Consider the following 56,672-nt stretch of genomic DNA (forward strand, 5'->3'; position numbering starts at 1 on the left):
CTCCCTCCATCGCGGGCCGGGGGATTCCGGCCCCTCTGGGGTTGCCTACCCGGATTCGCGCCTCAGGACTCAGCGCAACGCGTTGCGCTGAGTCCTGAGGCTGTTGCAGTGAACATGAGAATCAAGGTAGCCAAATTAGCTACTTGCGCGTGGTCGCAACAGGGTGCTATAGTATTAGAGTTTTGTCTATCTTAGGGGTATTATCCCCTTTTTGAATTGCACCTTCTGGAGGCCCTGTTCATGGAAGAGATGGAAGTCAATCACGTCGACGACATCCACGAGAAGCTGACCGATATGGTGGGCGATCGCGTCAAGGTGAAGGCCAACATGGGCCGCACCCGCGTCGTCGAGCGCATGGGCACCATCAAGAGCGTCCACCCCGCCGTCTTTATCGTCGAGGTTGACGAACGTCGCGGCCGCAAGTCGCGTCAGTCCTACCAGTATATCGATGTCCTCACCGGGCAGGTCGAGCTGTTCGACCCCGAGAGCGGTGAGCACATTTTTACCCCGCTCGGCAATCAGCTCGAGGAGCACTAACGGTGACCGATCGGTCCCTGACTCTTTCCGCGCCGGCAAAGATTAACCTCTACCTGGGGGTTCATACCGAGCGCGATGACCGCGGCTACCACAGGGTCGATTCCCTGATGGCAGCCGTCGGTCTTTCCGATTCCGTGACGGTCGCGCCGGCGCAGGCGCTGACCGTCCAGACGGTTCCGGCATCAGATTTTCCCATGCAAAAGAATACGGCGTATCGGGCTGCGGTTGCTATGGCCGAGCATTATGGTTGCGAGGCAAACATCTGCGTGACGATTGAGAAGCGCATTCCATTGTGCGCCGGCTTGGGCGGCCCCTCGACGGACGCGGCCGCGGTCATTGTCGCCTTGGCGGAGCTCTGGGGAATTGATCGCACCGACCCCGCGCTCGACGACATTGCGCGGGGTATTGGTGCTGACGTCCCGTTCTTTTTGCACGCGAGCCTTGCGTTCTACGTAGGTGGGGGAGACGTGCTGGCAACTGAGTATCCCGCGCTGCCCGCAACGCCCGTCGTGTTGGTCAAGCCGCGCGAGGCAAGCGTTTCAACAATTGAAGCCTATCGACGTTTTGACGAGGCTCCGGTGCCTGCAGACAAGCCCGGCGCGATAGCTTCTGCCTTGCATGCTGGTGATGCCGAGACGGCATATGCGCTCATCCATAACAACCTAGGTGTCATTTCCGCACAGATGGAGCCGCAGATTCAAACGGTTCTCGATTGGCTGCGTAAACAGGACGGCACCGTTGCTGTAGATGTGTGCGGATCGGGTGCCTGCTCATTTGCCATTTGCGACACCGCCGCCACGGCCGAAAGGCTTGCCGACGCTGCCCTGCAAAACGGCTGGTGGTCCTGCGCGACGGAGCTCATTCCCAACACGGTTCGCATCGAAGTGCCAAAGAAGTAAAAATTTCTCTAGCACACGACGGAAATCTTTGTTACTATAGTCGAGCTAACGGGTTGTGGCTCAGTTTGGTAGAGCACTGCGTTCGGGACGCAGGGGTCGCTGGTTCAAATCCAGTCAACCCGACCAGAGCATGAGGAGGGACCGCTTCTTGCGGTCCCTTTTTTTAGCTATTGTTGTGATACCGCGATACCCGCGGTATACTCATTCGAGCTTGTCTCGCTGTATTGTGGAGGTCTACATGTTTGGACTGAGGGCTCCTGAGCTCATCATTATTCTCGTCGTTGTCCTGATTATCTTCGGGCCCAAGAACCTGCCGAAGCTCGGCAAGTCCCTCGGCTCTACCGTCAAGAATATCCGCGAGGGTATGGAGGGCGACGATAAGGCCGAGACCAAGCAGGCCGAGGAGGTCGTGGTCGAGCAGTCCGAGGAGGACAAGGAGATCGCTGAGCTCGAGGCCAAGCTCGCTGCTGCCAAGAAGAAGCAGGCAGAGGACAGCGACGCGGACGCAGAGTAGTCCCATCCCTTTGGGGTGAGCACCTGACCGGCTTGCCCGCAGGCTAGCCGGTCTTTTTCGTTTTGTTGACAGTTGATTGTTTGATCAGAGTTGGGGAGATATCCGTATGGACGCAAGCCAGATCGTACTGACCGCTGAGGGCCGCCAGAAGCTCGTCGAGGAGCTCGCTTGGCGTGAGGGCGATTACGCCAAGGAGATCGTCGAGGACATCAAGGAAGCCCGCGCGTTCGGCGACCTTTCGGAGAACTCCGAGTACGATGCCGCCAAGGACAAGCAGGCCCAGAACGCCGCTCGTATTGCCGAGATCCAGGCCATCCTTGCCAACGCTCAGGTTGCTGCCACCACAGGTGATCTGACCGTCTCCATCGGTTCCACCGTTTCTCTGATTGATCCCAACGGTGAGGTCATGGAAGTCACGCTCGTCGGTACCACCGAGACCAACTCGCTCGAGCACAAGATTTCCAACGAGTCTCCGGTCGGCCACGCCATCATCGGTCACGGCGAGGGCGACTCCGTCGAGGTCGTTACGCCTTCCGGCAAGACTCGCGTCTACACCATCGCCAAGATTGCACGCTAGACCACGGTCCCGCGTAAAGGTATGTTTTCGCTCCCTGGGACCGAATCCTGGGGAGCGTTTTAGTTTGAGGAGCTAACTTATGGCAGAGAACCAGAACGCCGCAGATCAGGCATCGACGCTCAACGACGAGCGCGCCACCCGCCTGGCCAAGCGCGCCGCCCTGTTCGAGGCGGGCCAGAACCCCTATCCCGAGCACTCTGAGCTTGAGGACTACGTTGCCGATATCGAGGCTAAGTACGCCGAGCTTGCCGATGGCGAGGACACCGAGGACGTCGTGAAGATCGCCGGCCGCGTGGTCGCCAAGCGCGGTCAGGGCAAGATCATGTTCATCGTCGTGCGCGATGCGACTGCCGAGATTCAGCTGTTCTGCCGCATCAACGACATGGACGAGGCTGCATGGAATACGCTCAAGTCCCTCGACCTGGGCGACATCCTGGGCGTGACCGGCGTGGTTGTGCGCACCCAGCGCGGCCAGCTCTCCGTTGCCCCTAAGAGCGCGACCCTGCTTGCCAAGGCCGTTCGTCCGCTGCCCGAGAAGTTCCACGGTCTTTCCGACAAGGAGACCCGTTATCGTCAGCGCTACGTCGACCTGATCGCCAACGACGATGTCCGCGAGACCTTCCGCAAGCGTTCGCAGATTCTCTCCACCTTCCGCCGCTTCATGGAGTCCGACGGCTACATGGAAGTCGAGACCCCCATCCTGCAGACTATCCAGGGCGGCGCCACGGCTAAGCCGTTCATCACGCACTTCAACGCGCTCGACCAGGAGTGCTATCTGCGCATTGCTACCGAGCTGCATCTCAAGCGCTGCATCGTCGGCGGCTTTGAGCGCGTGTTCGAGATTGGCCGCATCTTCCGCAACGAGGGCATGGACCTCACCCACAACCCCGAGTTCACCACGATGGAGGCCTACCGTGCCTTCTCCGATCTCGAGGGCATGAAGGCGCTTGCCCAGGGCGTCATCAAGGCTGCCAACAAGGCCATCGGCAACCCCGAGGTCATCGAGTACCAGGGCCAGACCATCGATCTTTCCGGTGAGTGGGCAAGCCGCCCCATGACTGATATTGTCTCTGACGTGCTCGGCAAGAAAGTCACCATCGACACGCCGGTCGAGGAGCTTGCTGCCGCCGCGCGCGAGAAGGGCCTGGAGATCAAGCCCGAGTGGACTGCTGGCAAGATCATCGCCGAGATTTACGATGAGCTGGGCGAGGACACCATCGTCAACCCGACCTTCGTGTGCGATTACCCCATCGAGGTCAGCCCGCTTGCCAAGCGTTTTGAGGACGACCCGCGTCTGACGCACCGCTTTGAGCTGGTTATCGCCGGTCACGAGTACGCTAACGCGTTCTCCGAGCTCAACGACCCGGTCGACCAGGCCGAGCGCTTTGCCGCTCAGATGGCCGAGAAGGCTGGCGGTGACGACGAGGCCATGGAGTACGACGAGGACTACGTGCGCGCCCTCGAGTACGGCATGCCTCCCGCGGGCGGCATCGGCATCGGTATCGACCGCGTGGTCATGCTGCTCACCAACCAGGCCTCCATCCGCGACGTCCTGCTGTTCCCGCACATGAAGCCCGAGAAGGGTTTCCAGTCCGGTGCTGCTGCCGCCAAGGCCGCCGAGGCCGGCAACGCCTCGAGCCCGTTCGTCAAATCGCTCAAGCCTACGCTCGATTACTCTAAGATCGCCGTCGAGCCGCTGTTCGAGGAGTTTGTCGACTTTGATACCTTCTCCAAGAGCGATTTCCGCGCCGTGAAGGTCAAGGCGTGCGAAGCCGTCAAGAAGTCCAAGAAGCTGCTGAACTTTACGCTCGACGACGGTACCGGTACCGACCGCACCATCCTTTCCGGCATCCATGAATACTATGAGCCCGAGGACTTGGTCGGCAAGACCCTGCTCGCCATCACCAACCTTCCTCCGCGCAAGATGATGGGCATTCCCAGCTGCGGCATGCTGATCAGCGCTATTCACGAGGAGGAGGGCGAGGAGCGCCTCAATCTGATTCAGCTCGACGCTTCCATCCCCGCCGGCGCAAAGATGTGCTAACTAGTTACGCGGTTCTACGAACCGCGTAACGGCTCGACGCTGCGCGCCGCCCAGGGCGACAATTTGTCATTCAAAAGGTAAGGCATGACCAGAAGGTCTATGTCTTGCCTTTTTCATGCCAACTTGTTCGCCCTGGACGTCGCTCGCTGTCCGTCCTCTACCTGCGGCGTTGCCTTGGTTGGCACTTAGGGACGTTCTTAAACGACTAGCCATTCAAGAACGTCCCCAACGACTACCTAACGGCTATTGCGTACATGACTCACATGACAGTTGTCTCTTTTATGTTTCCTTTAGCCGTCGCTGCCTAGGATGGGAGTTAGTCGGCAGGAAGGGAGCGTCTGTATGGACGATGCGAGCGAGCGCGCGATCGAAGAGGACATGCTCGATCAGTTCAATTACTTTGATGATGAGGACGAGGAGCTGATCGACCGTCGCGAGCCAGCGCCGCTTGATTCCTTTGATCTGGTCGATGAAGAGGCTGATGAGGTTGAGGATGAATCGACGGAACCCCCACAGCCTTCGCGCCTTGACTCACTGCCTTCGAGAGCCCCCATGCACCACGGTGTCCGTGCCGGCGCGCTCCATATGAAAACTGACTGGCGCCAGATCGTGACCGCGGGCGATGAGCTTGCCGTCGATGCGCCACTTACCGACAAATCATCCATCATCTGCCGCACCGGTATGCTTATGCTCGCGAGCGGAACGGGTGCCTGGCGTGTACGCGATACCATGAACCGCGTCGCCGCCGTACTCGGTGTCACCATCCACGTTGACTTAAGTCTCCTGTCGTTTGAGTGCACCTGCATCGAAGGCGGCCACTGCTTTAACGAGGTCGTCAGCCTGCCAACAACGGGCGTCAACACTCATCGCATTTGGATGATGGAGAGCTTCCTAAAGGAAATCGAGACTTATGGGCGCCGGTTTACCGTGCATGAGTATCACGAGATGCTCAAGACCGTTGAGAGTTCAAAACCTGATTACGCGCCTTGGCAACAGGGCCTTGCGGCGGCCTGCGCCTGTGGCGCCTTTGTCTTTTTACTTGGTGGCGGTCCCATTGAGATGGCATGTGCGTTCGTGGGCGCGGGCGTCGGCAACTTTGCCCGTTCTCATATCCTCAAGCAGGGCCTCGGCCAGTTTAGCGCGTTGACGATTGGCGTCGCGCTGGCCTGTATCTCGTATTTACTGGCGTTGCTCGGCCTTGGCCAGGTCATTCCGGGGGCAATGTCGCACCAAGAAGGCTATATCGGCGCCATGCTCTTTGTCATCCCCGGCTTTCCCCTCATTACGGCAGGCCTCGACATCGCAAAGCTCGATATGCGAAGCGGCATCGAGCGTCTTTCGTATGCTGTGTCAATTATTGTGATGGCGACCCTCGTAGGCTGGATGGTTGCCGAGTGTGTGGGACTGGCGCCGGATGACTTCGCCCCGCTCGGCCTCTCACCGTTGGCTCTTACGCTCTTGCGCATACTGATGAGCTTTATCGGTGTATTTGGCTTCTCGGTTATGTTCAACAGTCCGATAAAGATGGCCGCGGCGGCTGGGCTCATCGGTGCCGTGTCTAATACCTTGCGCCTTACGCTCGTCGATGCGCCGACGCTGTTTCCCTTTCTGGGCCTGAGTGCAGGCATGCCTCCCGAGGCGGCGGCGTTTATCGGCGCGCTGGTGTCGGGACTGCTTGCGAGCCTGGCCGAAATCAAGCTCACGTACCCGCGCATCGCCCTCACGGTGCCATCGATTGTCATCATGGTGCCGGGACTGTATCTGTATCGCTCGATGTACTACATGTGCACGTTTGACACGGTTAATATGCTTGGCTGGTTTGTGCGTGCGGTGCTCATCGTGGCGTTCCTTCCCGTCGGCCTGAGCGTAGCGAGAACTCTCACCGATCCCCGCTGGCGCCACACCAGCTAATTGGTGCAAGGGGGACAGGTTACTTTGCACCAATACGCCGAGCATCTCCACAAACTCAACGCTTACGAAGCGCGTGTTGTTCGTGTTAGGGTAGTTCCACCACATAAGTAGTCGCAGACGCACGTACCGCGGGCGGGCGAGATGAAGTCCCAGTAACTCCATCTCGCCTGCCCGTTTTTTTGCACGCGCCGCGGCGTAACACAGAAAGGATTTCGCCCTTTATGCCTATCAACAAACGAGAGAGCCTGCTGTTCACCTTTATCATGTGTTTTTGTATGGTGCTCTGGATGAGCATCTACAACGTTGCCCTGCAGCATGGGGCCATCAACGGCGAGGTTGTTGCCGCTGCATGGCTTGGCTTCCCCGTTGCCTACGTCTTTGCCATGTGCTGCGACTGGTTTATCGCCAGCCCGCCAGCCAAAGGCTTCGCCTTCAAGTTCCTGGTTACTCCGGGCAAGAGCTCGCCGCTCGCTATGACGCTCGCCGTCAGCTCCTGCATGGTCGTCCCCATGGTCATCATCATGTCGCTCTACGGCGCCTGCGAGGGCCTGTTCCATATGCCCGGCGGCCCGCTTGCCAATTTGCAGGCGCTGCCGATGATGTGGCTCGTCAACATTCCGCGCAACTTTATCATGGCCCTGCCCTGGAACCTGCTGGTGGCCGGTCCGGTTGCCCGGTTTGTCTTCCGTCGCGCCTTCCCCATGGGCACGGTCTTTGCCGAGCCGCACATGGAGCTCGTGCACATGCCGGGTGCTCCCGCTGCCGAGGAGGTTGCCAACATTTCCGAGGGCATGGACGTCGAGCCTGCCTGCTAGGCAACGCTCAGAACCAGACCCCCAAACAGACCGGAGCGATTCCTTTTTTGTAGACGTTGTCGTATGGCTCCGTGCGGAAAAGGTCCCAACGGTTAACATATACTCCATATGGGTAAAGAGACCAAAGCGCTGCCGCGGGGCGGCGCTTTGCGTTTGAAAAAACTAGCTCGTCTAAGAGGAACTAGCATGTTAGACCGTTTTACCGATCGCGCGCGCAAGGTCATGTCCATGGCCAAGCAAGAGGCGCTCGATCTACACTCAAATAAAGTGGGTACCGAGCATCTGCTGCTCGCGCTCGCTAAGGAGGACGAGGGCATTGCCGCCGAGGCACTGCGCTCGCTCGATATCTCCTACGACGACATCATGGACACCCTCAAGGAGGTCCAGACCACCGTTCCCGAGCCCAGCGAGGAGACCGAGGCCGCCAAGCTCGCCTTTACGCCGCTCGTCATTAGCGTGATGGAGCGTTCCTTCCGTGTGGCGCGCGAGAACAACCAGACCTATGTGTCGACCGAGCACCTGCTCATCGGTATCGTCGAAGAGGGCAACGGAATGGCCATGGACATCCTCATGCGCCTGGGTGTTTCGTCCGCTTCTATCAAAAAGGCCATCGAAAAGCTCACCGCCAAGGACCAGGACAAGAAGCGTCCGCTCGCCGGAGCTGGCGCCGGCCGCCCCGGTGCGGGCCTGCCGTTCTTTAGCGGCTCGGACGCCTCACAGCAAAAGGGGGACGGCACCGACACGCTCAAGCAGTTCGCCACCAACCTCACACAGAAGGCGCGCGACGGCAAGCTCGATCCCGTGATCGGTCGCGAAAAGGAAGTCCAGCGCATGATGGAGATCCTTTCGCGCCGCACCAAGAACAACCCGCTTATCTTGGGTGATCCCGGCGTGGGCAAGACAGCCATCGTCGAGGGCCTGGCTCAGCAGATTGCCGCCGGCAACGTGCCCGAGAACCTCATGAACCAGAATATCTGGACACTCGACCTGCCGGGTCTTGTTGCGGGCGCCAAGTATCGCGGCGAGTTCGAGGAGCGTCTCAAGAACGTGATCCAGGAGGCGACCGAAGCCGACGACGTTATCTTGTTTATCGACGAGATGCACACCATCATCGGTGCCGGCTCTGCTGAGGGTTCTATCGATGCGAGCTCCATGCTCAAGCCCGTTCTCGCACGCGGTGCCTTCCAGATCATCGGCGCCACCACGGCCGAGGAGTTCCGCAAGTACCTCACCAAGGATCCGGCCTTTGAGCGTCGCTTCCAGACAATCGATGTCGAGGAGCCGAGCGTCGAGGACACGGTCAAGATCCTGACCGCGCTCAAGCCGCGCTACGAGGAGCACCACCATGTGCGTTACACACAGGGTGCTATCGAGGCCGCCGCGAACCTCTCCAACCGCTACATTCAGGACCGCTTCCTGCCCGATAAGGCCATCGACCTTATCGACGAGGCCGGTGCCCGCGCCCGCATCGCCGCTAACCGCGCGCCCGAGCCGGTGCGCGAGGCCGAGCATCGCGTCGAAGAGCTCAAGGCTGCCGCACAGGAGGCCACCGAGAGCGACGACATGAACAAGGCTGCCGAGATCACTGAGCAGCAAAAGGCTGCCGAGATTGAGGTTGCCGAGGCCAAGGCTGCCTGGACGGCCGAGCTCGACGCGAGCCCGCTCACCATCGACGTCGCCCAGATCGCCGACATCGTCTCCGTGACCTCGGGTGTGCCGGTGTCTTCGCTCACCGAGAGCGAGAGCCGTCGCCTGCTGCAGACCGAAAGCGTGCTCAAGACCCGCATTATCGGCCAGGACGAGGCAGTCGAGGCCGTTGCCAAGGCCGTGCGCCGCAGTCGCTCGCCGCTCAAGGACCCGCGTCGCCCCGGCGGCAGCTTTATCTTCCTGGGTCCCACCGGCACGGGCAAGACCGAGCTCGCCAAGACGCTTGCCGAGTATCTCTTTGGCAGCAAGGACGCGCTCATCAGCTTCGACATGTCGGAGTTTGGCAGCGAGTTCGAGGTCTCCAAGCTTATCGGTAGCCCCCCGGGCTACGTTGGCCATGACGAGGGCGGTCAGCTCACCAAGGCCGTGCGCCGTCATCCGTACTCGGTTGTGCTGTTTGACGAGATCGAGAAGGCGCACCCCGATATCTTCAACATTCTGCTGCAGGTGCTGGAGGAGGGCCGCCTGACCGATAGCCAAGGCAAGACGGTCGACTTCCGCAATACCGTGATCATCATGACGTCCAACGTGGGCGCCCGCGAGATTGCGCAGGATGCGAGCGTTGGCTTTGGCACCACCGGCGAGCACGGCCTTACCTCGAGCGAGATTAAGGGCCGTGCGATGGGCGAACTCAAGCGCCTGTTCCGCCCCGAGCTGCTCAACCGTATCGACGACATCGTGGTGTTCCAGAAGCTTTCGGGCGAGAATCTGACCAAGATCGCGCACCTGCTGGTGGACGACTTGCGTCAACGCCTGATTGCCAACGGCATGAACATCAAGCTCACCGATGCGGCCTACGACAAGATTGTGGCCGAGGGCACCGACCTCACCAATGGCGCGCGTCCGCTGCGCCGCGCCATCCAAAAGCTCATTGAGGACCCGCTGTCCGAGGAGCTGCTGGCCGGCGAGTGGGGCGAGGGCGATACCGTCCTGTGCGATGTGGCCGACGGCAAGTTTGTCTTTAGCCACGGCACGGGCGAGATTCCGGCACCGCGTCCGGTCGGCGCGCTCGGCGGCGATACCGCTCCGGCGGCGCCGCACACCGGCAACGCCACGCCCGTAAGCGGCGGCGTGACCTCGGGCCCCGGCGGCATGATGCAAGCCGGCTCTGGCGCGCTGTAAAGTGTGAAATAGTCTGAATGAAGGGGATGTTCCAGCTGGGACGTCCCCTTTCTGGTAAAGGCGGCATTCATCCTAAATGCTATACTAAGTAAAGGAAAGCGTATAGCAAAAGGAGCCAACATGTCTATGTCGATACTAGACTCACGGCCGGTTCAGATGAACGTGCGCATGGATCGCCAACTCAAGGATGCCGGGGACGCCGTTTTGGCACAGATTGGCATGACGCCGTCGCAAGCCGTTCGGACACTTTGGGAGTATCTGGTCGTTAACGGACATATGCCCTCGAAGGGAGACGCGGCGGCTCCAGTTTCTGACGGAGTGGAGCCCCGGCGCATGGAGTCAAGGGCCGCGCAAGGCAGCCATATCGTTCGCGATTCGTGCCTCAAATACGGCATCCCCATCCCTGAGTTCTCGGGAGACTATGACGACCTCTATGAGGAGGCCATGGCGGAGCGCTATCCCGAGTGGGTGGAACTATGAGCACAGAAGGCGTCCTCAAGCTGTTAATCGATACCAACGTATGGATGGATTATTTTTCTGGCAGGTCCGACCGTACGGCAAATGTCGCCCATCTGATCGAGATTGCCGACGCCTCGGAGCGGATTGCCCTGTTTGCCTCGTCGCTTTCGGTCAAAGACGTTTCATATCTTGTCTCGGCGGCAATCAAGCAGGAGTGCCGAAGAAAGACTGGCTCACTGAGCGATAACGCCATTGCGGCGGCAGACGAAACGGCCTGGGCATGCGTTCGACAGATGCGCGAGCTAGCCCTCATCGCCCCGGTCGGTGCAGATGAGGTCTTCGACTCCTTTGTGTTCAAGTATCATCACAACGACTTTGAGGACGACCTGATACTGGGCGTCGCTAATCGCATTGATGCCGATTACGTCGTGACGGAGGACAAAAACCTCATTAAACATACCAATGGCGTATGCATAAACGTTGATCAAGCTTTGAGGTTGGTTGAAGGGTCCAACGCCCCTTCGGTGCGGCCCGTCTAACCTGCTTTATCTTAATAAAGTAGCGTTTCCCCGCCGTTAGCCGATGATGCGAGGGCGCTCGGCGTTTTCGACTGGTTTATGCACGCAAAGTCTGGGAATATACAAGGCGCATGTCTTACTGTCTAACCAGTTGCGCCAAGGAGGCACCATGGATTACAAGATTACCGGCTACGAGCCCGCCCAGCTGTTCCATTTCTTTGAGGAGGTCAGCGCGATCCCCCGTGGGTCTGGCAACGAGAAGGGCATCAGCGATTTCCTGGTTGCGTTTGCCAAGGAGCGCGGCCTCGATGTGTACCAGGACGAGGTCTACAACGTCATCATTCGCAAGCCCGCTTCTGCCGGCGCCGAGAATGCTCCGGCCGTGATGCTGCAGGGCCACATCGATATGGTGTGCGACAAGTTGGGCTCCGTTGAGCACGACTTTACGACCGACGGTATCGACCTGGTCGTCAAGGACGGCGTCCTCACCGCTAACGGCACCACCCTGGGTGCCGACAACGGCATTGCTGTCGCTCTGATGCTCACTGTTCTCGATGACGATTCGATCGTTCACCCCGCCCTCGAGTGCGTATTCACCACCGACGAGGAGACTGGCCTGGTCGGTGCCGAGACGCTCGACAAGTCCCAGATTAGCGCCCGCACCATGATTAACCTTGACTCCGAGGAAGAGGGCGTTGCCACCGTCAGCTGCGCCGGCGGCGTCGTTGTTACCTACGCCTGCCCCATCGTGCGCGAGCACAAGACCGGCAGCACCCTCACGCTCGACATCTCCGGCCTACTGGGTGGTCATTCCGGCAACGATATCAACCTAGAGCGCGGCAACGGCAACCTCATCATGGCCCGCATCATCGACCGCCTGATGGTTGCCGGCGAGCCCGCCATCGTTAGCTTTAACGGCGGCACCAAGGACAACGCCATCAACCGTGAGTGCAAGGCTGTTCTGGTCTACGCCGACCACGCTGCCGCCGAGGCCGCGGCCCAGATCGCAAAGGGCATCATCGCCGACGTCACTGCCGAGCTCGAGGTCTTCGACCCCGGCTTTACCTGCACCGTCGAGATTGCCGATAACGCTGAGGTCGAGGCCATGGACCAGAAGTCCGCGCTTGCCCTCATCCGCGCCCTGCGTCTTGCCCCTAACGGCGTGATTCGCCGCAACGTCGCCACCGACGGCTCCGTCGAGGTTTCCTCCAACATCGGTGTGGTTGCCACTTCTGACGACGAGGTCAAGATCATGCTGTCCCCGCGCTCCTCGATCACCTCGCTGCAGGACGAGTTCAAGGACCGCCTGCAGACGCTGGCCGATGTCCTGGGCTTCGACGCCAAGTTTGAGTTCGAGTATCCCGGCTGGAGCTATGCCGAGCATTCGCCGGTCCGCGACGTCTTTGTCGAGAGCTATCGTGAGCTCTTTGGCTCCGAGCTGCGCATCGAGTCCATTCACGCCGGCCTTGAGTGCGGCCTGTTTGCCGAGGCCCTGCACGGTCTGGACGCCATCGCCGTGGGCCCGACGCTCTCCGATGTCCACACCCCGGACGAGAGCATGGAGCTCGCTTCTGCCGAGCGCTTCTACGAGCTGCTCATCGACGTCCTCAAGCGCCTTGCCGCGTAAAGGTCACGCCGGCAGCGGTCCGAGCCACGTGCTAGCGGATTGCAAATGACATTACGAGAGGGGACACCCGGTCTTTTGCGACAGGTGCCCCCTCTCTTCTTTTAAGAAATGGGAAATTGCCTGGCGTCTAACCCATATCACCCTTTAGTCAATTTGGAACGTGTCTCTATAGTTTTGTCCACTCTCCCGGGACGACCCCGCCTTCCTTGAGGCGCGTCGGGAGGCTCGGCGTTACAGAGACGGCAAGGCCGGACGGGGATTACCTCTTCGCGATGGAGGGGAACCCCCGGCGCTGGAGGGCGACGGGGAAGAGCCATGCGATCAAAACGGGGAGCAGCGACTGCCGAAAGTTGATCGTCTCGCACAAGCGCCAGCACGACATTCGGGCTTTCGGATCCTAGGGAGCGGATGGCCGGGGCGGAGATTCCGGTTCAGAGTCAGAGAAGAAGAGGTGAAGGCTTGAGCCCCGGTGGAGGGAATTAGTGCCTTCCCGGGCGTAGCGCCATGTCTCCTCCACGGTATCGCCCGGAACCTTTACGTCCCCGCTTCGGAGCAGATTGATGAAACCCTCGGGGTCGTTCCGGTATTTCTTGCCGAAGGCTGCGGAAAGCTGCCTCTTCTCGTCATCGCTGAATTCGCGTACGGAGCCGTAGAGCGCATGCTCGAGGTTGCGGGACATGAAGTAGACTCTGTAGGGGACTGCGTGTTTTCTGTGCTTGAGCTCGCGCGTGCCCGCGAGCTCAAGCAGCGCGGCAGACTTTCTCTCGTTTCTGTCTACCACCCTAGCGGTGTCCCGGGCGGTGATAGAGTCGCGGCCATAGACGAATCCATCGCAGTCCCCCTCGACGATGCACTCGTTCGGTATGAAGGCGCCGTCCAGGTCGACGATGTGGATGATCCGGTCGAGGTCGGTCCATTCGTACTCGTGCCGCGACGCGATGCGGTCGACGACGAACTGGCGCACGGTGTCGCGCACCCTGTCCTTGACGGCGAAGGAGGCCTCCCATGAGAAGGGTCGCACCGTGGTAACGTCGCAGTGGAAGGCGAGCGCCCTCGCCTCGGGCGGTGCACCGTTTGCGGCGAAGTTGAGCGCGGCCTGCATGGGCTCGAGGAGCGCGTTTTCATCGCTCGGCCCCTCCACGAGAATCAGGACGACCCGCTTCTCCCTTGCCATGGTCACTCGCCTCCCATGGAGGACAGAAGGGAGTCGAAGTCGAGGGCCTGGGGGCTTCCAGCCTCAAGGAGGGCGGAGCCTATCGCGGAGGTTCTGGTCGGCTCGTACAGCTGTTCCTTCTGCCCCCCGAGGTTGATGGCTCTCAGGTATTGGTTCCTGAGGTTGTTCGAGGGTGCCATGCCCCGGAACCCGATGTAGCGGTTGTTGGGGTTGGAGGTCGAGAAGACGAGGCATCCGACCGGGAGACATTCAAGCGCTCGCAGGTTGTGAGCGGTGAAGATGAGCTGGCCCTTGCCCTGCTCGGTCACGACTTCGAGGAGCTCGCCGAGCAGGAACTCGAACACTCCGGAGTCGATCTCGTCAACGACGAGACAGGCGCTGTCGTCATTGAAGACGTTTATCAGCCAGCCGAGCATCGATGCGATCTTCTTGATTCCTTCCGATTCTGTTCTGAAGGGGACGCGTACCCCCTGCCGGCATGATAGGAGCTCGACGCGCTCGCCCGGTGTGCCGTCTTCCATCGTTTCGCCGTGGAGGGTGTTCACTTGGATGCTGAGTCCCGGAACGATTGCCCCAAGCGCGCAGTTGATGGTCTCGACGGTCTTGCGGACCGAGTCGCAGACTTCTGAGGGGAGGACCGTTGTCTGATCGATAGGGAGTGACACGTCGCGGATGACAGGGGCCTTTCCGGCCTCCTCGGGTGACCATCCGCCTGTGCTGCTGCCCGGGGAGGCGAGGAGGAAGATGTTGAACGCCAGCGCCGCGCTTCGGCGCGTGTCACAGACCCTCATCTTATCGTCGGCGAACCTGTTCAGGAGCGTCGTGGAGTCCATGAGTGGAACCAATACGCTCTCGTACGCCGTCCTCGCCGCCTCGGATAGGGAGTTATTTCCGAGGCGCTCGAGATAGGACTTTCTCGCGGCGACCGCGAAGGCGACCATGGCGTTCGAGAACAGCTTCGAGGAGCCCTGCAGGTCGGGGGAGCGCCGTGCGACGGTGAGGTCGAGGTCGGCCTCCCTTCCGGCGAGATTTCTGAGTGCCCGCCACCTGTTGACGGGCTTCAGGTTCTGGCTGTCCTCGGTATCGGCCGCATCGTAGGCGGCGAGCCTTCTCTTGACGAGCCCCTCGGCGCGGACGGAGAGGTCCTCGGAGAGGAGGCGCGGTCTGTCGTCGAGCCTGTCGAAGGAGAACGAGTAGCAAACTGTGAAGGGCTTCCCGGCCGCTACGGTGCCGCCGAGCCCGCCTACGAAGCCGAGCGAGGAAGGGGAACCCTCCGTCACCTCGACCTCGATGCTGATTTTGGCGCACTCGGCAGAGGGGCCGATCAGATCGACGCTTTCACGGTCGAGCGGAAAGCCGCACATCAAATCCTGGACTCGCGCGAGGGATTCGACGACGGCGGTCTTGCCCGATCCGTTCTGACCGTATATTCCCATCACGCTGGAACCGAAGGGGCTGTCCTTGAAGCCGATCGTGCCGTTAGCAACGTTTTTCACATTTGAGAGCTCTATGGAGCGAATACGGATCATGGTGCCCTCCTTGAACACAATTTATATTACTATATATCGAATAATCGATATAAAATCAAGATAACAATTATTAAGAATGGAAATGAGATCAACCAATAATTAAAACAAATTTGCATTCAAGCTATTATTTTTACTTGATTTAAGACGGAGTGGAATGTGAGCGCACAAGGAGATGCGGAATCGATGAGAGCCTCGAAAAAAATTACTGCAGTGTTATCATCTTTCATCCTCTCCATTCTTCCATTTCTGATTCTATGGGCGGCTTGGTCAGCCCTCCCTGATACAATTCCCGCTCATTGGAGTGGGGGTGTGGTTGATCGATGGGGTAATAAGCTTGAATTGCTGGTTGTTCCGCTGTTTTCTCTGATTGGTTCTATTGCAATTTCTGTGTACCTTATTGTTTCCACGCGGCGAAGAGAGTTCGCGGATTTCTCTGTTCGAATGCGACGGGACTTTCTTGCGTGCTATATTTCTAGCCTTCTTTTATCGACAACCTGCTCAGTGATAATTGCCGTTTGGGTTCAGTTGATTCTTACGCAAAACACTGCGGTTGATGGGGGGCTTGGACTATCGATCCTGTATTCCCTTCCCGGGCTATATGTGATCTTGTGCGCTTTGCCGCCTTTTTATGCGAGCGGCGAGAGCAAAAAGGCAGAGCGCCTGATAACAGTTCTTATTGGCGGCGCGGAGATTGTTCTTTGTGGAATAGTGTTTGAAGGTTCGGCTGCCTCTTATGCGATGATTGGACTGATGATTCTGTTCTGTGCGTTTGAGATTGTGTCACAGGTAAGGGATAACCGGTCCTTATGAGTTGAATTACGCGCGTGCGGATATAAAGGTTGGCATGTTAAGCTGGTCGTTTTCTCGTTCTGGGACATTTGCAGTAGGATGAGTGGGACTAGGCGCGCTGCGGTGTGATGGTTGAGACTTGTATCGCTGCAATTCCGCTGATGCACATTTTGCTATTGGGCTTGAAGGTGGGACCGACAGGCCTTTGTTTGGGATGTTCTGGTCGTCCAACGCGTGTTGCACGGCTTTATATTGTTACGCTCGTTCGGCGCTCCGTTGGAGCATTTCCGGGTTTGTCGGCATCATGACTTGACCAAGTGACACGCTTGCCGGGACGGTTGTAACGCCGCGCCGGTTCCGTGTGCTCCTTCGTTGTTGGCCTGTCCAGCCGGGGGCGGATTCGGCCTCATGTTGTGGCGCACGGCCTTCAGGGGCTTCCCCTGGCGAGCTATGTTCGTCCGTATGGGTAAGGGTCGGTTTGAGCTGACAATCCCGTGCCGGAAGAGGCTTGCACCATGCGTACGATGATAGAGATTGAGTGGCTGGACGGCCGTATGACGAAGGTGCCGGAGCTCGTCCTGGGCGATGCGTTCGGCGAGAGCGTCCAGGCGGAGCTCGATTTCGGGTTCGATGACGTGTCGGAGGGCCTTTGGGTCGAGGTGCGCCATCACGAGCCGGATGAGGGCTCGGGCGGCGACCCGCGCGGGAGGGGCTGCGCGCTGTACGCGGACTGCCGGTGCAGCCTGGTCGAACCGTCGGACCTCGAGCGCGTCTTCTGCATCCTTTACGAGGGGCAGCCGAGGGTCTGCCGCGTCGCGGGGGAGCTAGGGGTCCCCGTGTCGGCGGTGAACGCGGCCGCTGCGTGGGAATCCGGGATGGGGGCGGGTTTCGAAACGCCTGCGGAGGGGAGAACCCCGTTGGGCGGGGACTATTCGTGATGCTACTGGCGTTGAGTTTTGAGCGATTGCGTTTGGCGTTACAGCGCCAAAATCCCCAGATGCTCAAGCAAGATCTTAAGCCCGATGAGGATGAGCACGATGCCGCCCACGATGGTGGCAGGTTTTTCGTAGCGCGCGCCAAAGGTGTGGCCGATCGCTACGCCGGCGATGGAGAAGATAAACGTTGTGACGCCGATAAGCGATACAGCGGGAACGATGTCAACCGAGAGCGCCGCAAATGAGATGCCTACGGCTAGGGCGTCGATTGAGGTGGCGATGGCGAGGATCAGGTACTCGCCCAGGTCAATCTTTTCGGCATCCTTGCCGTCGCCTTCATTCTCGTCCTCGGTAAAGGCTTCCCACAGCATTTTGCCGCCGATAAAGGCCAAAAGGATAAAGGCGATCCAATGGTCGATGGGTCCGATGATGCCCATGAGCTGGCTGCCGAGCGCCCATCCGATTACGGGCATGCCGGCCTGAAACCCGCCAAAGAACAGGCCGAGCACCACGGCGACTTTAAGGTTGATCTTTTTCATGCCGAGACCCTTGCAGATGGAAACGGCAAAAGCGTCCATCGAAAGGCCAACAGCGAGCAACACGAGCTCTGCGAGTCCCATAGTCTGGCTCCCTCTCTGCGGGCAGGCCCGCGTGTACCTTTTGGGGGAGTAACAAAAAAGACCCGTGGCGTACGCGTTGCGCGCACAGCCACGAGTCTCGTTCATTAAGGCAAGCCAGGCCGCATCGGCCAGTGTGTTGACTTACCGCGCCACCGGAGGCGAACCCGGCTACGCGACTACTCCCTCATTCATGTGAATCCCGATGCTACCACATAAGCAGCTCATTTGGGTTGGGGCTCTTTTGACTACCCCAGCGGTGTTCGCTCATTCTGTAAGCATCGGATTTCGCAAGCGCTGCGGGGACAAACCGTGAGAAACTATTTAGCGTTTATGGAGCGTATACGATGGGAGCGATGCCTTGGATAAGAACGAGCTGCAAAAGCGTATGGAACAGGCTATTCGCCTGACTGCCCCCGGTCAGCCGATCCGCACCGCCCTCGACATGATCATTGCTGGTCACCTGGGCGCCCTTATCTGCGTCGGTGACACCGAAAACGTGCTCGCTGCTGGTAACGACGGCTTCCCGCTCAACATTTCGTTTACCTCGAATCGTCTGTTCGAGCTCTCCAAGATGGACGGCGCCATCGTTATCGATGGCGACCTCACCCAGATCCTGCGCGCCAACTTCCACCTCAATCCCGATCCCTCGCTCGCCACGAGCGAGACGGGCATGCGTCACCGTACCGCCGCTCGCATGTCGGTGCTTACCGACGCCATCGTGATTTCGGTCTCGGCCCGTCGTGCCGTCGTCAACGTGTACGTCCACGGTAAGAGCTACGAGATCCAGCCCGTCACCACCATCATGAGCTCGGTCAACCAGCTCGTCGCCACGCTCCAGACCACCCGCCAGTCGCTCGATCGCTCCCTGTTGCGTCTGACGGCCCTCGAGCTCGATGACTACGTTACGCTCGCCGACATCACCGGCATTTTCTCGAGTTTCGAGATCATGCAGCAGGCAAAGACTGAGCTTAAGGATTGCATTGTCAAGCTGGGCAACCAGGGCAAGCTCGTGCAGATGCAGCTCGAGCAGCTCGCCGGCTCCAGCATGGATACCGAGTACGACCTGATGATTCGCGACTACGCGAGCGATTCCTCCGAGGCCAATGCCGAAAAGATCCGCGCCAACCTGAGCCGCATGACGCCTAAGGACCTGTCCGACCCGCAGCATGTGGCGGCAGTTCTGGGCTACGACGACCTGGACGAGGACTCCGTCATGACACCGCTGGGCCTGCGCACGCTTTCGCGCGTGTCCGTCGTGCGCGACGGCGTGGCCGAGAAGATCGTCGACGAGTATGGATCGCTGCAGGAGCTCATGGACGACATCAGCGAGGATCCGGAGCGCCTGGGCGACTTTGGCGTTAACAACCCTGCCATTCTTGCGGACTCCCTGTACCGCATGAAGGGCACCAAACAGGGGAACGCATAATGGCGCCCGTATGCGCCGTGGTCGTTGCCGGTGGCAGCGGCCAGCGCTTTGGTAACCCCGGTGGCAAGCAGCTCGTCAATGTAGCGGGCCGTCCGCTTATGAGCTGGTCCATCCGCGCATTTGACCGTAGCGATAAGGTCGGCCACATTGTCGTGGTTTGCCCTGCCGAGCGCCGTGCCGAGATGCGCCGCCTGGCCATCGACCCGTTTGGCTATGACACGCCCATCAGCTTTGCCGATGCCGGCGATACCCGCCAGGATTCCACCCGTGCCGGCGTGCATGCGGTTCCGGCGGGTTTCGAATATGTCGCCATCCACGACGGCGCCCGTCCGCTCATCACGACCGAGGCCATCGATCATGCGATCGACGTGCTTGTGGGCGACCGTGCCCTCGATGGTGTCGTGTGCGGTCAGCCCGCGATCGACACGCTCAAGATTGTCGACGGTGACAACATCGTCGAGACGCCGCCGCGCGAGCTGTACTGGGCCGCGCAGACGCCGCAGATCTTTAGCGTCGACGCCATGAAGCGCGCCCATGCCACGGCGATTGCTGAGGGCTTTATCGGCACGGACGATTCGTCACTGGTCGAGCGCATGGGCGGGCGCGTCCGCTGTGTCCAGAGCCCGCGCGATAACCTTAAGGTGACGGTGCCCGAGGACCTGCGTCCCGTAACCGCGATTCTGCTTGGCCGCATGGCCGAGGGAGAGGACCTTCCCCATGTTCAGTAACCTGCGCATTGGCCACGGCTACGACGTCCACCGTTTGGTGGAGGGGCGTCGATGTATCATCGGCGGGGTTGACATTCCCTACGAGCGCGGCCTGCTGGGCCACTCGGATGCCGATGTGCTCGCGCATGCCTTGGCCGACGCCATTCTGGGCGCCTGCCGCGGGGGAGACATCGGCAAGCTATTCCCCGACACCGATCCCGCCTACGAGGGTGCCGATTCGATGGTGCTGCTCGCTCGCGTGATGGACTATGCGCGCGAGCTTGGCTTTGAGTTTGTCGATGCCGATTGCACCATTGCCTGTCAGCAGCCCAAGATCACTCCGCACCGCGATGCCATGCGCGCCAACCTTGCCCATGCCCTGGGCGTTGACGTCGAAAACGTGGGCGTCGCCGCCACTACGACCGAAAAGCTCGGTTGGGAAGGCCAGGGCGAGGGAATCGGTGCCTGGGCCGTCTGCCTGCTACAGAAAACCGTTAAGGAGTAACGAATGCGTATCTACAACAGCGCTACCCATAAAAAGGAAGAGTTCCAGCCCATCGAGTCCGGCAAGGTCCGCATGTACGTGTGCGGCCCCACGGTCTACGACAACATCCACATCGGCAATGCCCGCACGTTCATCAGCTTTGACGTGATTCGTCGCTGGCTCATCGCGAGCGGCTACGAGGTCACGTTCGCCCAGAACCTCACCGATGTCGACGACAAGATCATCAAGCGCGCCAACGAGCAGGGCCGTACGGCTGCCGAGGTCGCGACGGAGTTCTCCGACAAGTTCATCGGCGTCATGCGTGCCGCCAACGTGCTCGATCCCGATGTGCGCCCCCGCGCCACCAAAGAGATCGGCCCCATGATCGCCATGATCAAGACGCTCATCGAGCAGGGCCACGCCTACGCCGCCGATAACGGCGACGTGTACTTTGCCGTGCGCAGCGATTCCAACTATGGTCAGGTCTCGGGCCGCAACATCGACGACCTTATGGTTGGCGCGCGCATCGAGGAGAACGAGGACAAGAACGACCCGCTCGACTTTGCCCTGTGGAAGGCTGCCAAGCCCGGCGAGCCCAGCTGGCCGAGCCCCTGGGGCGAGGGCCGTCCCGGTTGGCACACCGAGTGCGCCGCCATGGTGCATCGCTACCTGGGCACCCCGATCGACATCCACGGCGGCGGCTCCGACCTTGCCTTCCCGCATCACGAGAACGAGTGCGCCCAGGCCACCTGCGCCTGGCACCAGGGCTTCTCCAACACCTGGATGCACACGGGCATGCTGCTGGTAGACGGCGAGAAAATGTCCAAGTCGCTCGGCAACTTCTTTACGCTGGCCGAGGTCCTCGAGCAGCACTCCGCTGCCGCCCTGCGCCTGCTGATGCTGCAGACGAGCTATCGCTCGCCGCTCGACTTCTCTTGGGAGCGCCTGGAGGGTGCCGAGAACTCGCTCACGCGTATCGCCGGTACGGTCGAGAACCTGCGCTGGGCCGCGAACCATGCGACGGCCGATGCCGATGAGGCAGCATCCGAGGCGTTTGCCGCCAAGGCCGCCGAGACCCGTGCCACCTTTAAGGAGTGCATGGACGACGACTTTAATACCGCCGGTGCCATGGGCGCCGTCTTTGGCTTTGTGACCGAGTGCAACCAGTACCTGGAGCAGGCGGGCGACGCTGCCGACAAAGCCGCCGCGCTTGCTGCCGCCGATACGCTGGTCGAGCTGCTCGATACGTTTGGCGTTGAGCTCCCCGAGCCCAAGGTCGAGTTGCCGCTGGGCCTGCTGGGCGTTGCCGCCGGCCTGGTCGCCTACACGGGTGAAGACGTGGACGAGGCCGCTGCCAAGATTCTCGAGGCCCGCGCCGAGGCCCGCGCCGCCAAGAACTGGGATCTGGCCGACGCCATCCGCGACCAGCTCAAGGACCTCGGGCTGACGATTGAAGATACCGCCGCCGGCACTCGTATTAAGACTCTCTAGTTATTTGTCGACCGTTCGAGGTGCGGCAGATTGCCTTGAAAGAGGAGGGCATAGACCTGGTGGTCATGCCTGACGATTGAAAGGCAAGGTGCCGTGGCTCGGACGGTCGATTCTTGTTCGTTATCTATTTAAGGAGGCCGCTTTATGGCCGACAATCGCAAGCGTGCACCGCGTGGAGGCAAGCAGACTGCTTCTGGCTCGCGTCCGATTCGCCGCAACGACCGCGCTGCCGCTCCCAAGGGCCAGCGCGAGCGCTCCCAAGCCCAGGCTGCGCGTCCGCAGCGCGATCGCAACCGCGACAATGTTCAGGTCCCCAAGGGCGAGTTTATCGAAGGCCGTCGTGCTGCCGCCGAGGCGCTACGCACTGGTTTTCCCATCAAGTGCGCGCTCATCGCCGAGGGCGGGGAGCGCGATGCCGCCTTGTCGCGCCTGGTCGACGACCTCAACGCCGCAGGCGTCCACATTAAGTATGTGCCGCGCGCGCAGCTCGATGCGCTGTCGAGCCATGGCGCTCACCAGGGCATTGCGCTCGAGGTGGGTAATTTCCCCTATGCCGATGTTGCCGATATCCTCGACCGTGCGGGCGACGGTCCGGCGCTCGTCATCGTGCTCGACCACGTGACCGACGACGGTAACTTTGGCGCTATCGTGCGCTCCGCCGAGGTTGTGGGCGCGGCCGGCGTCGTCATCGCCAATAAGCGTGCTGCCGGCGTGACCGTGGGCAGCTACAAGACCTCTGCCGGCGCCGTCATGCACCTGCCTATCGCGCAGGTGCCCAACATCGCCCGTGCGCTCGATGACCTCAAGGCCGCTGGCTTTTGGGTGGGCGGTGCCTCCGAGCACGCCGAGGGCAGTTGCTGGGATGCTCCCTTCGAGGGCCGCGTTGCGCTCGTCATGGGTTCCGAGGGCGATGGCATCTCGCGTCTGGTGCTCGAGAAATGTGACTTTTTGACCAAGCTTCCCCAGCGCGGCATGACCGAGAGTCTCAACGTGGCCCAGGCGACCACCGCGCTGTGCTTTGAGTGGCTGCGCCGCAATGCCGGCGAGCTCATGGGGGAGGAGTAGCGCATGTCAAAGAAGAACCGCGCCAAGTCCAAGGCCAAGCGCTTTGGCGAGGGCTCGGCCAAGCCGATTGTTTCGGCCGCGACCTATGGCGTGGGCGGCAATGCGTTTGCGCAGGCTATCGCCGATCCGGTCTCGACGGTGCACTCCAATAAGCCCGAGCTGCTGGTGGTCGACGGCTACAACGTGATCCACTGCACGCCGCGCTACGAAAAGCTTGTCTACGACCATTCCGACGATCCGTATTCCAGCGACGTCCACGATATGGCGCGCACCGCGCTCATCAACGATGTTGCGGCGTTTGCCCAGGGCCGCTACGAGGCCGTGATCGTGTTCGACGGTGCGGGCAATATCTCCAGCGAGCGCCCTAATCTGCCTGCCCGCGGCGTGCGTATCGAGTTCTCGCCGACGGGCGTATCGGCCGATACCGTGGTGCAGAAGCTCTGCATCGAGGCGCGCGAGGAAGGCCGCGCGTGCTCCGTGGTGTCGAGTGACGGCACGATCCAGGCCGTCGTCATGGGCAAGGGCGTAACGCGCATCTCGAGCCGTATGCTGGTGGACGAGATCAAGCAGATCGATAACGACGTTCACGAGGCAGAGGAAGCTCCGCAGATCAAGATGACTCTGGGCAGTCGCCTGAGCCCCGATGCCCTGGCCAAGCTCAAGGCCCTTCGTGGGAGGTAGGGGAGTATCTGTAGAGACCAGCAATTCGGCTGGTCAATTCACTGGCTTGTAGTTATTGGGTTGTGGACTTGTCATCGCCAAAACGAATAGTTTTTTGTTTTGGCGAACAGATAAAACTATTCGTTCTGGCGAATAGTTTTGAGATGTGGTCGGTCGAAGGGCCTGTTGCGCCCCATCCTCAATTCCTTTATCCTTAACAGGCTTCGCGCGAAAGCGCCAAGTGTGCCAGTGTGGCGCAACGGTAGCGCAACTGATTTGTAATCAGTGGGTTGCAGGTTCGATTCCTGTCACTGGCTCCATGAGAGTTTCGGGCTCTGTCTCTATATGGGACAGAGCCCGTTTCTATTTAGGTGGTGCGCCATCGGGTTAGCGCCCATCCCGTTTTTGGTTTGTCTCGTCCTCCAGTTTGTCTAAATCTGTAACACCAAGACCGATATTCGGCATCTAACTGTTACAGATTGAGATGAAACTTAGGGTGTTTTAGGAATATCTTGATCTGTAACATGTAGAAGCGGAATAGGCCTCTTGCTGTTGCAGATCGAGACAAGGGCGGGCGCGGATCTGGATGTCCTGCTCGAGCGTGGATTTCTGGATACGCGAGCGAAGAAAATCTCCCGACCGGAGAACGAGCGTGGATAATTAACTTGGATAGGGAGCTAAGGTAAACACCGATTGTCTATCGACGGCTTTAGAAACAACGGCCCCGATTTCATTGTGGAATCGGGGCCGTTTCTGCCTCAGGAATCCGAATGGATTAATCGAGCTCCTAAGGAACTTCTTGGGTTCTTGCTAATGGTCTGCCGAGGATGTCCCCAATGCAAACAGCGGGCATCTACTCAATATAGCTGGGGTTCTTCTTGATGATCACGCGTGCAGCGATGAAGGAGACGACGATGGCGATGATGGCGACAACGCATGCCAGCACGAAGTTACCCATGGACCCATCGGGAGCGATAAAGATGAGTGCCGAAAGAAGGCCGGGGCATGCTCCCGCAACATACTCTTTCAGAACAAAGATGCCTGCAGGGAGTCCAGCGCAGAGCGCGCCGATTGCCGTGCCGACAAGCAGGCGGGGACGCTCGATGAGGCAACCGTAGAACGCGGGCTCGGTTACGCCACAGAGTGCGGTGACGGCAACCGTGGTGACCATACCCCTCTTCTCTTTGTTTCCCTTCATGGCAGTTGCCAGGGCGAGGCTCGTGCCGCCAATGCAGAGGTTCGAGATGAATCCAAAGATAATGGGTGCCCAACCGAGCTGCGCCAGGCTCGTAACTTCGATTGCGATGTAAGCCTTATCGAGACCGAGCATGACGAAATAGGGGTTAAGGGCTGCCAGGATCGGAGTAGCGATAAATGCCACGTTGTCCATAAGCCACGTGACGGCATCGCTCAGCGCGTAGCCCATCATGCTGCCGGCGGGGCCAAGGATAATAAGCTCGACGGGCACGACGATGATCATGGTGAGCAGCGGCTTCAAGAACAGTTTGGTAACGTCGGGAATAATCTTCTGAAGGCCGCGGTCGACAAAGTACATGAATACAACGCCCAGTACGATGGGCACTACCGTACTCGAATAGTCGTTCGTCGGGATGGGAATACCAAGAAAGTCGAGACCCTCGGCACCGCTAATGGACGAGCTGATCATGATCGCGCCCAGCAATGCGCCCATGATGGGCTGCATCTTCATGACGGCCGCGAGCTGATAACCAAGATAAACGGGTAAGAAGCTAAACGAAGCGCTAAAGATCGCCAACAGGACCTGGGCGGTTCCGCTATCGGTGCTCAATCCGCAATAATTGACCAGGAGATTCTTGATCGAAAGAATGAGTCCGCCAACGATGAGCGCCGGGACGATGGGCATGAATACCTGTGCAGAGACGTTCCCGAATTTCTCAATCAAGCCCATGGCGGTGTTACCGCTTTTAATGCCTTCTGCAAGGTCTTTGGCGGTTTGGGCATCGTCGGCAACCGTGCCACCGCCGACTTCGATTCCCGCGAAGTCGAGGAAGTCGTTGTAAGCCTCGGTGACGTTGGGGCCGATGATCACCTGAAGCTGGCCACCGCTGACTACTGCCCCGAGCGCCTGATCGGCCGATTTGGCGAGCTGGAGATCGATGATCGAGGTGTCTCGTGCGTCGATGCGAAGGCGCGTCGCACAATGAGTTACCGATGTAATGTTCTCTTTGCCGCCAACAGCCTTTAGGACTGTTTCGGACATTGCCTGATATTTCATCTCTTTCTCCTAACCTTCCTGCTCCTGATACTTCGAGATAAGGTCTCGGTACCAATACCAGCTCTTTTTGGGGGTGCGCTCCAGATTGTTCTCGAAGTCGATATGGACAAGTCCGTATCGTTTTTCGTAGCCGTTGATCCAGCTATACAGATCCATCGTCGACCAGAGGTAGTAGCCCTCAACGCGCGCGCCGTCGCGCTTAGCCCTCATCATGTGCTCGATGAACTGGCCCAGAAGCTCGATGCGGTCATCATCGTGGATCATTCCGTCTGCGTCTGGTTGCTCATAGGCGCCATGTCCGTTTTCCGTAATAAAGATGCGGGGCGCGTCATAGCGCTCGTGGACATCCATGATGGTTGAATACATGCAACCTGGGAGTATTTCGCGGCCCCATTTATTGCGGGGAACATTGCTGTCGCGGGCGCTTTCAAACAAGGGCGCAATGCATTTTCCTTCGACCTTTTTGCTCGAACCGCCCTTATTGTTCGCCGAAACGGCAAGCTCTCCACCGTGCCAGTCGGTTACATACTCTCGGCAATACACGTTGAGTCCAATAAAATCGACTTTACCGTCTCTGAATTCTTCTACGTCATTTGGGGATCGATAGAGCGAGACGCCAAGTTTTTCAAGGATTTCGTCCATTTCTGGCGGCAGTTGACCCTGAAGCGCTGGTGCCAGAATCATGCGATTGGCGAAAAAGTCTGCGTATCGAAATACGTCATCAGGGTGCTCGGTTGCCGGGTCGAGTTCGACAACGCCGCCATCGTGGACGGCGCCGATGATGCCGTCGTAGCCCATTTGACGATATGTTCGGACTGCGAGTGCGCTTGCGCGCATCAGGTTGTACTGAAACTGCATGTACGACTGAACGTCGAGCGATCGATTGGGGGGATAGTTGCCCAACATGTTTACGCAGTAGCTGTAGAAATGCGGCTCGTTAACGGTAGCCCAGATTTTGACGCGGTCTCCAAAGCGCTCAAAGCAAATCTTGGCGTATTTGCAGAACCACTCTGCCATGTCATTGTTCAGCCATCCGCCTTTGCAAGCAAGCGTGAATGGCAGATCGTAATGGAACAGCGTAACGTTGGGCTCTATGCCATTTTCGAGGCAGCAATCAATGACCCGATTATAAAAATCGATACCCTCTTCATTCACTTCGCCGATACCCGTGGGGATGATTCGACTCCATGAAAGAGAGAAGCGATAGGTGTTTTGTCCGCCTTCTTTCATCATGCGGATATCTTCTTCATAGCGATGGTAGAAGTCGCAAGATACATCACCGTCAACATGGTTGATGTTCTTATTGCTTGTGTGGCTAAAGAAATCCCACTCGCCAAGGCCTTTGCCGTCTTCGTTCCAGGCACCCTCGCACTGATAAGACGCCGTGGCGGAACCCCAGAGAAACGGCATGTTGTTCACGTTGCCCATGAATCCCCTTTCCATCATTCAACACGGTGGATACGTGTGGCGGAATTACGATTAAGATGACGTCAACTGATTTGAATCATAGGAGAACGACCAAAGCTGTTTGATTCAATAAATGAACTATGATTTCGAGGAGAGCGGAAAGAGGGATCACGTGAATATCAATGACTTCGATGTGCTCAATCGCATTAGCTCCATCATCAACAGCGAGTTTGGGTCAAACGATGCCGCCATCGCTCGATATCTCGTCGCTCACATTAGGCGTTCGAGCGAAATCAATGTTGCCGCAATAACCCGCGATGCATTCGTGACCCGTTCCGCTGTTCGTCGTTTCTGCAATCGATTGGGCTACCAGTCTCTTAGCGATTTGAAAGAATCATTTACTCAATCAGTCTTTCCAAGCGACTTAAGCCATCGAGAGGAGGAATTTGGCTACGAGGAGTACAGGGCAGAGCTCGACGTTCGCATGATCGAGATGTTCGCTGAGGTTGAAAGCGGCGTGTCCGATATTGCTATTAAGCACCTTGCCGACGAAATTGATGGCCATAAAAACGTTGAAATCTGGTGCACCAATAATGTGAGCGCCAATCTCGTACGATTTCAGCAGGAAATGTTTTATGCGGGCAAGATAGTTCGCATAGTTGCTGGGGCTAACGTCGCGGAATTGAAAAACATGGGAGATGCTTCGCAGTCATTGATAATTCTCGTATCGGTCTCCGGGCTATTTGCGTCACAGGCGCGTGAGTATCTTGATTGCCGTTCGGGCAGGAAGATTCTAATTACTGCGTTTAGCAACGATGACAAATCGAGGTCTTTTGACCGTATATATCGTCTTGGTAATGCGGGAAACGGAATTGACCGACTCGGCGTTTATTCGAAATATGCCATGACTTATTTCTTCGACTTGCTATCGTCGTGTTACTTGAGTCGCTACCCCTGCACCAAGGGTGAGCCGCTCTATGGGTCTACTTTGGCCTGGCCCGAGTAGTTGCGGCTCTATAGTTCTCCCGTCTGGAGAATGAGCGTGGATAATCTGCCACTTTGGCCTTGGGGGCACACCAAAAGTGGGAGATTATCCACGCTCGATTTCAAACGGGAGATTATCCACGCTCGATCGATCCAGGGAAGCCCGATCTCGACCTATATATAGGTGCAAATGAGTCGTTATCGAAGTTCGTTCCAGCCAGCGTACTCCACTACGACAAAGTGTTCCCTCGGGAAATGTTACCGCTACATGCAAATCCAGCGTCCTTCATATCCAAACTCAACAAAACCGCAGGTCACGGGGCTATAGATACGCCCGGGGCCGTGTATCTAGAGGTTTTCGTTGACAGCCCCCAAGGTTGCATCGTATTATCTTTTTCGTTCGCGGGGGCGGCGGTCCAAAAGACCAAAGGACCTGCGGATACTTGAACGATTGGGAGTTTGCCCGAGTGGTTAATGGGGACGGGCTGTAAACCCGTTGGCTCTGCCTACATAGGTTCGAATCCTATAGCTCCCACCCGTCAAGTGCCTGTATAGCTCAGTCGGTAGAGCACTTCGTTGGTAACGAAGAGGTCACCAGTTCAAGTCTGGTTGCAGGCTCCATCCGGCGGTGTAGCTCAGTTGGTTAGAGCACACGGTTCATACCCGTGGCGTCACTGGTTCGAATCCAGTCACCGCTACCATAGGTAACACGGTGGCTTCTCAATAGTATGTTGAGAGGCCACTATGGTATAAAGGCAAAGTCCCGTCCGGGGACGACCTGTTTAGAGGAGGGCTTTATGGCCAAAGAGAAGTTTGAGCGCACTAAGCCGCATGTTAACATCGGCACCATTGGTCACGTCGACCACGGCAAGACCACGCTGACCGCTGCCATCACCAAGGTTCTCTCCGAGACCGAGGGCTGCAAGGCTGACTTCACTGCGTTCGAGAACATCGACAAGGCTCCCGAGGAGCGCGAGCGCGGCATTACGATCTCTGTCTCCCACGTCGAGTACGAGACTGCTGCCCGTCACTACGCTCACGTTGACTGCCCGGGCCACGCTGACTACGTCAAGAACATGATCTCCGGTGCTGCTCAGATGGACGGCGCTATCCTGGTCATCGCCGCTACCGACGGCCCCATGGCTCAGACCCGCGAGCACATCCTGCTCGCCCGTCAGGTCGGCGTTCCTTACATCGTCGTCTTCCTGAACAAGTGCGACATGGTTGACGATGACGAGCTCATCGACCTCGTCGAGATGGAGACCCGTGAGCTCCTCTCCGAGTACGATTTCCCCGGCGACGACATCCCCGTCATCCGTGGTTCCGCTCTGGGCGCTCTCGAGGGCGACGCCAAGTGGATGGACGCTATCCGCGAGCTCATGAACGCCGTCGACGAGTACATCCCGACGCCTGCTCGTAACAACGACCTCCCGTTCCTGATGGCCGTTGAGGACGTTATGACCATCTCCGGCCGTGGTACTGTTGCTACCGGCCGTGTCGAGCGCGGTGAGCTCAAGCTCAACGAGCCCGTCGAGATCGTCGGCATCAAGGATACCCAGAACACCGTCGTTACCGGTATCGAGATGTTCCGTAAGTCCATGGACTTCTGCGAGGCTGGAGACAACGTCGGTCTGCTGCTCCGCGGCATCAAGCGCGAGGACATCGAGCGCGGCCAGGTTCTCTGCAAGCCCGGTTCGGTTACCCCGCACACCAAGTTCACCGGCGAGATCTACGTTCTGACCAAGGAGGAGGGCGGCCGTCACACCCCGTTCTTCGATGGTTATCGTCCTCAGTTCTACTTCCGTACCACCGACGTTACCGGTACGGTCAAGCTCCCCGAGGGCACCGAGATGGCTATGCCTGGTGACCACATCACCATCGAGGGCGACCTCATCCACCCGATCGCCATGGAGGAGGGCCTGCGCTTCGCTATCCGCGAGGGTGGCCACACCGTCGGTTCGGGCATCGTCTCCACGATCATTGAGTAAATTAGCTCTTTGATATAGCTGACTTAGAGAACCCGGCACTTATATGGGTGCCGGGTTCTTTTCTGCAATGGATATTGAGCCGTTGCTGGTGTCGAGAGGATCGATAATGGTCCTGGGCGCACCGTCGATTAGCTCTCGATGGCTTCATTGATGTGTTCCAAATATGAATGGATCCACCGAGAACCAATTGACTCGAGGTTTTCGTTGACAGCACTTACATAGAGCTGGTAAAGTACCAACTCGTGCCCGTACGGGGCGGAAATGAAAGGTTCAGGATAAATGCGTACTCTAGTTACTCTTGCGTGCACTGAGTGCAAGCGCCGCAACTATACGACCATCAAGAACAAGTCGAACATGCCTGATCGTATGGAGATCAAGAAGTATTGCCCCTGGTGCCGTCACCACACGCTGCACAAAGAGACTCGCTAGTCTCTAGTCATATACGCCAGTAGTTCAATTGGTAGAGCATCGGTCTCCAAAACCGAGTGTTGAGGGTTCGAGTCCTTCCTGGCGTGCCAGTCATTATTCCGTAAGCTCCCACTTGGGGGCTTACGGTTTACTCATGTATAAGCGCATTGCGCGGAGGTAACCCAAATGGCCAACAAGAAGAACAAGAAGAAGGCACAGCAGCAGGCGCCTGCCAACAACGCTGCCGCCAACTCCAAGGTTGAGGCCAAGAAGGCCGTTGCCAAGAAGAGCGAGAAGGCTGCGAAGTCTAAGAAGAACGAGAAGCCTGGTTTCTTCGCCCGCACCAAGAAGTATTTCGCTTCGGTGAAGTCCGAGATGAAGCGTGTCACGTGGCCCGATAAGAAGGAGCTCGTGAACTACTCGGTCGTCGTTTGCGCTTCTCTGATCGTCGTCGGCGTCGTCATCGCTCTGCTCGATGCTGGCTTTGGCGAGGCTCTTGCTCTGTTCTCTGGATTGAGGGGCTAAACCATGTCTAAGCGTTGGTACGTCGTTCACACTTACTCTGGATACGAGAACCGCGTTAAGTCCGATCTCGAGCATCGCATCGAGACTATGGGCATGCAGGACCGTATCTTTGATATCGAGATTCCTATGGAGCGCGTCACCGAGATTAAAGAGGGTGGCAAGCGTGAGACCAAGGATTCCAAGATCTTCCCTGGTTATGTCCTGGTCCGCATGGAGATGGATGACGATGCTTGGACGTGCGTTCGTAACACGCCTGGCGTCACCGGTTTCCTGGGCGGCAACGGCAAGCCCGCTCCGCTTTCCCGCGACGAGTACAACAAGATGACTCGTCGTCCCGGTAAGGGCGATTCGCCCAAGCGCACCTCGGTTGATATTCAGGTCGGCACGTCCGTCCGCGTCACCGATGGCCCGCTTACCGACTTTGATGGCAAGGTCTCCGAGGTTAACACCGAGGCTGGCAAGCTCAAGGTCACGCTGATGATCTTTGGCCGCGAGACGCCGGTCGAGCTCGACTTTAACCAGGTCGCTGTCATCGCTTAAGTTTTCGTCCGTTCGCGCGAGCGTGCTTCTTCTGTGACTGCTCATCTCAGGAGTGCTTCTAACACGTGCGTGCTTACGATATAGCAAGTACTTCACACTCGTGATTCGAAAGGAATGACCATGGCTGAGAAGAAGGTTGCCAACGTCATTAAGCTCCAGATTCCTGCCGGTGCAGCTAACCCCGCTCCTCCCGTCGGCCCCGCCCTGGGCGCTGCTGGCGTGAACATCATGCAGTTCTGCCAGGCCTTTAACGCCGAGACGCAGGACAAGAAGGGCGACATCATCCCCGTTGAGATCTCTGTCTACGAGGATAAGTCCTTCTTCTTCATCACCAAGACCCCGCCGGCGGCTCACCTCATCAAGAAGGAGCTGAACCTCAAGTCTGGTTCCGCTAAGCCCCAGGCCGACAAGGTTGGTCAGCTCTCCCAGGAGCAGCTCACCAAGATCGCCGAGATCAAGATGCCGGACCTCAATGCCAACGACATTGACGCCGCCAAGAAGATCATCGCCGGTACCGCCCGTTCCATGGGCGTCACCATCGCTGAGTAGCGATTTCTTTAGGTAATGACGGGTGCTCCGACTGGGGCGCCCGTTAAATGTGTGCAATAGGGCACACGATACGATGTGGGAGGGCTCACGCCCGTTTAACCACAGGAGGTAATGCACATGGCTAAGCATGGTAAGAGCTATAACGCCGCTGCCGAGAAGATCGACCGCGCCACGCTCTACACCCCCCTTCAGGCTGCCAAGCTCATCAAGGAGCTCGACACCGCCAAGTTCGACGAGACCGTCGAGGCCCACTTCCGTCTGGGCATCGATACTCGTAAGGCTGACCAGAACATCCGTGGTTCCATCTCCCTGCCCCACGGCACCGGCAAGACCGTTCGTGTTGCCGTCTTCGCCGAGGGCGAGAAGGCCCGCGAGGCCGAGGCTGCCGGCGCCGACATCATCGGTTCCGACGAGCTCGTCGCCCAGATCCAGAAGGGCGAGATCAACTTCGACGCCGCTATCGCTACGCCGAACATGATGGCCAAGGTTGGCCGCATCGGTAAGATCCTTGGTCCCCGTGGCCTCATGCCGAACCCCAAGCTCGGCACTGTGACCATGGACGTCGCCAAGATGGTCTCCGAGCTCAAGGCCGGCCGCGTTGAGTATCGCGCCGACCGTTACGGCATCTGCCACGTGCCCCTGGGCAAGAAGTCCTTCTCTGAGCAGCAGCTCGTCGAGAACTACGCTGCCCTGTACACCGAGATCCTGCGCGTCAAGCCCTCTTCTGCTAAGGGTAAGTACGTCAAGTCCATCTCCGTGTCTTCCACCATGGGCCCTGGCGTCAAGGTCGATCCCGCTGTCCAGCGTGACTTCCTGGCTGAGTAACTAACAGTTACTGCCTGAGCAAAGTAAGCATTGCTAAAGAAACCCGGTTCTGCCTCGTGCAGGACCGGGTTTCTTGCTATCGCGTCAAAAGCACCACAAAGGGGACAGTGTTCCCTTTGTGGTGGTTACCAGGGGGTTCTGGCGGTCGAGGACTCGATGGCCTCGTGGCGTTTGAGCTCGCGGCGCATGGTTTGCGAATTGAGCCAGGCTGCCTGCCAGCCACGGATGGGGTAGCGCGTCTGGTCGAGCTCAAACTGCGTATAGCCGCAGGCGTTGATGATCGTCGTTCCACACACATGCTGCCGCTCGCGCTGAAAATCGTAACCGTAGCTTTGGTGTACATGCCCATGCACCATGTAGTCGGCCCCCCAGGACTCAAGCGCCGTGTTAAAGCACTCAAACCCTCGATGCGGCAGATCGTCCAGATCACCCATACCGGCGGCGGGTGCATGGGTAAGCAGAATGTCGCACCCGCCGACCATCCTAACCTTACGCGACAGCTTGCGCATGCGCTTGGACATCTCGCGTTCGGTGTACATGTTGGCGCCGTCGCGATAACGCATGGACCCGCCAAGGCCCGCTATGCGAATCCCTCGGTACGTGTACACGCTGTCTTCCACGCAGATACATCCGCCCGGTGCATGACGTGCGTAGCGGTCATCGTGATTGCCGCGCACGTAGATGAGCGGTTTGTTGATGACCGTAACCAAAAACTCAAGATAGTCCGGGTCAAGATCGCCGGCGGACAAAATCAGGTCGACTCCCTCAAAGCGTTCCTTGCGAAAGCACTCCCAAAGGCATCGTTCTTCGGTATCTGCTATGGCAAGGATCTTCATAGGGCGGTAACTCCCGGCTCATCGTCGAGCTGCGGAATGGTGCCTACCACGTTGTCCGCCAGCCAATTCATCTCGACAATCTGCGCGCTCGGCAGCGGGGGAAAGCCCTCGATCTGCACCACGCCGTCTTGGCTATGAAGCTCGCCGCCAAATGGATTGATGGAGCCCTCGACGATGCCATTGCGGAGCAGCTGCACCAGTTTGCGCGTCTGATAGGGCAGGCCCGGAGCGTAGCGAATGTCGATGACGCCCGAGCTCATGCCATACCAGTAGTTGACGGCGCGAACCTGGCTGTCGTCACTGGTCTCATCCCAGGTGCCATGCAGCAGGCTTCGCACGATAAGCTCGTAGTATCGGCCCCAGTTCCAGACCGGCATGGCGATGCCGACGACCTTGCCATCGACCAGGCGGTGGAGTCCGTAGGCCGTAGGGTCTACGAGCGACTTTGACATGTCAGCGCCGGTCATGACGCTCACGCCTTCGCGGCACATGGCCTCGGCAAGGCCTCCGGCGGGCACATCGCCCCAGGTCAGGATAATTTGCGCGCGGGGGTCGAGCAGCGAGGCGCCAATCGCAAAGGCGTTGATCTCGCTAAGCGCGCCCGAGGCGAAGACCGACGCGTGGTAGCCGATGCGGTGGTTGTCCGCCATGCTGGCGGCAAGGGCGCCCAGGAGGAACTTGGCCTCGTACATCTTGCCAAAGTACGAACGGACGCTTTGATGGGGAAGGCCGATAGAGCAGTTAAGGAACCGCACCTGTGGATACTCAACGGCAGCTCTGAGCGTGTATTCCATCAGGCGGTGCGAGGTCGAGAAGATGACGTTAGCTCCATGTTTGACAGCCGTTTCCACGGCGGCGTAGAACACGTCCGGATTGTGACAGTCCTCGAACGCCTCGGTGCGCACGATACCGCCAAAATGCTCATCGAGATACTGACGCCCTTGGTCGTGCAGGCTGTCCCAGCTCGACGTCGCACAGGGGAACTCATGGATAAAGGCGATGCGCAGAGGGTTGGCCGCCGAGTAGACGGTCTTGCCCATAAAGAAGTTGAGCACGCCGGAGGTAGACTTGGCGGGCGCCTCTTCCTCATCGACACTCGGTGCCTCGACAAGATCGACCTTCTCCTCATCACTTTTGCCGGCAATGACCAACTCGCGCCAAATCTTGCACAGGCGGTTTACGACGATATCCGTCGGCGTGTCCAACAAGCGGTCTTGGTTGTACACGTTGAGGTAAACGAGCATAGCGTCGGCGGGCGTAATGTCCAGATGGTCGCCGCCGGCGCGCAGGTAGGCGCGCTTAAAGAGCAGGAAGGTGTGGCGCAGGTAGTCGACCTTTTTCTGCGGCCATTTTTCGATAAGGTTCTGACCGAGCATCTTGGCGAGCGTCTCGTAGCTTCCCTCACGCGAGAACTCGATCTCGTATAGGGGGCAGACGCGCCAAAACGCGCAGAACTCGCCATAGAGGCGGCTTTCGACGGAATCCCATTTTCCGGGATAGAGGCGGGTGACCTTGGCCGAAACCGTCGGGGCGTCCAGGAATTTGAGGACACTGACGCGCTTGTTGCCCTCTTGGACGTAGAACCGATGCATGAACTCGGTGACGATGATGGGGTCGCGATAGCCCTCGGTCACCTGGATGTCGTAGAGGTTGGACCACTTGCGGGCGAACTCGGTGCTAAATGGCAACAGGGGCATAAAGTTGCACGAAAAGGCAGACTGACGGCCCTTGGTAACCGTGCCGACGACCATTTCGAGCGGAATATCCCGCAGGCCGACGCTCTCTCGCTGACCTAAGGGGAGCTGGGCAACCAAGCTGTCGAGGTCCGTAAGGTACGGGTGCTCGCTTTGGCTGATGGCGCGACGGCGTCCCTGCTCGCCGCGCTTGCGTGCTTGACGATAGGCCTCTTCCATGGTGTCTACTCCCTTAGTCGTTTAAACAACGATATGAACCATGGTACCACGATGCGAAACTACCACAAAGGGGCCTGTCCCCTTTGTGGTAGTTTAGGCGATGATGGGGGCGATGGCACGAATGCAGGCGTCGGTTGCCTTGAAGGTGGTGCTATCGTCGCTGACGATAAAGATGATTTTGCCCTTGACGCCAAAGTCGCCGATCTCGCTAAAGAGCACGTACGGCTCCTTGTCAAAGCCAGAGATGGGAAGCACCGCGGCCTTGGTGGCGTCGGTAAGCTCATCTGCCAGCGCGTCCAGCGAGGCCCACTTAGACGTGTCCTTTACGGCAACGGGCACGGCCACGCGCCCAAAGGGCATCAGATGCACGAGCGTGTTCTTGGAGATGTTGGAGTTGGGCACAATGATGGTCTGCCCGCAGGCATCCTCGATGGTCGTGTGGCGCCAGGTGATGTCTTGGACCACGCCCGACACGCCGCCGACCTCGATATTGTCGCCGGGCTTGATGATGCCCATGAAGGTCACCTGCATACCGCCGATAAGGTTCGACAGCGTGTCCTGAAAGCCGAGCGAGATGGCGATGCCGCCGACGCCAAGAGCGGCGACGAGGGCGTTTGCATTAATGCCAAAACAGTTGTCGAGGATAAAGCTGCCGCCGATCATCCAGATGACGGCGCGTGTGATGTTGATGAAGATGCTCGATGCTGGGAGCGGGTTATCATCGCGGTTAAGCAGGTGGTGCAGGGTCTTGGACGCGATTTTGGCGGCAACGGCGGTGCCGATGGCCAAGATACCGGCCCAGATGATGTTGTGGACCCATCGTTGTGCAAAGAAATGAAGAATTGGCTCAAACAATTCCATGTAGGGAAACCTCCTCATGATCATCCAACCATGATACCCACCAAGAAGCCCGTCCGATCAAATTTGGACGGGCTTCTGTGCTCGATATAAGGTTTACGCGGCGGGGCTGCAAGGCCCGGCGGTGTAGCTTAGCGTCGACGCTTCCAGATAATGCCGAGAATGATGACGATGATGCCGCCGATAAGGCACGTGCCAACTACTGCCAGCGTGCGGTCTCCCGTTGTGGCGAGCTTGCCGGTCGTCTTCTTGGTGATGACCTTCGTGGTCGTCGTGTCCGTCTTAGGCGAGGGCTTAGGCGTCGGGGCCGGTGTAGGCGTGGGGTCCACGGCTGCGGAGCCGAAGCTGATGGTGCCGGCGAGTCCGGCCATCTTGCTCTCCCAGCCGTTTTGCCCAATCAGCGCCCTCAGCGCCGCCTCACACGTGCCCCACTCGGTGCGCTTGGTGGCGTGTGCGAAGGTGGGGAAGTCGGTCGTGTTGGTAATGATGTAGTTGTTGGTGGCGACGGTATAGGTCTTGGTGGGATCGAGCGTGCTGCCGTCCTTGGCGAGTGTGGCACTCACAATGCGCTTGCCTTCGGGCTGCGTCCAATCAATCGTCACGTTGATGCCGCCAAAGGAGAGAACGCTGCCAGAGTCATCGCGCCACTTGTACTTGTCTTGCGCTTCCTGCTCGGTATGGCCGGCTGCCACGTAGGCTTGCTGAAGCTCATAACTGTGATTGCACTCGTCGCTGATCTGCAGCGAGTGCTCGAGCGCTGCGAGGAAGTCCGCACCGGTCATGGTCCAGGTCTCCACGGTGTTGCCGTAGGGCGAGATAGCGATGACGTTGCCTGCGGTCACATCGCCTGCAGCGATGCCGCCGCGGATGCCACCCGCGTTTTCGATAGCGAGGTCTGCGCCCGTCAGGTCAAGATAGGAGCCGCAGATCACATGGCCGATGGTCAGGGCCTTGGTGGTGTCGCCCTCCTTGCTGGGGCGGAAATCGGTGGTGCGCACCATTTCCCAACCATGCGTGCCTGCGGCGTCCTCGCCGTAGAAATAGTTGGTGTTGGATGTGCCGAGCACCTTGTTCGATTCGTTTTCAAAGGCCTCGTCGAGCGGCTTGATCTTGTTGCGGACGGCTTCAAGGCGGCTTTGGTAGTCGGAGCCCTTGTCGGGGTCTGCCAAAAGGTCGTTGACGTTCTTGGCGTTGTAGAGCTTCTCGTCACTGCCGTCTGCAGGGACCGTGACCGTGTCATCGTCGGTCGTCTCGGTGCCATTCGTGTCGTACTTGTACGGAATGGAAAGCAGCCCCACCTCGGCAAAAGCGCTGCCCGCCTCGACGACGCGGACCGACTTGCCGTCAGCCCCCGTCACGTTTTCGTCTAAGTTGATGTGCTCGTGGCCCGCGACCAGTGCATCGACCCCAACGAGCTTTGCAGCAAAGGTCTTGGCGTTGAGCGTGTGCGCGATACAGACGACAACGTTGCAGCCCTCTGTCTCGCGCAGTCGCTTGGCCTCGGCATTGATGGCGTTCGCGGCACTCGAGAACGACGTACCCGCGACCAGGTCCGCGCGCAGCGAGGATTCCAGCGACTCATCCATGGCACCCACGACGCCGACCTTGATTTTGTAGTCGAATGTGGAGTGACCTTCGCTATCCTCCCAGGTGCGATCGAGCGTCTTGGTGATACTCGAGCTCCATACGCCGCTCGTAGACTTCGCGTTCGCGCAGAGCATGGCGAAGGGCGTGCCGGTGGTGCTGTAGCCGGTTATGGTGCGGAGTTTGTCCGTACCGTAGCTCCAGTCGTGGTTGCCTGGCGTGGTCGCGTCGTAGCCGTCGGCGTAGAAGGTGTCCATGAGCTCGGCGATGCTCTTGCCCTCGCTCATGGTGGCGAAGGACTGTCCGTGGAAGGTGTCGCCCGCATCGAGCAAAAGATCGGGGGCGCTGCTTTGGGCGCTATAGAGAACCGCCAGACCGTCAAAGCCCACAGTGCCGGTGCCCTTGCTTTCGTTGTAGCTGTACTTGTAGCTGCCGTGGATGTCGTTGGTGTGCATGACGGCCACGGAGCCGTCAATAGCGGCGGGCAGGTTCCCTGCGAAAGCGAGGCTTGGGATGCCTGCGAGCGCGCCGGCAAACAACGCGGCGGCTAACGCAAGGCGGGGGAGTCTTTTCATGGCAGTTTCCTTAGTCCTTAGCCAGAAAGTCTGGTTGAATATCGGATTATCGACATAATATGCGAAAACCGCCGCAAGGGCGTCTGTCCCTTTGCGGCGGTTTTGACGTTTGCGCAGATAAAACCTGCCAAAATAAACCTGTCCCTTTTTGGTAGGTTTAGCTCAGCAGCATGCGGTCGTTGGCGAGCTCGCCGCCCGAGACCTCCTCAAACTTCTGCAGCAGGTCGGCCACGGTGAGCGACTTTTTCTCGTCGCCCGCCACGTCGTAGATCACGTGGCCCTCGTGCATCATGATCAGACGGTTACCCAGACGGATGGCGTCGTTCATGTTGTGCGTGACCATGAGCGTGGTCAGGCGGTTCTCGTCGACGATCTCCTCGGTCAGGCTGAGCACCTTAGAGGCCGTCTTGGGGTCGAGGGCCGCCGTGTGCTCGTCGAGCAGCAGCAGGCGCGGCTTGGTGAGCGTGGCCATCAGCAGGGTGAGTGCCTGACGCTGGCCGCCCGAGAGCAGGCCGACCTTGGCGTTGAGGCGTGTGTCCAGGCCAAGGTCCAGGCGTTTGAGCAGCTCAACGTACTCGTCCTTCTCGGCCTTGGTGACGCCCCACGAAAGACCGCGACGCTGGCCGCGGCGCTTGGCGAGGGCTAGATTCTCGGCAATCTGCATGTCGGCTGCGGTGCCGCGCATGGGATCCTGGAACACACGGCCCAGGTACTTGGCGCGCTGTGACTCGCTCAGACGCGAGATATCGGTGCCATCGAGCTCGATAACGCCCGAATCGAGCGGATACACGCCGGCGATCATGTTGAGCAGCGTGGACTTGCCGGCGCCGTTGCCGCCAATCACGGTTACAAAGTCGCCATCGTTCAGGGTAAGGTCGACGCCGGTGAGCGCGCGCTTCTCAGTGACGGTGCCCTTGTTAAAGGTCTTCTTGACGTGCGAGAGCTTAAGCATCCGCCTCATCTCCCTTCGTGTAGGAGCTGCGGAGCTTATAGCGCTCCCAAACCACGGGCACGCACAGGGCCACGGCGACGATCACGGCGGAGAGCAGCTTCATGTCGTTGGCGTCCATGCCCAGCTGCAGCACGATGGCACGGATAAGGAAGTACACCACGGAGCCAAAGACGGCGGAGGCAAGACGGACGCTAAACTGCGTGAGACCGCCGGGCAGCAGGCGACCGAGCACCTCGCCGATGACGATGGCGGCAAGACCGATAACGATGGCGCCGGTGCCCATGCCAATGTCGGCATACTTCTGGCTCTGGCAGATGAGCGCACCCGAAAGGCCAATGAGGGCGTTGGAGAGCACGAGGGCGATCATTTTGGTGGTGTTGGTGTTAACGCCCAGGGCGCGGATCATGTACTCGTTGTTGCCGGTGGCACGCAGCGCCGAGCCGATCTCGGTGCCAAAGAACCAGTACAGGATGGCGACGATGGCCACGGCCAGCACAATGCCTAGGATAATGGCAACAGTGGACTGCGGCAGGCCCGTCATGTTGCTGACGGATGAGAAGATAGTGCCCTTGGCAAGGATGGGCGTGTTGGACTTGCCCATGATGCGCAGGTTGATGGACCACAGACTGATCTGCGTAAGGATTCCGGCGAGGATTGCGGGAATCTCAAAGACGGTGGTCAAGATGCCCGTGACGGCGCCCGCGATGGCGCCGGCGCACATGCCGGCCAGCACGGCGAGCAAGGGGTCGACGTTATTGTTGACGATGAGCACGGCGCAGACACAGCCGCCGAGGGCAAAGCTGCCGTCGCAGGTCATATCGGGGATGTCGAGCAGACGGAACGTGATAAACACGCCAAGCACCATAATGCCCCAGAGGACGCCCTGCGAAACGGCGCCCTGCAATGCAATGAGCATGCTTCATACCTCCTAGGATAGGGTGGACACGTGATTTTCCATAATAGCGGTACCAATGCATAAAAGAGCGGCGGACAGACGTTTTGTTTTACCTGAAACAAGCAGGGCGAACGCCGGCCTTTAGCGTTCGCCCCAATGACTCAGATATTGAATAACGCAGCCGTGGCGCGCGTGCGGGCCCTAGACGCGTTATTCGTCCAGAGCGGAAAGGTCGATACCCAGAGCCTCGGCCATCTCGTCGTTCTTGACGACGACCAGGTCCTTGCTCGAGAGGTGCTTGATCGGCATATCCTCGGGCTTGGCCTCGCCCTTCAGGATCTTAACGGCCATCTCGCCCGCGGCGTAGCCCAGGTCCTTATAGTTGATGGAGAGGGTGAACAGGCCGCCGGCCATGCACATACCCTCCTCGCCAGTCACGAAGGGGAGCTTGTTCTCCTTGCAGATCTGGCCGACCTGCGAAGCACCCGCGGCGATGGTGTTGTCAGTGGGGGAGTAGAGTGCGTCGACCTTGCCCACGGCGGACTCGACGACGGACTGAATCTCGTTGGAGCTCGAGACGGTGAAGTCGGTGTACTCGAGGCCCAGCTTGTTGAGCTCCTTCTTGGCGGCCTTGATTTGGACGTCGGAGTTGGACTCGGCGGTGCAGTAGAGCAGGCCGACCTTCTTAACGTCGGGCAGGACCTTCTGCATCATCTCGAGCTGCTCGGCGACCGGGGTGAGGTCGGAGGCGCCGGTGACGTTGGTGCCGGGCTTGTCGTTGTCCTGGACCAGGCCGGAAGCGGCGTAGTCGGTGATGGCGCAGCCAACGATGGGGATATCAGCGGTGGCGCCGGCGGCAGCCTGCGCGGCGGGCGTAGCGATGGCATAGATCAGGTCGACGCCATCGCCCACGAACTTGTCGGCGATGGACTTACACGTGGACTGGTCGTTCTGGGCGTTCTTCTGGTCGATCTTGACCTTAAGGCCGCTCTCCTTGATGGCCTTGACAAAGCCGTCGTTGGCGGCATCGAGTGCGGGGTGCTCGGTGAGTTGCAGAACGCCGATGGTGTAGTCGGAACCGGCGGCAGCAGAGCCGGAACCAGAGTTGCCGCCGCATCCGGCGAGCGGGGCGAGCGCGAGCAGACCGGCGGAGACCAGAAGGCTCCTGCGGCTGATGGTGATGTCCTTCATATCATTACCCCCAGTATAAAAATGGCTGGAAACACTGCACTGGGACAAAGTGCAAGTGGAACTATAGTAGCGCTGATGTCCATTTTTACAACAGCCTGGCGGGTTTTTTAATACAGAATCGGATGGGCGGTACGGGTAGTCGAATGGGCGGCGGAGGGTCTTATGCGGCGGAGGAGGCATCGTCCTCGTCCAGGGCGGCGAAGAGCTTCTTGCCGTCGAGGAGACGTGTGGTGACGTTTCTCATTCGGCCGATCTCTACGGTACGCAACGTGTCATCGGCGCCTCGCGCGTCATAGACCGTTCCCAGCAAATACGAGATGCCGTCTCGTTGTTTGATGGCAAAGGGCCGGAGTGTCATCCGTGCCACTTCGACCTCTCCGCGTGCCGTGACACTCGAAATATCAAAACTCACCGTGGTTCCGTGGTCGATGGCCTGCTCGATGAGCTCGCAGGCATCGATGCGCTTGACGGGCGTGCATGTGGCCTTGGTGGATTTGTCGCCTGCGCTTGGAGCAGGCTCGGGTGCATCGAGGTAGCCGCGAACGTCGGCACTCGCCATGGCGACCAGGTGCTGCGCCATGCTTTTTCGAATGGCGATGGGCGTAGAGCGGTTGCGCATGACCATGCCGTGGAGCCGGATGATCTCTTCGTCGGTGAGCGGACGGGTCAAGAGCCGATACCCCACGCCGCGCTTGTATTCAATTTCGTATCCGGCATGGCGAAGTGCGGAGATGGCGGTGTAGATGCTGCGCCGCGCCGCCGAGATGGGCATGCGGGCGGGGTCGTCGGGATGGGCGAGACGCCGGATCAACTCATCGGAAAGCATGGCCTTGTCCTCGCCGGTGTTTTCGCTTAATAGTTGCAGGATGCGAACGGCGCGATAGGCTGCCATCGAGGCGGCGCCCCTCGTCGTGGTCTCGTAAGTTTCAACAGCGGTTTCGGTCATGGCATCCACGTCCTTTCCGTTTTGGGTGGCGACGGTATGGAGCCTAGGGCGCGGGGCTTTCCCAGGGGTGCAGGACGCTCCGGGCGGTCGGTAGTCGTCGGCAAGCGGCGGGTCGAGTTTTCAACAGCCCTGCTCAGCTGACCAAAATCTTGCCAAAAGCTTGACGGATGCTGTTGAAAAAAGCGCCCCTCGGCTTGCCGAGAGGCGCTGGCGTGATGCGCTGGAACGCGTTTGGTGGCGCTGTGGCGATTAGAAGTCGGCGTTGCCCACGGTGCGCGGGTGCGGCAGGACGTCGCGGATGTTGCCCACGCCGGTCAGATACATCACCAAGCGCTCGAAGCCCAAGCCGTAGCCGGCGTGCTTGCAGGAACCGTAGCGGCGCAGGTCAAGGTAGTACTTGTACTGCTCGGGATTCATGCCCAGGTCCTTGATGCGGGCCTCGAGCAGATCCAGGCGCTCCTCGCGCTGGGAGCCGCCGATAATCTCGCCGATACCGGGAACCAGGCAGTCGGCGGCGGCGACGGTCTTGCCGTCCTCGTTCATGCGCATGTAGAACGCCTTGATCTCGGCCGGGTAGTCGGTTACGAAGGTCGGTCGCTTAAAGTGCTCCTCGGTCAGGAAACGCTCGTGCTCGGTCTGCAGGTCGATGCCCCAGCTGACGGGGTAATCAAACTGGTGGCCAGCAGCGACTGCCTGCTCCAGGATTTCGACAGCCTCGGTGTAGGTAACGCGGGCAAAGTCGGAGTTTGCCACATGGTCCAGGCGCTCGATCAGGCCCTTGTCCACAAACTTGTTGAGCATATTGAGCTCGTCGGGGCAGGTGGCCATAACGTCCTTAAGGACGTACTTGAGCATGGCCTCGGCGTTATCCATGTAGTCGTTCAGGTCGGCAAAGGCCATCTCGGGCTCGATCATCCAAAACTCGGCGGCGTGGCGCGTGGTGTTGGAGTTTTCGGCGCGGAAGGTGGGGCCAAAGGTGTACACGTCGCCAAAGGCCATGGCGAAGTTCTCGGCGTTGAGCTGGCCGGATACGGTAAGGCTCGCGTGCTTTCCAAAGAAGTCCTGGCTCCAGTCAACCTCGCCGGATTCGGTGAGGGGCGGATTTTTGGGGTCGAGCGTGGTCACGCGGAACATCTCGCCGGCGCCCTCGCAATCACTCGTGGTGATGATAGGGGTGTTGACGTAGACAAAGCCCTGCTCCTGGAAGAAGCGGTGGATGGCGGCAGCCGCGACAGAACGGATGCGGAACACGGCGCGGAACAGGTTGGTGCGCGGGCGCAGGTGCTGTTGGGTGCGCAGGAACTCGACGGTTGCGCGCTTCTTCTGCAGCGGGTAATCCGGGGCGCTGACGCCCTCGACCTCAATGGAGGTGGCAGAAAGCTCGAAAGGCTGGGGCGCATCGGGGGTCAGCTTGACGGTGCCGGTGCAAATGAGTGCGGCCGAGACGTTTTGATGGGCGATCTCGTCGTAGTTGTCGAGTGCCTCGCGGTTCATGACGACCTGCAGGTCGCGGAAGCAGCTGCCGTCGTTGAGCGTGACAAAGCCAAAGTTCTTCATGTCGCGGATGGACTTAACCCAGCCGGCGACGGTGACGGTCTGGCCGCCGAGCGACTCGGCATCGGCATAGAGCTGCGCGATTTTGGTGCGGTTCACGTATCCTCCCATAACGGTTGAATGATAGTTATCCATACAGTTCGATATTCTAGCAGCTCGGCTCATTTGGGCTATACAGATAAGGCATTGGCGGGATGGTTTTTCAAACGAAAAGCGCCCGCGGCCAAATGGTCGCGGGCGCTTGACGAGGTGCCTTTTGGCTGTGTGGCGCGGGGCCTAGCTACTTGGTCTTGGCAACCAGCAGCGGATCGCCAAGCTTGACGAGCGGATTGCCGGCGATAAGCGTTCCGGACTCGCCGACGTGGTCGATGCTCTTGAGGCGGTCGAGCTCAGAGATGATGACGGTCACGATGTCCTCGTGACCGGCGGCCTTGATAGCGTCGCGGTCGAAGCTGATGAGCGGCTGGCCGGCCTTGACCGTGTCGCCCATCTCGACAAAGCGGGCAAAACCCTTGCCGTTCATTTCCACGGTGCCCAGGCCAACATGGATGAACACGCGAAGACCGTCCTCGGTGATCATGCCGATGGAGTGGTTGGTGACGGTGGTGGCGCCGATACGGCCGTTAGCGGGGGCGTAAATGGTGCCGGTAATGGGCTCGATGCCGTAGCCCTGGCCGAGCATGCCCGAGGCGATGGTCTCGTCGGGAACCTCACTCAGATTGACGAGCACGCCGTTGACAGGAGCGTAGATGACGCCTTCGCGGGTGGCGAAGCTTGCTGCGGGCGGAACGGACGCCTCGCCCGACGAAGTGAACGTGGACTTGAGCGAATCGAGCAGACCCATAGATGCCTCCAACGTATCAGGCGCGCATGTTGCACGCGTGTGGTTTGCCGGAAACGTTTCGTACGTGTTTCCCAGCACGGTCAGCGCTCCTATTTTACGCTGTCCAACGATACCTCTGAACAGCGATTTTGTGATATATCAGTTGAAGGCCAACTTATTGCGGGGGTGTTTCTGCGCCGCGGGCTCAAGTGGGGTACGCTAAGGTGCGAAAAACGAGTGCGCACGAATCGCACGGAGGGAGCACCTATGATTATTGAGAACCATGCGCTGTGGGGCGAGGAGCCGACCGAGGATTATCCGGCGACGTTTACGTATCTGGGTGCCGAGCCGCTGCCCGACAAGCCCAATGGCCGCCGCCCCGCGGTGATCATCTGCGGCGGAGGCGGGTTTACGCATATCGCTCCGCACGAGCAGGACCCGGTGGCGTTTGCGTTTTTGGATCACGGTTACCAGGCCTTTGTGCTCAACTATGTGACGAGCGGCACGGGTGACGTAAGTTTTCCGCACCCGCAGGCAGATCTTGCCAAGATGGTCGCCACGGTGCGTGCGAATGCCGACGAGTGGCATGTCGATCCCAAGCGCGTGTGCATCGTGGGTTTCTCGGCGGGCGGCATGATCTGCGCCTCGTTGGCAACGCAGTGGAAGACCGGACCTTTCGCGGGCCTTGCCGGGGCTCGTCCGGAGGATATTCGTCCCGACGCCGTGGTGCTGGGCTATCCGTTGCTCGACCTTGCCTATGTGCGCGATATGCAGACGCGTGACCCGCGCATCGACCTGCGCGTGCCCAAGACGGGTGGCAAGACAGGGCGCGATTTGCTCAACGACTATCTGTCGATGGTGACGGGCGGCGAGGCGACCGATGAGCACCTGGCCGACATTTGCCCTACCACGCACGTTTCGCGCCAGATGCCCCCGACCTTTGTGTGGGGCGTTTCGGACGACAAGACGGCGCCGGTCGCGCAGGTCTACCCGTTTGCGCAGCGCATGGCCGAGGAGGGTGTTGCATGCGAGATGCACGTCTTTGACCAGGGTGGCCACGGCCTTTCGCTCGGCAACGCCAATACCGCGGTCGACAACGAGGACAAGCAGGTTTCCGTCCGTCCCTGGATCCGCCTGGCCTTCCGCTTCCTGGAACGCCATATGTAAAAGTAGACTACTTGCCCGTTTCAAAAAGTCTGCTTAGAGGAGGAGCCATGCTTGAGGGTACGTATGTGGTTTTGGCCCAGACGCCGGTGGGGAGCAAGCGCGGCGAGGTGACGTTTTCACATGGGGTGAACGGCGCGCTCAGGGCAGTACTAAATGTCAGGGGTCTCAATATCGCTCTCTCGGGTGCCCGCGCTGAGTGCGATTTCTTTGAGCTCTCGGGTACTATCTCCCACGTCTTGATGGGCAAGGCGCCCTTTACATGCACGGGGTCGGTTGAGGGTGATCGACTCACTGCTACCGCGCGGTCGGGTTCCATTTCGATCTCGCTGAGCGGTATGCGCAAAGAGCTTTCGGGGCGCACCGCATAAAGTTTGCGCAGGTAAACATCGGTATTTGACTTTATATAATAGTTCAGAGCGCTATCATTTGTCGTTACGAGTTGGTTAGCCCCGGTAAACGGTTAACCGCGTCTAACGAAAGGATGAGCGCGTGAAGCTCGATACACTCGAGATTGGAAAGGACGCCGTTGTCGCATCGGTGGCATCGGACGATCAGGCACTCCGACAGCATATTTTGGACATGGGCCTAACGCCGGGCACCGAAGTTACCATGATGAAGTATGCCCCCATGGGCGATCCGCTCGAGATTCGCCTGCGCGGCTACGAGTTGACGCTGCGCAAGGACGATGCCGCACGCATTGAGCTCGTGGATGTGCACGACACCGATACCGGCCCGCGCGTTAACGCCGCAATCGGCACGACGGATCACCCGGCCCTGGGCGAAGGGACGTATTCGCCTCGTGCTGCCAAGACGGCCGTGCCCGAGGGCGCACCGCTGCATTTTGCCCTCGCCGGCAACCAAAACTGCGGTAAGACCACGCTGTTCAACCAGCTTACGGGCTCCAACCAGCACGTCGGTAACTTTCCCGGCGTGACGGTCGACCGCAAGGACGGCACCATCCGTAACCATCCCGAGGCAAGCGTTACCGACCTGCCCGGCATCTATTCGCTGTCTCCGTACACGGGCGAAGAGATCGTCAGTCGCCAATTTATCCTGGACGAAAACCCCGACGCCATCATCGACATCATCGACGCTACTAATATCGAACGCAACCTGTACCTGACGCTGCAGCTTATGGAGCTCGACCGCCCCATGGTCATCGCGCTCAACATGATGGACGAGGTGACGGCCAACGGCGGCGCCGTGGACGTCAACCTGCTCGAGAGCCTGTTGGGCGTGCCTGTTGTCCCCATTAGCGCTGCCCGCAACGAGGGTATCGGCGAGCTGGGGGATCATGCCTTGCACGTGGCACGGTTCCGCGAGCGCCCCGGTCGCCTGGACTTCTGTGCGCCCGATGGCTCGGACGGCGGTGCGCTGCATCGCTGCATCCACGGCATTGCCAACCTGATCGAGGACCATGCCGTGACGGCGCACATTCCGGTGCGTTTTGCGGCGACCAAGCTGGTTGAGGGCGACGAGCTGGTAACCGAGGCGCTTCACCTGGATCGCAACGAGCTCGACGCCATCGAGCACATCATTACCCAGATGGAGGGCGAGGCCGGCACCGACCGCCTGTCCGCACTGGCCGATATGCGTTTTAGCTTTATCGGCGACGTGTGCGGGCGTTGCGTCGTCAAGCCGCACGAGAGCCGCGAGCACGTGCGCTCCGTCAAGATCGACCGCATCCTGACGGGTCGCTACACAGCCATTCCGGCGTTTCTGGTGATCATGGGCCTCGTCTTTTGGCTGACGTTTGGCGTGATCGGCGCGGCGTTGCAGGGACTCATGGAGGACGGCATCGCTGCCATCATTACCTCGGCCGATGCGGGCCTCAAGGCGTTCGGCACCAACGACGTAGTGCGCTCGCTGGCTGTCGACGGCGTGCTTACGGGCGTGGGCAGCGTGCTGACCTTCCTGCCGATTATCGTCGTGCTCTTTTTGTTCCTTTCCATTCTGGAAGACTCCGGATACATGGCACGCGTGGCCTTTGTCATGGATAAAGTACTGCGACGCTTTGGCCTGTCGGGCCGCAGCTTCGTGCCTATGCTCGTCGGTTTTGGCTGCACCGTGCCGGCTATCATGTCGACCCGTACGCTCCCATCCGAGCACGACCGCAAGATGACGGTCATGCTCACGCCGTTCATGAGCTGTTCGGCCAAGTTGCCGGTCTACGGTCTGCTGTGCGGGGCATTCTTCCCGCAGGCGACAGTTCCCGCCATGGTCTCGCTCTATCTGATTGGTATCGTGGTCGGCTGCATTGCCGCCCTGGTGCTCAACCGCACGGCATTTAAGGGCGACCCGGTGCCGTTTATCATGGAGCTTCCCAACTATCGCCTGCCAAGCGTCAAGACGACGGTGATGCTGGCATGGGATAAGGCCAAGGACTTTATTACCAAGGCCTTTACCATTATCTTTGCCGCTACGGTGGTCATCTGGTTCCTGCAGACGTTCGACATCCGCTTTAATGTGGTCGCCGATCAGTCGCAGAGTCTGCTTGCCGGTCTGGGTAGCATCATCGCGCCGGTGTTGGCCCCGCTCGGCTTCGGCGACTGGCGCGCCTCGACGGCGCTCGTCACCGGACTTATCGCCAAGGAGAGCGTCATTTCGACCCTCACGGTGCTTTTGGGCGCAACGTCGCCCGCGGTGCTGTCAACCATGTTTTCGCCGTTTACCGCTTACGTGTTCCTGGTCTTTACGCTGCTGTACCCGCCCTGCGTGGCGTCCATCGGTGCCGTCAAGAGCGAGCTGGGCGCGCGCTATGCCGTGGCCGTATTCGCGTTTCAGGTGACGGTCGCCTGGATCGTGGCGTTTGTCGTGCATTCGGCGGGCATATTGCTGGGGCTGGCTTAGTTATTTATTGATGGCGCAACCTCTGTGTATTGAGTTGATTGCGGCCCCGCATCTGTTGCTGACGGATGCGGGGCCGTTGCTATATAATCGCCCATCGCTCAAGACAATCGGAGAGGGTTCCTACATGACTCAGGCAAGACAAGATGGCATCTCGCTCAAGCAGTGGCTCCCGCTTATCGGGCTCGCCTGCTGTGCGTTCGTGTTCAACACGTCGGAGTTCATGCCCATCGGCCTTCTGACTGATATCGCCGCGTCGTTCTCGCTCACCGAGGCCCAGGCAGGCATCATGATCTCGGTCTATGCTTGGGGCGTCATGCTGCTGTCGCTGCCACTCATGGTGTTTGCCTCGCGCTTTGAGTTCAAGCGTATGCTGCTCGGCGTGCTCGCCGTGTTTTCTCTGGGTCAGTTCCTGTCCGCTGTGGCACCGACATATCCCATCCTGGTCTGTGCGCGCCTGGTGGTCGCTTGCGCACATGCCGTGTTCTGGTCGGTCGCCTCGATTATGGCCTCGCGCCTGGTCGACAGTCGCCACGGGGCGCTCGCCATTAGCATGATCGCCACGGGCTCGTCCATCGCGCAGATCTTTGGCCTGCCGATCGGCCGCGCCATCGGGCTGGCCGTGGGCTGGCGCATGACATTCGCCGTGGTCGGGGCCCTCTCGGCTGTTGCGGTCGTCTACCAGGCCGCGGTGTTCCCGGCCATGCCGGTGGGCGAGCGCTTTACGCTCAAACAGCTGCCCGAGCTGCTCAAGAACCCGTTCCTCATCGCGCTTTATGCGGTCACGGTCTTTATGGCGACCGGCTATTATGCGGGTTACAGCTATATCGAGCCGTTCCTGGCACAGGTCGCGCACGTCGACGCAAGCGCTATTACCATGACGCTGACGGCGTTTGGCTGCTCCGGTCTGCTCGGAAGCTGGCTGTTTGGCCGCCTGTTCGATGGGCATCGCTTCCCGTTCTTGGCTATCACGCTCTCCGGCGTGCCGGTGGCTCTGCTGCTCATGGGTCCGGTCGCATCGTCGCTCGTAGCAGTGCTTGCCGTCTGCGCGCTATGGGGCTGCTGCTCCACGGCCTTTAACGTGGCGTTTCAGGCCGAGCTCATCAAGTACACGCCGGCAGACTCGTCGGCCGTCGCCATGTCGATCTTCTCGGGCCTGTTTAACCTCGGTATCGGCACGGGCACCGCAATCGGCGGCGCCGTGGTTTCGGGTCCCGGTATCGCTTGGATTGGCTTCGCGGGCGGGGCGATTACCGTCGTGGGCGTCATCCTCGCCATCACGGTGCTGTTCCCGGCCATACGCCGCGCAAAGCCTGTCGCCTAATCACGTTCCCTCATCAGTTGCGGTGGAATAGTTCCTGTTTAAGGCCTCTGAAGGCTCAAACAGGAACTATTCCACCGCAACTTATTTTGGGGAAGAGGATACAAGCCGGGCATACAATGGATGTCGTTGTGTTGAGCTTACCGGGAGGTTGCTATGTGGGCATACGAGACGACGTTCTATCAGATCTATCCGCTGGGCTTTTGCGGAGCTCCGCGCGAAAACGCCGCCCCCGTTGCCGAGGATGAGCTCGCCCAGGCTGCCAACGCCGCGCCCAACCCCGATGCGCCCATCATGAAGATCGCCCAATGGGCCGACTGCCTGCAGGAACTCGGCGTTGGCGCTGTGCTCATCAACCCGCCGCTCGAATCTGATAGCCACGGCTACGATACACGCAGCCTGCGCCATATCGACCGTCGCCTGGGTGGGGATGCCGATTTTGCCGCCGTATGCGAGACGCTGCACGCCCACGGCATCCGCGTGGTGCTCGATGCGGTCTTTAACCATGTGGGCCGTGGCTTTTGGGCCTTCCGCGATGTGCAGGAGCGCAAGTGGGACTCGCCCTACAAGGATTGGTTCCACATCAGCTTTGACGGCGACTCGTGCTACGGCGACGGCTTTTGGTACGAGGGCTGGGAGGGCCATTTTGAGCTTGTGAAGCTCAACCTGCAAAACCCCGCCGTGGTCGATTACCTGCTTGAGTCCGTGCGCCGCTGGGCCGAAGTCTTTGGCGTTGACGGCCTGCGCCTGGACGTCGCCTATATGCTCGATCGCGACTTCATGCGCCGGCTACACTCCTTTACCCGTGAGCTCAAGCCCGACTTTGTGCTGATCGGCGAGACGCTCCACGGCGACTACAACCAGATCGTCAACGACGAGATGCTCGACTCCTGCACCAACTACGAGTGCTACAAGGGCCTGTACTCCAGCTTTAACTCGGTCAACATGTTCGAGATCGCGCATTCGCTGCATCGCCAGTTTGGCGGCGATCCGTGGTGCATCTACCGCGGCAAACACCTGCTGTCGTTTGTCGACAACCACGACGTGCCGCGCCTGGCGAGCATCCTCACCGACAAGTCGTGCCTGCGTCCCGCCTATGGCATGCTCTTTGGCATGCCGGGCATTCCGTGTGTCTACTATGGCAGCGAGTGGGGGATTGCCGGCGAAAAGGGCGGCCCCGATGGTGACTGGGCGCTGCGACCTGCGCTCGATGAGCCTGCGCCCAACGAGCTGACGGCGTTCGTCACGCAGCTCACGCACCTTCGCTCGGCCGACGACGCGGCGGCCCGTGCTCTCAACTACGGTGCCTATCGCAACGTGGTGATCCAGAACAAGCAGCTGCTGTTCGAGCGCGCCTGCGACGGCGCGACGGTACTCGTGGCGGTGAATGCCGTGGACGAGCCTTACACCTTTGGCGCTGGCGAGCTCAACGGGTCCTTTGTTGACCTGCTTGCCGACGGCGCGCCCACGGTTGAGCTGACGGGTACTCTTGAGCTTGCGCCCTACGAGGTGCGCTATCTGTCGAGGGCCTAGGTCATGGCAACGCCTGACGAGGGCTATCAACATATTGAGCACGGGTTCGAGCCCGTGTTCGACCAGCACTCGCGCATCTTGGTGTTGGGGTCGTTTCCCTCAGTGCTTTCGCGTACCAATGATTTTTATTACGGCAACCCCCAGAACCGCTTTTGGCGCGTGATGGCCGCGTGCCTCGGTGCGCCTGTGCCACCCAACGAGGGCGATCCTTTGGCAAGCGGTGAGCCCGCGACGCTCGATGCCTCCATTGCTGCCAAGCGATCCATGCTGCTGAACGGCGGCGTGGCCCTGTGGGATGTGATCGAGAGTTGCGACATTAAGGGCTCGAGCGACGCGAGCATTCGCAACGTTGTGCCGGCACATATCGAGCGCATTACCGATGTCACGCCGATTGAGGTCGTTATCTGCAACGGCGGCGCGGCCGGGCGGCTCTACAAACGCTATCTACAAGAGCGGACGGGGCTACCTGCCATCGTGCTGCCGTCGACGAGTCCTGCCAACGCGGCGTGGCGTTTGGAGCGGCTTGTCGAGCGTTGGAGTGAAGCCGTTGACTGGGCAGCTTATTAATTTAGATTATTGATTGAGTGCGGGCGCCGAGGTGTTTCAGAACGCCTCGCCAGATCGGCGCGGGCACGGCTGGCTCGGCGCAAACCATGCCATTGGTGTCGATGTCCTCGGCACTGCCGCCGCCGAGTCGCTGCGCATGCTCAACCGAGCAACCCATACGCACCGCACCCACGAGCTTGTCCATGGCTTCGGAAAACGGTCGGCGCAAGAGGCCCATGCGCGGGGAGTGGCGAAGCGCTGCGATGCCGCTGCCGGCGCAGATGGCAACGCCGCCACACCACGTTAGTTTACGGAGCTCGCAAGCTTCCCGCAGGCGCTTGACGGGCATGTGCGCCCCCTCGGTGCTTCTGTGGGCAACCTGCACGACGACATAGACGCGTGTCTCTGCATTCCCAAGGCGATCGAGCATCTGCTCGACAGTGATCATCGCCCCGTCATCAAATGCATCATCAACGGCGAGCACGAGGCCATCGGCGGCAGCATCGTCATCATCCGCCTTCAAGTCGACCGGTCGGGGGAGTACAGTGCCGGAAAGCTGTGCATAGGCGGCGATGGCATCCTGCAGGTCCCAGAGCAAAAACTCAAGATCGGCGCTCTCGGGAATGCTGATATACGCAATGGTTTGCAACGTCTTGGGCTTATCGCCGCGCGCGATCGTCTCCATGCCGCCTCCTTTCCGGTTGGTTTCCGTTTAGGTTACACCGTCTGGTGGCGCCTCGCCGCGCTATCCTAGTGCAACCCTTACGAAAGGAACGCCATGCGCCTGCCCATGAATACCTCGCTTGCCACGCTCAAGCCCTCCGGTATCCGCCGAATCAACGCGCTCGCCGCTCAGCATCCGGGATGCATCGCGCTTGCGCTCGGCGAGCCTGATTTTCCCACGCCCGATGTGATTAGCGCCGAGGTGACCGCCGCACTGGGCCGCGGCGACACACACTATCCGCCCAACAACGGTCGCCCTGTCCTGCGCGAGGCACTGTCTGCCTACATGGGGGACGCGGGCCTTACGTTTTCGGCCGACGAGGTCATCCTGACCGACGGCGCGACCGAGGCCCTGTCGGCAACATTCATGGCCATGCTCAACCCCGGCGACGAGGTCATTATCCCCACGCCGGCCTTTGGCCTGTACGAGAGCATCGTCGTAGCCAATCACGCCAAAGCGGTCTTTTTGGATACGGAGCCTGCGCAATTTCAGATTGACGAGGATGCGCTTCGCGCCTGTGTGACCCCGGCGACCAAGGCCATCGTCATCTGCACGCCCAACAATCCCACGGGTTGCATTCTCAACGCGGCATCGCTCGACGCCGTGGCGCGCGTAGCGGAGCAGGCGGGCATCTACGTGGTCTGCGACGACGTATACAACCGCCTCGTCTATGTGGACGGCTACGAGCGCTTTGCCCAACGCCACCCGGAGCTACGCGAGCAGACGGTCGTCATCGAGAGCTTCTCCAAGCCCTGGGCCATGACCGGCTGGCGCCTGGGTTGGCTCGCAGCCGCAGCCCCCGTCATCGCCGAGATTGCCAAGGCTCACCAATACTTAGTATCGAGTGCCGTCTCATTCGAAATGGACGCCGCAGTCCGAGCCCTCACCGTCGACCCAACCCCCATGCTCAAAGTCTACCGAGCCCGCCGCAAACGCGTGCTCGCAGCCTTAAACGCTATGGGCCTCGATGCAGTAGAGCCCGCAGGAGCCTTCTACGCCTTCCCCAGCATTAAGCAGTTCGACCTAACAAGCGAAGACTTCTGCATCAAAGCCATCAAAGAGGCAAACGTAGCCCTAGTCCCGGGCGACTGCTTCGGCACCGAAGGCCACATCCGCCTAAGCTACTGCGTTTCCGATAAAGACCTGGACGAAGGCCTAAATCGCCTGTCCACCTTCGTTTCAACCTTGTAGCCCAACGAGATCCAAACCATCAGCCCACCGACATAAGGGTTATGCGTGGGGCACGTCGCTCAACGGACACGAGGATTCGCAGCAAAGTTACCGCAGCTCCGGTCCGAGGGGCCGGGTTGAGATTTTCGTAGATTCCGCACGAGCCGAAGAGCACTTAATGTGCTCTTCGTGCGAGCCAGGACTTGACCGAGCGAAAATCTCAACCCGGCCCCTCGGACCGGAGCGTATGCAGCGTTTGTGTACGAATCCTCGCGCCCGTTGACCGACGCCGGGGTCCCCGCCATAATACTTACGGTTCACGCACGAATCCGCTGCCAGAGACAGCCGGTGCAAACGGGCATCGCCCGCGAGCTTAATGGGACTTCCCGCCAGCCGAGGTGGTCGAGTAGATATGTCTTCTCGCCCCCGTCGCTCATGCAGCGCGGGGGCTTTCTTTTTGGACATGCCCCCGTCACGTCCTTGTGGCGGACCGTGCCCGGAAAGAATTCGAGGAGGTGTAATTCATGCCCCAGCAGTACAAAATCGACAAGGTTGCAGAGATCGAGTCCCGTATCGCCGAGAACGCCGGTCTGTTCGTCGTCAACTACAACGGTCTGACGGTTAAGCAGGCTCAGGAGCTGCGTCATCAGCTTCGCGAGTGCGGCGCCGAGATGAAGGTCTACAAGAACAACCTGGTCAAGATCGCTCTCAAGAACCAGAAGCAGCCCGAGCTCGACGAGATCCTCGCCGGCCCCGTCGCTTATGTGTTCTACGAGTCCGAGCCGGTCGAGGCCGCTAAGGCCCTTAAGGACTTCTCTGCTAAGTCCAAGGGCGTCCTTGAGATCAAGGGCGGTATCTCCGACGGCAAGGCCGTTTCCGCTGATGATGTTAAGGCTATCGCCGAGCTGCCCACCAAGGATCAGCTTCTCGGCCAGATCGCCGGTCTCATCTCCGGTTTCGCTCGCGACATCGCTGTCTGCGTCAACGGCGTTTCCTCTGGTCTCGCTCGTTCGATCCAGCAGGTCTCCGAGCAGAAGGCAGCCTAGTCGCTGTTTTCACCCGCGGCGGCAACGCCGCACCCCTGGCGCATTCGCGCCGTGTTTTAACTGATCTCCGTGCACAGACACGGAAACCGAAAGGACTTAGAAATGGCTAAGCTTACCACCGATGAGATCATCGATGCTCTTAAGGAAATGACCCTTCTCGAGGCTTCCGAGCTCGTTAAGGCTATCGAGGACACCTTCGGCGTTTCCGCCGCTGCTCCTGCCGCTGTTGTCGCCGCTCCCGCTGCTGGCGCTGCTGAGGCCGAGGAGAAGACCGAGTTTGACGTCGTGCTCGAGGGCTTCGGCGACAACAAGATCCAGGTCATCAAGGCCGTCCGTGAGCTCACCAACCTTGGCCTGAAGGAGGCCAAGGAGGTCGTCGAGGGCGCTCCCAAGGCTGTTCTCGAGGGTGCCAAGAAGGAGGACGCCGAGGCTGCCAAGGAGAAGCTCGAGGCTGCTGGCGCTGCTGTCACCCTCAAGTAATCAGGCTTTCTCGCCAGATTCCTTTGCAGACGGGGTTCGCATTGCGAGCCCCGTCTTTTTTTGTTTTTAGGTCCCTCGGTATCGGTTGCTCAAACTGCCATGTTCTGTGATTTGCGTCGTATCGGGTGTCCTGCCGTTGGGCAATAAAATTGCACCATTCGAGCAATAATTTGCGTTGACCTGCTGAAGAATTGTCCCTGCCTTGTAGCGACATATAGTTCCAGCGGTAAGATGCTTGGGTATCGCAATTTGGTCTGCGGCTGTGTGCCGCACGCATGGGGCGCTTTTGCGCCTGCGAAAGGATCTTTGAATAACATGAAGGCCATCATCCCCGCCGCCGGTCTTGGCACGCGTTTTCTGCCTGGCACCAAGTGCACGCCCAAAGAGATGCTGCCGGTGCTCGACAAGCCCGTCATTCAGTACGTCGTCGAGGAGGCGCTCGACCCCGAGGAAGTCGACGACGCCATCATCGTTACTTCTCCCGGTAAGCCCGAGCTACTGAACTACTTCCAGCCCGATCGCTCGCTCGAGAACCTGCTGCGCGAGCGCGGCAAGAACGCCTATGCCGATGCCGTCGCCCACGCTGGCGGTATGCCGGTCGACTTCCGTTATCAGTACGAG

At 59.4% G+C, this 56,672-nt stretch carries 52 protein-coding genes and 6 tRNA genes (1 of these 58 running past the window's edge); 42 read left to right on the top strand and 16 right to left on the bottom strand.

Going from position 1 to position 56,672, the window contains the following annotated elements; genetic code table 11:
* Positions 1 to 240 precede the first annotated feature (240 nt).
* From AAAT03_RS07395 to AAAT03_RS07450, 12 genes are all read left to right on the top strand, one after another.
* Entirely contained in the window at positions 241 to 537 is a 297-nt protein-coding gene (locus AAAT03_RS07395; protein ID WP_006234957.1) for a Veg family protein, read from the top strand.
* Positions 538 to 539: 2 nt separating this feature from the next.
* Positions 540 to 1,436: a 4-(cytidine 5'-diphospho)-2-C-methyl-D-erythritol kinase gene (gene ispE, locus AAAT03_RS07400; RefSeq protein WP_117774375.1), complete on the top strand. Its 897-nt coding sequence runs from the start codon at positions 540 to 542 to the stop codon at positions 1,434 to 1,436.
* A gap of 49 nt (positions 1,437 to 1,485) precedes the next feature.
* Positions 1,486 to 1,562, top strand: a tRNA-Pro gene (locus tag AAAT03_RS07405).
* Between the two features lie 112 nt (positions 1,563 to 1,674).
* The gene (tatA, locus tag AAAT03_RS07410; RefSeq protein WP_022094895.1) at positions 1,675 to 1,950 is read left to right on the top strand and encodes a twin-arginine translocase TatA/TatE family subunit; all 276 of its coding nucleotides are present in this window, start codon (positions 1,675 to 1,677) and stop codon (positions 1,948 to 1,950) included.
* A 106-nt stretch (positions 1,951 to 2,056) separates the two neighbouring features.
* Positions 2,057 to 2,527, top strand: coding sequence for a transcription elongation factor GreA (greA, locus tag AAAT03_RS07415; RefSeq protein WP_006234960.1), 471 nt, complete (start codon positions 2,057 to 2,059; stop codon positions 2,525 to 2,527).
* Positions 2,528 to 2,606: 79 nt separating this feature from the next.
* Positions 2,607 to 4,571 carry a lysine--tRNA ligase gene (gene lysS / locus AAAT03_RS07420; RefSeq protein ID WP_117840013.1) on the top strand — a complete coding sequence of 655 codons (1,965 nt, stop codon included), beginning with the start codon at positions 2,607 to 2,609 and terminating at the stop codon, positions 4,569 to 4,571.
* 342 nt (positions 4,572 to 4,913) lie between these two features.
* Positions 4,914 to 6,482, top strand: a complete 1,569-nt coding sequence (locus AAAT03_RS07425) for a threonine/serine exporter family protein (protein ID WP_231500736.1) — start codon at positions 4,914 to 4,916, stop codon at positions 6,480 to 6,482.
* 221 nt (positions 6,483 to 6,703) lie between these two features.
* A complete protein-coding gene (locus AAAT03_RS07430) occupies positions 6,704 to 7,297 on the top strand; it encodes a DUF2798 domain-containing protein (protein ID WP_117840012.1) in 594 nt (197 codons plus the stop codon).
* Between the two features lie 186 nt (positions 7,298 to 7,483).
* The gene (locus AAAT03_RS07435; protein ID WP_117840011.1) at positions 7,484 to 10,126 is read left to right on the top strand and encodes an ATP-dependent Clp protease ATP-binding subunit; all 2,643 of its coding nucleotides are present in this window, start codon (positions 7,484 to 7,486) and stop codon (positions 10,124 to 10,126) included.
* Between the two features lie 120 nt (positions 10,127 to 10,246).
* Positions 10,247 to 10,606 (top strand): type II toxin-antitoxin system RelB/DinJ family antitoxin, encoded by a 360-nt coding sequence (locus AAAT03_RS07440; RefSeq protein WP_197032147.1) that lies wholly within the window; start codon positions 10,247 to 10,249, stop codon positions 10,604 to 10,606.
* Entirely contained in the window at positions 10,603 to 11,124 is a 522-nt protein-coding gene (locus AAAT03_RS07445) for a PIN domain-containing protein (protein WP_117773490.1), read from the top strand. Before AAAT03_RS07440 ends, AAAT03_RS07445 begins: the two co-directional genes overlap by 4 nt.
* A gap of 148 nt (positions 11,125 to 11,272) precedes the next feature.
* Positions 11,273 to 12,730 carry an aminoacyl-histidine dipeptidase gene (locus AAAT03_RS07450; RefSeq protein WP_117773489.1) on the top strand — a complete coding sequence of 486 codons (1,458 nt, stop codon included), beginning with the start codon at positions 11,273 to 11,275 and terminating at the stop codon, positions 12,728 to 12,730.
* A gap of 397 nt (positions 12,731 to 13,127) precedes the next feature.
* On the opposite strand, the gene AAAT03_RS07455 is transcribed toward AAAT03_RS07450, so the two are convergent.
* Positions 13,128 to 13,904 (bottom strand): hypothetical protein, encoded by a 777-nt coding sequence (locus AAAT03_RS07455; protein WP_117773488.1) that lies wholly within the window; start codon positions 13,902 to 13,904, stop codon positions 13,128 to 13,130.
* A 2-nt stretch (positions 13,905 to 13,906) separates the two neighbouring features.
* Complete coding sequence (locus tag AAAT03_RS07460; protein ID WP_117773487.1) at positions 13,907 to 15,433, bottom strand: hypothetical protein; 1,527 nt, start codon at positions 15,431 to 15,433, stop codon at positions 13,907 to 13,909.
* A 156-nt stretch (positions 15,434 to 15,589) separates the two neighbouring features.
* Between AAAT03_RS07460 and AAAT03_RS07465 the strand changes: the two genes are divergently transcribed.
* Together AAAT03_RS07465 and AAAT03_RS07470 are read left to right on the top strand one after the other, a co-directional pair.
* A complete protein-coding gene (locus AAAT03_RS07465) occupies positions 15,590 to 16,243 on the top strand; it encodes a DUF1648 domain-containing protein (RefSeq protein WP_124785975.1) in 654 nt (217 codons plus the stop codon).
* A gap of 494 nt (positions 16,244 to 16,737) precedes the next feature.
* Positions 16,738 to 17,160, top strand: a complete 423-nt coding sequence (locus AAAT03_RS07470) for a hypothetical protein (RefSeq protein ID WP_117773485.1) — start codon at positions 16,738 to 16,740, stop codon at positions 17,158 to 17,160.
* 38 nt (positions 17,161 to 17,198) lie between these two features.
* Here AAAT03_RS07470 and AAAT03_RS07475 read toward each other — a convergent pair whose 3' ends face one another.
* On the bottom strand, positions 17,199 to 17,777 hold the full coding sequence (locus AAAT03_RS07475) for a manganese efflux pump MntP family protein (protein ID WP_349103009.1): 579 nt from the start codon (positions 17,775 to 17,777) through the stop codon (positions 17,199 to 17,201).
* 358 nt (positions 17,778 to 18,135) lie between these two features.
* Between AAAT03_RS07475 and disA the strand changes: the two genes are divergently transcribed.
* From disA to AAAT03_RS07510, 7 genes are all read left to right on the top strand, one after another.
* Positions 18,136 to 19,203 carry a DNA integrity scanning diadenylate cyclase DisA gene (gene disA / locus AAAT03_RS07480; protein WP_089572525.1) on the top strand — a complete coding sequence of 356 codons (1,068 nt, stop codon included), beginning with the start codon at positions 18,136 to 18,138 and terminating at the stop codon, positions 19,201 to 19,203.
* A complete protein-coding gene (gene ispD / locus AAAT03_RS07485; RefSeq protein WP_349103010.1) occupies positions 19,203 to 19,931 on the top strand; it encodes a 2-C-methyl-D-erythritol 4-phosphate cytidylyltransferase in 729 nt (242 codons plus the stop codon). Before disA ends, ispD begins: the two co-directional genes overlap by 1 nt.
* Complete coding sequence (gene ispF / locus AAAT03_RS07490) at positions 19,921 to 20,415, top strand: 2-C-methyl-D-erythritol 2,4-cyclodiphosphate synthase (protein ID WP_006234975.1); 495 nt, start codon at positions 19,921 to 19,923, stop codon at positions 20,413 to 20,415. Before ispD ends, ispF begins: the two co-directional genes overlap by 11 nt.
* Positions 20,416 to 20,418: 3 nt before the next feature.
* Complete coding sequence (gene cysS, locus AAAT03_RS07495; protein WP_349103011.1) at positions 20,419 to 21,885, top strand: cysteine--tRNA ligase; 1,467 nt, start codon at positions 20,419 to 20,421, stop codon at positions 21,883 to 21,885.
* Positions 21,886 to 22,029: 144 nt separating this feature from the next.
* The gene (rlmB, locus tag AAAT03_RS07500) at positions 22,030 to 22,950 is read left to right on the top strand and encodes a 23S rRNA (guanosine(2251)-2'-O)-methyltransferase RlmB (RefSeq protein WP_349103012.1); all 921 of its coding nucleotides are present in this window, start codon (positions 22,030 to 22,032) and stop codon (positions 22,948 to 22,950) included.
* A 3-nt stretch (positions 22,951 to 22,953) separates the two neighbouring features.
* Complete coding sequence (locus tag AAAT03_RS07505; RefSeq protein WP_006234978.1) at positions 22,954 to 23,631, top strand: NYN domain-containing protein; 678 nt, start codon at positions 22,954 to 22,956, stop codon at positions 23,629 to 23,631.
* 224 nt (positions 23,632 to 23,855) lie between these two features.
* Positions 23,856 to 23,930 (top strand) — tRNA-Thr (locus AAAT03_RS07510).
* A 533-nt stretch (positions 23,931 to 24,463) separates the two neighbouring features.
* Here the strand turns inward: AAAT03_RS07510 and AAAT03_RS07515 are convergent.
* Together AAAT03_RS07515 and AAAT03_RS07520 are read right to left on the bottom strand one after the other, a co-directional pair.
* A complete protein-coding gene (locus AAAT03_RS07515; protein WP_117646058.1) occupies positions 24,464 to 25,864 on the bottom strand; it encodes a PTS transporter subunit EIIC in 1,401 nt (466 codons plus the stop codon).
* Between the two features lie 9 nt (positions 25,865 to 25,873).
* Positions 25,874 to 27,292 (bottom strand): glycoside hydrolase family 1 protein, encoded by a 1,419-nt coding sequence (locus AAAT03_RS07520; RefSeq protein ID WP_117635377.1) that lies wholly within the window; start codon positions 27,290 to 27,292, stop codon positions 25,874 to 25,876.
* 151 nt (positions 27,293 to 27,443) lie between these two features.
* Here AAAT03_RS07520 and AAAT03_RS07525 point away from each other — a divergent pair, with 151 nt between their 5' ends.
* The 11 genes from AAAT03_RS07525 to rplA all read left to right on the top strand — a co-directional run bounded on the left by AAAT03_RS07525 (position 27,444) and on the right by rplA (position 33,090).
* The gene (locus AAAT03_RS07525; protein ID WP_164473278.1) at positions 27,444 to 28,277 is read left to right on the top strand and encodes a MurR/RpiR family transcriptional regulator; all 834 of its coding nucleotides are present in this window, start codon (positions 27,444 to 27,446) and stop codon (positions 28,275 to 28,277) included.
* A gap of 431 nt (positions 28,278 to 28,708) precedes the next feature.
* Positions 28,709 to 28,790, top strand: a tRNA-Tyr gene (locus AAAT03_RS07530).
* A 10-nt stretch (positions 28,791 to 28,800) separates the two neighbouring features.
* Positions 28,801 to 28,876 (top strand) — tRNA-Thr (locus AAAT03_RS07535).
* Positions 28,877 to 28,879: 3 nt separating this feature from the next.
* Positions 28,880 to 28,956, top strand: a tRNA-Met gene (locus AAAT03_RS07540).
* A gap of 96 nt (positions 28,957 to 29,052) precedes the next feature.
* Positions 29,053 to 30,243, top strand: a complete 1,191-nt coding sequence (gene tuf, locus AAAT03_RS07545) for an elongation factor Tu (RefSeq protein ID WP_117563790.1) — start codon at positions 29,053 to 29,055, stop codon at positions 30,241 to 30,243.
* A 279-nt stretch (positions 30,244 to 30,522) separates the two neighbouring features.
* Positions 30,523 to 30,672, top strand: coding sequence for a 50S ribosomal protein L33 (rpmG, locus tag AAAT03_RS07550; RefSeq protein ID WP_349103013.1), 150 nt, complete (start codon positions 30,523 to 30,525; stop codon positions 30,670 to 30,672).
* A gap of 13 nt (positions 30,673 to 30,685) precedes the next feature.
* A tRNA-Trp gene (locus tag AAAT03_RS07555) sits at positions 30,686 to 30,761 on the top strand.
* Positions 30,762 to 30,837: 76 nt separating this feature from the next.
* Positions 30,838 to 31,176 carry a preprotein translocase subunit SecE gene (gene secE / locus AAAT03_RS07560; RefSeq protein WP_089572519.1) on the top strand — a complete coding sequence of 113 codons (339 nt, stop codon included), beginning with the start codon at positions 30,838 to 30,840 and terminating at the stop codon, positions 31,174 to 31,176.
* 3 nt (positions 31,177 to 31,179) lie between these two features.
* The gene (nusG, locus tag AAAT03_RS07565) at positions 31,180 to 31,716 is read left to right on the top strand and encodes a transcription termination/antitermination protein NusG (RefSeq protein WP_006234984.1); all 537 of its coding nucleotides are present in this window, start codon (positions 31,180 to 31,182) and stop codon (positions 31,714 to 31,716) included.
* A gap of 120 nt (positions 31,717 to 31,836) precedes the next feature.
* A complete protein-coding gene (gene rplK / locus AAAT03_RS07570; RefSeq protein WP_349103014.1) occupies positions 31,837 to 32,265 on the top strand; it encodes a 50S ribosomal protein L11 in 429 nt (142 codons plus the stop codon).
* 117 nt (positions 32,266 to 32,382) lie between these two features.
* Positions 32,383 to 33,090: a 50S ribosomal protein L1 gene (gene rplA, locus AAAT03_RS07575; RefSeq protein ID WP_022093892.1), complete on the top strand. Its 708-nt coding sequence runs from the start codon at positions 32,383 to 32,385 to the stop codon at positions 33,088 to 33,090.
* 125 nt (positions 33,091 to 33,215) lie between these two features.
* On the opposite strand, the gene AAAT03_RS07580 is transcribed toward rplA, so the two are convergent.
* From AAAT03_RS07580 to AAAT03_RS07625, 10 genes are all read right to left on the bottom strand, one after another.
* A complete protein-coding gene (locus AAAT03_RS07580; protein ID WP_117563789.1) occupies positions 33,216 to 33,926 on the bottom strand; it encodes a metallophosphoesterase in 711 nt (236 codons plus the stop codon).
* Positions 33,923 to 35,839, bottom strand: a complete 1,917-nt coding sequence (locus tag AAAT03_RS07585) for a BMP family ABC transporter substrate-binding protein (protein ID WP_349103015.1) — start codon at positions 35,837 to 35,839, stop codon at positions 33,923 to 33,925. The genes AAAT03_RS07580 and AAAT03_RS07585 overlap by 4 nt, the downstream gene beginning before the upstream one ends.
* A 93-nt stretch (positions 35,840 to 35,932) precedes the next feature.
* Positions 35,933 to 36,700, bottom strand: coding sequence for a mechanosensitive ion channel domain-containing protein (locus AAAT03_RS07590; RefSeq protein ID WP_349103016.1), 768 nt, complete (start codon positions 36,698 to 36,700; stop codon positions 35,933 to 35,935).
* A gap of 128 nt (positions 36,701 to 36,828) precedes the next feature.
* Positions 36,829 to 38,856 carry a 5'-nucleotidase C-terminal domain-containing protein gene (locus tag AAAT03_RS07595; protein ID WP_349103018.1) on the bottom strand — a complete coding sequence of 676 codons (2,028 nt, stop codon included), beginning with the start codon at positions 38,854 to 38,856 and terminating at the stop codon, positions 36,829 to 36,831.
* Between the two features lie 157 nt (positions 38,857 to 39,013).
* Positions 39,014 to 39,808: an ABC transporter ATP-binding protein gene (locus tag AAAT03_RS07600; RefSeq protein WP_117647628.1), complete on the bottom strand. Its 795-nt coding sequence runs from the start codon at positions 39,806 to 39,808 to the stop codon at positions 39,014 to 39,016.
* On the bottom strand, positions 39,801 to 40,724 hold the full coding sequence (locus AAAT03_RS07605) for an ABC transporter permease (RefSeq protein ID WP_099432089.1): 924 nt from the start codon (positions 40,722 to 40,724) through the stop codon (positions 39,801 to 39,803). Before AAAT03_RS07605 ends, AAAT03_RS07600 begins: the two co-directional genes overlap by 8 nt.
* Before the next feature lie 189 nt (positions 40,725 to 40,913).
* Positions 40,914 to 41,894: an ABC transporter substrate-binding protein gene (locus AAAT03_RS07610; protein ID WP_349103019.1), complete on the bottom strand. Its 981-nt coding sequence runs from the start codon at positions 41,892 to 41,894 to the stop codon at positions 40,914 to 40,916.
* A gap of 160 nt (positions 41,895 to 42,054) precedes the next feature.
* On the bottom strand, positions 42,055 to 42,840 hold the full coding sequence (locus AAAT03_RS07615) for a hypothetical protein (RefSeq protein ID WP_349103020.1): 786 nt from the start codon (positions 42,838 to 42,840) through the stop codon (positions 42,055 to 42,057).
* A 249-nt stretch (positions 42,841 to 43,089) separates the two neighbouring features.
* Complete coding sequence (gene asnS, locus AAAT03_RS07620) at positions 43,090 to 44,493, bottom strand: asparagine--tRNA ligase (protein ID WP_117563868.1); 1,404 nt, start codon at positions 44,491 to 44,493, stop codon at positions 43,090 to 43,092.
* A gap of 181 nt (positions 44,494 to 44,674) precedes the next feature.
* On the bottom strand, positions 44,675 to 45,238 hold the full coding sequence (locus AAAT03_RS07625; protein ID WP_349103021.1) for a PTS glucose transporter subunit IIA: 564 nt from the start codon (positions 45,236 to 45,238) through the stop codon (positions 44,675 to 44,677).
* A 246-nt stretch (positions 45,239 to 45,484) separates the two neighbouring features.
* Here AAAT03_RS07625 and AAAT03_RS07630 point away from each other — a divergent pair, with 246 nt between their 5' ends.
* From AAAT03_RS07630 to AAAT03_RS07655, 6 genes are all read left to right on the top strand, one after another.
* Positions 45,485 to 46,384: an alpha/beta hydrolase gene (locus tag AAAT03_RS07630; protein WP_349103022.1), complete on the top strand. Its 900-nt coding sequence runs from the start codon at positions 45,485 to 45,487 to the stop codon at positions 46,382 to 46,384.
* A 47-nt stretch (positions 46,385 to 46,431) separates the two neighbouring features.
* Positions 46,432 to 46,752, top strand: a complete 321-nt coding sequence (locus AAAT03_RS07635; RefSeq protein ID WP_117786142.1) for a hypothetical protein — start codon at positions 46,432 to 46,434, stop codon at positions 46,750 to 46,752.
* Between the two features lie 121 nt (positions 46,753 to 46,873).
* A complete protein-coding gene (feoB, locus tag AAAT03_RS07640) occupies positions 46,874 to 49,234 on the top strand; it encodes a ferrous iron transport protein B (protein WP_349103023.1) in 2,361 nt (786 codons plus the stop codon).
* A gap of 124 nt (positions 49,235 to 49,358) precedes the next feature.
* On the top strand, positions 49,359 to 50,555 hold the full coding sequence (locus AAAT03_RS07645) for an MFS transporter (RefSeq protein ID WP_349103024.1): 1,197 nt from the start codon (positions 49,359 to 49,361) through the stop codon (positions 50,553 to 50,555).
* 153 nt (positions 50,556 to 50,708) lie between these two features.
* Positions 50,709 to 52,085, top strand: a complete 1,377-nt coding sequence (locus AAAT03_RS07650) for an alpha-amylase family glycosyl hydrolase (protein ID WP_349103025.1) — start codon at positions 50,709 to 50,711, stop codon at positions 52,083 to 52,085.
* A gap of 3 nt (positions 52,086 to 52,088) precedes the next feature.
* Positions 52,089 to 52,652 (top strand): uracil-DNA glycosylase family protein, encoded by a 564-nt coding sequence (locus tag AAAT03_RS07655; RefSeq protein WP_349103026.1) that lies wholly within the window; start codon positions 52,089 to 52,091, stop codon positions 52,650 to 52,652.
* Position 52,653: 1 nt separating this feature from the next.
* Here AAAT03_RS07655 and AAAT03_RS07660 read toward each other — a convergent pair whose 3' ends face one another.
* Positions 52,654 to 53,316, bottom strand: coding sequence for a hypothetical protein (locus AAAT03_RS07660; protein ID WP_217108301.1), 663 nt, complete (start codon positions 53,314 to 53,316; stop codon positions 52,654 to 52,656).
* A gap of 93 nt (positions 53,317 to 53,409) precedes the next feature.
* Between AAAT03_RS07660 and AAAT03_RS07665 the strand changes: the two genes are divergently transcribed.
* The 4 genes from AAAT03_RS07665 to AAAT03_RS07680 all read left to right on the top strand — a co-directional run.
* Complete coding sequence (locus tag AAAT03_RS07665; RefSeq protein WP_349103027.1) at positions 53,410 to 54,546, top strand: aminotransferase class I/II-fold pyridoxal phosphate-dependent enzyme; 1,137 nt, start codon at positions 53,410 to 53,412, stop codon at positions 54,544 to 54,546.
* 503 nt (positions 54,547 to 55,049) lie between these two features.
* The gene (gene rplJ, locus AAAT03_RS07670; RefSeq protein WP_349103028.1) at positions 55,050 to 55,571 is read left to right on the top strand and encodes a 50S ribosomal protein L10; all 522 of its coding nucleotides are present in this window, start codon (positions 55,050 to 55,052) and stop codon (positions 55,569 to 55,571) included.
* A 102-nt stretch (positions 55,572 to 55,673) separates the two neighbouring features.
* Positions 55,674 to 56,051 carry a 50S ribosomal protein L7/L12 gene (rplL, locus tag AAAT03_RS07675; protein WP_006235005.1) on the top strand — a complete coding sequence of 126 codons (378 nt, stop codon included), beginning with the start codon at positions 55,674 to 55,676 and terminating at the stop codon, positions 56,049 to 56,051.
* A 315-nt stretch (positions 56,052 to 56,366) separates the two neighbouring features.
* Positions 56,367 to 56,672, top strand: partial view of a UTP--glucose-1-phosphate uridylyltransferase gene (locus AAAT03_RS07680; protein WP_117806112.1) — the beginning only. Its footprint extends 603 nt past the window's final position; only the first 306 of its 909 coding nucleotides appear in the window; its start codon is at positions 56,367 to 56,369; the stop codon falls past the right edge of the window.

Source organism: Collinsella sp. CLA-AA-H167, from assembly GCF_040095305.1.
In the GTDB taxonomy this organism is placed as follows: Bacteria; Actinomycetota; Coriobacteriia; order Coriobacteriales; family Coriobacteriaceae; genus Collinsella.

Bases quoted from the DNA above. Each gene is read 5' to 3' on its own strand.
- AAAT03_RS07395 (WP_006234957.1), top strand. From the start codon at position 241: ATGGAAGAGATGGAAGTCAATCACGTCGACGACATCCACGAGAAGCTG.
- tatA (WP_022094895.1), top strand. From the start codon at position 1,675: ATGTTTGGACTGAGGGCTCCTGAGCTCATCATTATTCTCGTCGTTGTC.
- greA (WP_006234960.1), top strand. From the start codon at position 2,057: ATGGACGCAAGCCAGATCGTACTGACCGCTGAGGGCCGCCAGAAGCTC.
- lysS (WP_117840013.1), top strand. From the start codon at position 2,607: ATGGCAGAGAACCAGAACGCCGCAGATCAGGCATCGACGCTCAACGAC.
- AAAT03_RS07425 (WP_231500736.1), top strand. From the start codon at position 4,914: ATGGACGATGCGAGCGAGCGCGCGATCGAAGAGGACATGCTCGATCAG.
- AAAT03_RS07430 (WP_117840012.1), top strand. From the start codon at position 6,704: ATGCCTATCAACAAACGAGAGAGCCTGCTGTTCACCTTTATCATGTGT.
- AAAT03_RS07435 (WP_117840011.1), top strand. From the start codon at position 7,484: ATGTTAGACCGTTTTACCGATCGCGCGCGCAAGGTCATGTCCATGGCC.
- AAAT03_RS07440 (WP_197032147.1), top strand. From the start codon at position 10,247: ATGTCTATGTCGATACTAGACTCACGGCCGGTTCAGATGAACGTGCGC.
- AAAT03_RS07445 (WP_117773490.1), top strand. From the start codon at position 10,603: ATGAGCACAGAAGGCGTCCTCAAGCTGTTAATCGATACCAACGTATGG.
- AAAT03_RS07450 (WP_117773489.1), top strand. From the start codon at position 11,273: ATGGATTACAAGATTACCGGCTACGAGCCCGCCCAGCTGTTCCATTTC.
- AAAT03_RS07455 (WP_117773488.1), bottom strand. From the start codon at position 13,904: ATGGCAAGGGAGAAGCGGGTCGTCCTGATTCTCGTGGAGGGGCCGAGC.
- AAAT03_RS07460 (WP_117773487.1), bottom strand. From the start codon at position 15,433: ATGATCCGTATTCGCTCCATAGAGCTCTCAAATGTGAAAAACGTTGCT.
- AAAT03_RS07470 (WP_117773485.1), top strand. From the start codon at position 16,738: ATGCGTACGATGATAGAGATTGAGTGGCTGGACGGCCGTATGACGAAG.
- AAAT03_RS07475 (WP_349103009.1), bottom strand. From the start codon at position 17,777: ATGGGACTCGCAGAGCTCGTGTTGCTCGCTGTTGGCCTTTCGATGGAC.
- ispD (WP_349103010.1), top strand. From the start codon at position 19,203: ATGGCGCCCGTATGCGCCGTGGTCGTTGCCGGTGGCAGCGGCCAGCGC.
- ispF (WP_006234975.1), top strand. From the start codon at position 19,921: ATGTTCAGTAACCTGCGCATTGGCCACGGCTACGACGTCCACCGTTTG.
- cysS (WP_349103011.1), top strand. From the start codon at position 20,419: ATGCGTATCTACAACAGCGCTACCCATAAAAAGGAAGAGTTCCAGCCC.
- rlmB (WP_349103012.1), top strand. From the start codon at position 22,030: ATGGCCGACAATCGCAAGCGTGCACCGCGTGGAGGCAAGCAGACTGCT.
- AAAT03_RS07505 (WP_006234978.1), top strand. From the start codon at position 22,954: ATGTCAAAGAAGAACCGCGCCAAGTCCAAGGCCAAGCGCTTTGGCGAG.
- AAAT03_RS07515 (WP_117646058.1), bottom strand. From the start codon at position 25,864: ATGAAATATCAGGCAATGTCCGAAACAGTCCTAAAGGCTGTTGGCGGC.
- AAAT03_RS07520 (WP_117635377.1), bottom strand. From the start codon at position 27,292: ATGGGCAACGTGAACAACATGCCGTTTCTCTGGGGTTCCGCCACGGCG.
- tuf (WP_117563790.1), top strand. From the start codon at position 29,053: ATGGCCAAAGAGAAGTTTGAGCGCACTAAGCCGCATGTTAACATCGGC.
- rpmG (WP_349103013.1), top strand. From the start codon at position 30,523: ATGCGTACTCTAGTTACTCTTGCGTGCACTGAGTGCAAGCGCCGCAAC.
- secE (WP_089572519.1), top strand. From the start codon at position 30,838: ATGGCCAACAAGAAGAACAAGAAGAAGGCACAGCAGCAGGCGCCTGCC.
- nusG (WP_006234984.1), top strand. From the start codon at position 31,180: ATGTCTAAGCGTTGGTACGTCGTTCACACTTACTCTGGATACGAGAAC.
- rplK (WP_349103014.1), top strand. From the start codon at position 31,837: ATGGCTGAGAAGAAGGTTGCCAACGTCATTAAGCTCCAGATTCCTGCC.
- rplA (WP_022093892.1), top strand. From the start codon at position 32,383: ATGGCTAAGCATGGTAAGAGCTATAACGCCGCTGCCGAGAAGATCGAC.
- AAAT03_RS07580 (WP_117563789.1), bottom strand. From the start codon at position 33,926: ATGAAGATCCTTGCCATAGCAGATACCGAAGAACGATGCCTTTGGGAG.
- AAAT03_RS07585 (WP_349103015.1), bottom strand. From the start codon at position 35,839: ATGGAAGAGGCCTATCGTCAAGCACGCAAGCGCGGCGAGCAGGGACGC.
- AAAT03_RS07590 (WP_349103016.1), bottom strand. From the start codon at position 36,700: ATGGAATTGTTTGAGCCAATTCTTCATTTCTTTGCACAACGATGGGTC.
- AAAT03_RS07595 (WP_349103018.1), bottom strand. From the start codon at position 38,856: ATGAAAAGACTCCCCCGCCTTGCGTTAGCCGCCGCGTTGTTTGCCGGC.
- AAAT03_RS07600 (WP_117647628.1), bottom strand. From the start codon at position 39,808: ATGCTTAAGCTCTCGCACGTCAAGAAGACCTTTAACAAGGGCACCGTC.
- AAAT03_RS07605 (WP_099432089.1), bottom strand. From the start codon at position 40,724: ATGCTCATTGCATTGCAGGGCGCCGTTTCGCAGGGCGTCCTCTGGGGC.
- AAAT03_RS07610 (WP_349103019.1), bottom strand. From the start codon at position 41,894: ATGAAGGACATCACCATCAGCCGCAGGAGCCTTCTGGTCTCCGCCGGT.
- AAAT03_RS07615 (WP_349103020.1), bottom strand. From the start codon at position 42,840: ATGACCGAAACCGCTGTTGAAACTTACGAGACCACGACGAGGGGCGCC.
- AAAT03_RS07625 (WP_349103021.1), bottom strand. From the start codon at position 45,238: ATGGGTCTGCTCGATTCGCTCAAGTCCACGTTCACTTCGTCGGGCGAG.
- AAAT03_RS07630 (WP_349103022.1), top strand. From the start codon at position 45,485: ATGATTATTGAGAACCATGCGCTGTGGGGCGAGGAGCCGACCGAGGAT.
- AAAT03_RS07635 (WP_117786142.1), top strand. From the start codon at position 46,432: ATGCTTGAGGGTACGTATGTGGTTTTGGCCCAGACGCCGGTGGGGAGC.
- AAAT03_RS07645 (WP_349103024.1), top strand. From the start codon at position 49,359: ATGACTCAGGCAAGACAAGATGGCATCTCGCTCAAGCAGTGGCTCCCG.
- AAAT03_RS07650 (WP_349103025.1), top strand. From the start codon at position 50,709: ATGTGGGCATACGAGACGACGTTCTATCAGATCTATCCGCTGGGCTTT.
- AAAT03_RS07655 (WP_349103026.1), top strand. From the start codon at position 52,089: ATGGCAACGCCTGACGAGGGCTATCAACATATTGAGCACGGGTTCGAG.
- AAAT03_RS07660 (WP_217108301.1), bottom strand. From the start codon at position 53,316: ATGGAGACGATCGCGCGCGGCGATAAGCCCAAGACGTTGCAAACCATT.
- AAAT03_RS07665 (WP_349103027.1), top strand. From the start codon at position 53,410: ATGCGCCTGCCCATGAATACCTCGCTTGCCACGCTCAAGCCCTCCGGT.
- rplJ (WP_349103028.1), top strand. From the start codon at position 55,050: ATGCCCCAGCAGTACAAAATCGACAAGGTTGCAGAGATCGAGTCCCGT.
- rplL (WP_006235005.1), top strand. From the start codon at position 55,674: ATGGCTAAGCTTACCACCGATGAGATCATCGATGCTCTTAAGGAAATG.